At 66.0% G+C, this 53832-nt stretch carries 55 protein-coding genes and 1 pseudogene (2 of these 56 only partly in view); 30 read left to right on the forward strand and 26 right to left on the reverse strand.

The genetic code is table 11. The annotated features are described in order from the left end of the window. The 6 genes in view from ACSDHM_RS17365 to ACSDHM_RS17390 are tightly spaced (each overlapping or abutting the next) and all read left to right on the forward strand, a layout consistent with a single transcriptional unit that may run on beyond the window. A protein-coding gene (locus tag ACSDHM_RS17365; RefSeq protein ID WP_072168907.1) for a monovalent cation/H+ antiporter subunit A crosses the window boundary here: on the forward strand, window positions 1–2330 show its 3' portion. The gene continues 499 nt to the left of window position 1, outside the view; 2330 of the gene's 2829 nt are visible here — the last part of the coding sequence; its start codon lies beyond the left edge, outside the window; the stop codon is at window positions 2328–2330. Further along, window positions 2330–2722, forward strand: coding sequence for a Na+/H+ antiporter subunit C (locus ACSDHM_RS17370; protein WP_188240555.1), 393 nt, complete (start codon window positions 2330–2332; stop codon window positions 2720–2722). Before ACSDHM_RS17365 ends, ACSDHM_RS17370 begins: the two co-directional genes overlap by 1 nt. After that, window positions 2719–4254: a monovalent cation/H+ antiporter subunit D gene (locus ACSDHM_RS17375; protein ID WP_072168905.1), complete on the forward strand. Its 1536-nt coding sequence runs from the start codon at window positions 2719–2721 to the stop codon at window positions 4252–4254. The genes ACSDHM_RS17370 and ACSDHM_RS17375 overlap by 4 nt, the downstream gene beginning before the upstream one ends. Next, window positions 4251–4757 (forward strand): Na+/H+ antiporter subunit E, encoded by a 507-nt coding sequence (locus tag ACSDHM_RS17380; protein WP_005419867.1) that lies wholly within the window; start codon window positions 4251–4253, stop codon window positions 4755–4757. Before ACSDHM_RS17375 ends, ACSDHM_RS17380 begins: the two co-directional genes overlap by 4 nt. Next, on the forward strand, window positions 4754–5038 hold the full coding sequence (locus ACSDHM_RS17385) for a K+/H+ antiporter subunit F (protein WP_005411334.1): 285 nt from the start codon (window positions 4754–4756) through the stop codon (window positions 5036–5038). Before ACSDHM_RS17380 ends, ACSDHM_RS17385 begins: the two co-directional genes overlap by 4 nt. Beyond that, window positions 5035–5424, forward strand: a complete 390-nt coding sequence (locus ACSDHM_RS17390) for a Na+/H+ antiporter subunit G (protein ID WP_005419868.1) — start codon at window positions 5035–5037, stop codon at window positions 5422–5424. Before ACSDHM_RS17385 ends, ACSDHM_RS17390 begins: the two co-directional genes overlap by 4 nt. An 83-nt stretch (window positions 5425–5507) precedes the next feature. Here ACSDHM_RS17390 and ACSDHM_RS17395 read toward each other — a convergent pair whose 3' ends face one another. Together ACSDHM_RS17395 and ACSDHM_RS17400 are read right to left on the reverse strand one after the other, a co-directional pair. Beyond that, a complete protein-coding gene (locus tag ACSDHM_RS17395) occupies window positions 5508–6473 on the reverse strand; it encodes a sodium:calcium antiporter (protein ID WP_049415459.1) in 966 nt (321 codons plus the stop codon). Window positions 6474–6545: 72 nt separating this feature from the next. Continuing rightward, the gene (locus ACSDHM_RS17400; RefSeq protein WP_072168904.1) at window positions 6546–7202 is read right to left on the reverse strand and encodes a hypothetical protein; all 657 of its coding nucleotides are present in this window, start codon (window positions 7200–7202) and stop codon (window positions 6546–6548) included. Between the two features lie 125 nt (window positions 7203–7327). On the opposite strand from ACSDHM_RS17400, the gene ACSDHM_RS17405 reads away from it, so the two are divergent. Next, a complete protein-coding gene (locus ACSDHM_RS17405; RefSeq protein WP_072168903.1) occupies window positions 7328–7861 on the forward strand; it encodes a hypothetical protein in 534 nt (177 codons plus the stop codon). Window positions 7862–7945: 84 nt separating this feature from the next. Here ACSDHM_RS17405 and hmgA read toward each other — a convergent pair whose 3' ends face one another. Both hmgA and hppD read right to left on the reverse strand, forming a co-directional pair. Further along, window positions 7946–9244, reverse strand: a complete 1299-nt coding sequence (hmgA, locus tag ACSDHM_RS17410) for a homogentisate 1,2-dioxygenase (protein ID WP_072168902.1) — start codon at window positions 9242–9244, stop codon at window positions 7946–7948. Window positions 9245–9347: 103 nt separating this feature from the next. Beyond that, complete coding sequence (gene hppD, locus ACSDHM_RS17415; RefSeq protein WP_172412146.1) at window positions 9348–10460, reverse strand: 4-hydroxyphenylpyruvate dioxygenase; 1113 nt, start codon at window positions 10458–10460, stop codon at window positions 9348–9350. A gap of 129 nt (window positions 10461–10589) precedes the next feature. Here hppD and ACSDHM_RS17420 point away from each other — a divergent pair, with 129 nt between their 5' ends. Continuing rightward, window positions 10590–11084 carry a MarR family winged helix-turn-helix transcriptional regulator gene (locus tag ACSDHM_RS17420; protein ID WP_072168901.1) on the forward strand — a complete coding sequence of 165 codons (495 nt, stop codon included), beginning with the start codon at window positions 10590–10592 and terminating at the stop codon, window positions 11082–11084. Between the two features lie 81 nt (window positions 11085–11165). Here ACSDHM_RS17420 and ACSDHM_RS17425 read toward each other — a convergent pair whose 3' ends face one another. From ACSDHM_RS17425 to ACSDHM_RS17440, 4 genes are all read right to left on the reverse strand, one after another. Beyond that, window positions 11166–12305: a hypothetical protein gene (locus ACSDHM_RS17425; protein WP_439426448.1), complete on the reverse strand. Its 1140-nt coding sequence runs from the start codon at window positions 12303–12305 to the stop codon at window positions 11166–11168. A 197-nt stretch (window positions 12306–12502) separates the two neighbouring features. Then, window positions 12503–13102: a thioredoxin family protein gene (locus ACSDHM_RS17430; RefSeq protein WP_111008323.1), complete on the reverse strand. Its 600-nt coding sequence runs from the start codon at window positions 13100–13102 to the stop codon at window positions 12503–12505. Window positions 13103–13121: 19 nt separating this feature from the next. Beyond that, entirely contained in the window at window positions 13122–14621 is a 1500-nt protein-coding gene (locus ACSDHM_RS17435) for a peptide MFS transporter (RefSeq protein ID WP_005419890.1), read from the reverse strand. Between the two features lie 181 nt (window positions 14622–14802). Further along, window positions 14803–15678, reverse strand: coding sequence for a tryptophan 2,3-dioxygenase (locus ACSDHM_RS17440; RefSeq protein WP_061480234.1), 876 nt, complete (start codon window positions 15676–15678; stop codon window positions 14803–14805). Between the two features lie 337 nt (window positions 15679–16015). Here ACSDHM_RS17440 and pdhA point away from each other — a divergent pair, with 337 nt between their 5' ends. Genes pdhA through ACSDHM_RS17460 form a run of 4 tightly spaced genes read left to right on the forward strand, consistent with a single transcriptional unit; the run spans window position 16016 to window position 19892 of the window. Continuing rightward, window positions 16016–17098, forward strand: a complete 1083-nt coding sequence (gene pdhA, locus ACSDHM_RS17445) for a pyruvate dehydrogenase (acetyl-transferring) E1 component subunit alpha (RefSeq protein ID WP_010482685.1) — start codon at window positions 16016–16018, stop codon at window positions 17096–17098. Next, complete coding sequence (locus ACSDHM_RS17450) at window positions 17091–18158, forward strand: alpha-ketoacid dehydrogenase subunit beta (RefSeq protein WP_005419896.1); 1068 nt, start codon at window positions 17091–17093, stop codon at window positions 18156–18158. The genes pdhA and ACSDHM_RS17450 overlap by 8 nt, the downstream gene beginning before the upstream one ends. A 1-nt stretch (window position 18159) precedes the next feature. Then, complete coding sequence (locus tag ACSDHM_RS17455) at window positions 18160–18513, forward strand: SH3 domain-containing protein (protein WP_005411349.1); 354 nt, start codon at window positions 18160–18162, stop codon at window positions 18511–18513. Then, window positions 18510–19892: a dihydrolipoamide acetyltransferase family protein gene (locus ACSDHM_RS17460; protein WP_439426449.1), complete on the forward strand. Its 1383-nt coding sequence runs from the start codon at window positions 18510–18512 to the stop codon at window positions 19890–19892. The genes ACSDHM_RS17455 and ACSDHM_RS17460 overlap by 4 nt, the downstream gene beginning before the upstream one ends. Window positions 19893–20089: 197 nt before the next feature. On the opposite strand, the gene ACSDHM_RS17465 is transcribed toward ACSDHM_RS17460, so the two are convergent. The 3 genes from ACSDHM_RS17465 to ACSDHM_RS17475 form a co-directional block, all read right to left on the reverse strand. Next, complete coding sequence (locus tag ACSDHM_RS17465) at window positions 20090–20476, reverse strand: VOC family protein (protein ID WP_072168897.1); 387 nt, start codon at window positions 20474–20476, stop codon at window positions 20090–20092. A gap of 116 nt (window positions 20477–20592) precedes the next feature. Continuing rightward, complete coding sequence (locus ACSDHM_RS17470; RefSeq protein WP_439426450.1) at window positions 20593–21300, reverse strand: helix-turn-helix transcriptional regulator; 708 nt, start codon at window positions 21298–21300, stop codon at window positions 20593–20595. Continuing rightward, window positions 21300–21935 (reverse strand): NAD-dependent dehydratase, encoded by a 636-nt coding sequence (locus ACSDHM_RS17475; RefSeq protein WP_172412147.1) that lies wholly within the window; start codon window positions 21933–21935, stop codon window positions 21300–21302. The genes ACSDHM_RS17470 and ACSDHM_RS17475 overlap by 1 nt, the downstream gene beginning before the upstream one ends. A 105-nt stretch (window positions 21936–22040) precedes the next feature. On the opposite strand from ACSDHM_RS17475, the gene ACSDHM_RS17480 reads away from it, so the two are divergent. Then, window positions 22041–23579, forward strand: a complete 1539-nt coding sequence (locus ACSDHM_RS17480) for a GGDEF domain-containing protein (protein ID WP_072168894.1) — start codon at window positions 22041–22043, stop codon at window positions 23577–23579. A gap of 95 nt (window positions 23580–23674) precedes the next feature. On the opposite strand, the gene ACSDHM_RS17485 is transcribed toward ACSDHM_RS17480, so the two are convergent. Beyond that, window positions 23675–24601, reverse strand: a complete 927-nt coding sequence (locus ACSDHM_RS17485) for a DUF808 domain-containing protein (RefSeq protein ID WP_111008320.1) — start codon at window positions 24599–24601, stop codon at window positions 23675–23677. A gap of 207 nt (window positions 24602–24808) precedes the next feature. Between ACSDHM_RS17485 and ACSDHM_RS17490 the strand changes: the two are divergent. Together ACSDHM_RS17490 and ACSDHM_RS17495 are read left to right on the forward strand one after the other, a co-directional pair. Continuing rightward, window positions 24809–26455: pseudogene (locus ACSDHM_RS17490) on the forward strand (ABC1 kinase family protein); the annotation flags it as partial. A gap of 244 nt (window positions 26456–26699) precedes the next feature. Next, window positions 26700–28805 (forward strand): phosphoglycerol transferase I, encoded by a 2106-nt coding sequence (locus tag ACSDHM_RS17495; RefSeq protein ID WP_227836814.1) that lies wholly within the window; start codon window positions 26700–26702, stop codon window positions 28803–28805. Between the two features lie 529 nt (window positions 28806–29334). Here the strand turns inward: ACSDHM_RS17495 and ACSDHM_RS17500 are convergent. After that, window positions 29335–31752, reverse strand: a complete 2418-nt coding sequence (locus ACSDHM_RS17500) for a DUF3772 domain-containing protein (protein ID WP_439426451.1) — start codon at window positions 31750–31752, stop codon at window positions 29335–29337. Window positions 31753–31841: 89 nt separating this feature from the next. Continuing rightward, window positions 31842–32090 carry a hypothetical protein gene (locus ACSDHM_RS17505; RefSeq protein ID WP_005419952.1) on the reverse strand — a complete coding sequence of 83 codons (249 nt, stop codon included), beginning with the start codon at window positions 32088–32090 and terminating at the stop codon, window positions 31842–31844. 182 nt (window positions 32091–32272) lie between these two features. Between ACSDHM_RS17505 and ACSDHM_RS17510 the strand changes: the two genes are divergently transcribed. The 3 genes from ACSDHM_RS17510 to ACSDHM_RS17520 all read left to right on the forward strand — a co-directional run bounded on the left by ACSDHM_RS17510 (window position 32273) and on the right by ACSDHM_RS17520 (window position 34597). Then, window positions 32273–32767 (forward strand): lipocalin family protein, encoded by a 495-nt coding sequence (locus ACSDHM_RS17510; protein WP_005419954.1) that lies wholly within the window; start codon window positions 32273–32275, stop codon window positions 32765–32767. 12 nt (window positions 32768–32779) lie between these two features. Next, entirely contained in the window at window positions 32780–33988 is a 1209-nt protein-coding gene (locus ACSDHM_RS17515; protein ID WP_439426452.1) for an NAD(P)/FAD-dependent oxidoreductase, read from the forward strand. Between the two features lie 126 nt (window positions 33989–34114). Next, on the forward strand, window positions 34115–34597 hold the full coding sequence (locus tag ACSDHM_RS17520) for a hypothetical protein (RefSeq protein ID WP_061480247.1): 483 nt from the start codon (window positions 34115–34117) through the stop codon (window positions 34595–34597). Window positions 34598–35023: 426 nt separating this feature from the next. Here ACSDHM_RS17520 and ACSDHM_RS17525 read toward each other — a convergent pair whose 3' ends face one another. Further along, window positions 35024–36025, reverse strand: a complete 1002-nt coding sequence (locus ACSDHM_RS17525; RefSeq protein WP_227836813.1) for an HlyD family secretion protein — start codon at window positions 36023–36025, stop codon at window positions 35024–35026. 169 nt (window positions 36026–36194) lie between these two features. Between ACSDHM_RS17525 and ACSDHM_RS17530 the strand changes: the two genes are divergently transcribed. After that, window positions 36195–36842: a CPBP family glutamic-type intramembrane protease gene (locus tag ACSDHM_RS17530; RefSeq protein ID WP_227836812.1), complete on the forward strand. Its 648-nt coding sequence runs from the start codon at window positions 36195–36197 to the stop codon at window positions 36840–36842. 143 nt (window positions 36843–36985) lie between these two features. Here the strand turns inward: ACSDHM_RS17530 and ACSDHM_RS17535 are convergent, their stop codons facing one another. After that, window positions 36986–37420, reverse strand: coding sequence for a PepSY domain-containing protein (locus ACSDHM_RS17535; protein ID WP_072167930.1), 435 nt, complete (start codon window positions 37418–37420; stop codon window positions 36986–36988). 155 nt (window positions 37421–37575) lie between these two features. Between ACSDHM_RS17535 and ACSDHM_RS17540 the strand changes: the two genes are divergently transcribed. From ACSDHM_RS17540 to ACSDHM_RS17550, 3 genes are read left to right on the forward strand one after another with little or no spacing between them, the layout of a single operon-like run. After that, the gene (locus ACSDHM_RS17540) at window positions 37576–37866 is read left to right on the forward strand and encodes a PepSY domain-containing protein (RefSeq protein ID WP_072167931.1); all 291 of its coding nucleotides are present in this window, start codon (window positions 37576–37578) and stop codon (window positions 37864–37866) included. Next, a complete protein-coding gene (locus ACSDHM_RS17545) occupies window positions 37866–38525 on the forward strand; it encodes a response regulator transcription factor (protein WP_072167932.1) in 660 nt (219 codons plus the stop codon). The genes ACSDHM_RS17540 and ACSDHM_RS17545 overlap by 1 nt, the downstream gene beginning before the upstream one ends. After that, complete coding sequence (locus ACSDHM_RS17550) at window positions 38522–39841, forward strand: sensor histidine kinase (RefSeq protein ID WP_334271136.1); 1320 nt, start codon at window positions 38522–38524, stop codon at window positions 39839–39841. The genes ACSDHM_RS17545 and ACSDHM_RS17550 overlap by 4 nt, the downstream gene beginning before the upstream one ends. A gap of 132 nt (window positions 39842–39973) precedes the next feature. Here the strand turns inward: ACSDHM_RS17550 and ACSDHM_RS17555 are convergent, their stop codons facing one another. Then, entirely contained in the window at window positions 39974–40294 is a 321-nt protein-coding gene (locus ACSDHM_RS17555; protein WP_072167935.1) for a DUF6122 family protein, read from the reverse strand. A 36-nt stretch (window positions 40295–40330) separates the two neighbouring features. Next, window positions 40331–42220: an arginine decarboxylase gene (gene speA / locus ACSDHM_RS17560; protein ID WP_088497367.1), complete on the reverse strand. Its 1890-nt coding sequence runs from the start codon at window positions 42218–42220 to the stop codon at window positions 40331–40333. 191 nt (window positions 42221–42411) lie between these two features. Here speA and speE point away from each other — a divergent pair, with 191 nt between their 5' ends. Next, a complete protein-coding gene (gene speE / locus ACSDHM_RS17565; RefSeq protein WP_072167936.1) occupies window positions 42412–43266 on the forward strand; it encodes a polyamine aminopropyltransferase in 855 nt (284 codons plus the stop codon). A gap of 124 nt (window positions 43267–43390) precedes the next feature. Here the strand turns inward: speE and ACSDHM_RS17570 are convergent, their stop codons facing one another. Next, window positions 43391–44296: an aspartyl/asparaginyl beta-hydroxylase domain-containing protein gene (locus tag ACSDHM_RS17570; RefSeq protein WP_032954620.1), complete on the reverse strand. Its 906-nt coding sequence runs from the start codon at window positions 44294–44296 to the stop codon at window positions 43391–43393. A gap of 436 nt (window positions 44297–44732) precedes the next feature. Here ACSDHM_RS17570 and ACSDHM_RS17575 point away from each other — a divergent pair, with 436 nt between their 5' ends. After that, the gene (locus ACSDHM_RS17575) at window positions 44733–45392 is read left to right on the forward strand and encodes an RIO1 family regulatory kinase/ATPase domain-containing protein (protein WP_111201370.1); all 660 of its coding nucleotides are present in this window, start codon (window positions 44733–44735) and stop codon (window positions 45390–45392) included. Between the two features lie 125 nt (window positions 45393–45517). On the opposite strand, the gene ACSDHM_RS17580 is transcribed toward ACSDHM_RS17575, so the two are convergent. Continuing rightward, entirely contained in the window at window positions 45518–45856 is a 339-nt protein-coding gene (locus ACSDHM_RS17580; protein WP_005411374.1) for a P-II family nitrogen regulator, read from the reverse strand. Between the two features lie 155 nt (window positions 45857–46011). Between ACSDHM_RS17580 and ubiK (ACSDHM_RS17585) the strand changes: the two genes are divergently transcribed. Continuing rightward, on the forward strand, window positions 46012–46269 hold the full coding sequence (gene ubiK, locus ACSDHM_RS17585) for a ubiquinone biosynthesis accessory factor UbiK (RefSeq protein ID WP_069138732.1): 258 nt from the start codon (window positions 46012–46014) through the stop codon (window positions 46267–46269). 35 nt (window positions 46270–46304) lie between these two features. Here the strand turns inward: ubiK (ACSDHM_RS17585) and ACSDHM_RS17590 are convergent, their stop codons facing one another. Then, window positions 46305–47234 (reverse strand): hypothetical protein, encoded by a 930-nt coding sequence (locus ACSDHM_RS17590; RefSeq protein ID WP_227836809.1) that lies wholly within the window; start codon window positions 47232–47234, stop codon window positions 46305–46307. A gap of 73 nt (window positions 47235–47307) precedes the next feature. Between ACSDHM_RS17590 and ubiK (ACSDHM_RS17595) the strand changes: the two genes are divergently transcribed. Continuing rightward, complete coding sequence (gene ubiK / locus ACSDHM_RS17595; RefSeq protein WP_005419983.1) at window positions 47308–47559, forward strand: ubiquinone biosynthesis accessory factor UbiK; 252 nt, start codon at window positions 47308–47310, stop codon at window positions 47557–47559. A gap of 127 nt (window positions 47560–47686) precedes the next feature. Next, entirely contained in the window at window positions 47687–48121 is a 435-nt protein-coding gene (gene arr, locus ACSDHM_RS17600; RefSeq protein ID WP_227836808.1) for an NAD(+)--rifampin ADP-ribosyltransferase, read from the forward strand. 4 nt (window positions 48122–48125) lie between these two features. On the opposite strand, the gene ACSDHM_RS17605 is transcribed toward arr, so the two are convergent. The 4 genes from ACSDHM_RS17605 to ACSDHM_RS17620 all read right to left on the reverse strand — a co-directional run bounded on the left by ACSDHM_RS17605 (window position 48126) and on the right by ACSDHM_RS17620 (window position 50603). Beyond that, window positions 48126–48560 carry a DUF4279 domain-containing protein gene (locus tag ACSDHM_RS17605; protein ID WP_088497370.1) on the reverse strand — a complete coding sequence of 145 codons (435 nt, stop codon included), beginning with the start codon at window positions 48558–48560 and terminating at the stop codon, window positions 48126–48128. 311 nt (window positions 48561–48871) lie between these two features. Further along, entirely contained in the window at window positions 48872–49228 is a 357-nt protein-coding gene (locus ACSDHM_RS17610) for a CPCC family cysteine-rich protein (protein WP_439426453.1), read from the reverse strand. 346 nt (window positions 49229–49574) lie between these two features. Beyond that, window positions 49575–49904 (reverse strand): hypothetical protein, encoded by a 330-nt coding sequence (locus ACSDHM_RS17615; RefSeq protein ID WP_088497371.1) that lies wholly within the window; start codon window positions 49902–49904, stop codon window positions 49575–49577. A 96-nt stretch (window positions 49905–50000) separates the two neighbouring features. Next, window positions 50001–50603: a DUF998 domain-containing protein gene (locus ACSDHM_RS17620; protein ID WP_439426454.1), complete on the reverse strand. Its 603-nt coding sequence runs from the start codon at window positions 50601–50603 to the stop codon at window positions 50001–50003. 627 nt (window positions 50604–51230) lie between these two features. On the opposite strand from ACSDHM_RS17620, the gene ACSDHM_RS17625 reads away from it, so the two are divergent. Then, window positions 51231–51587: a hypothetical protein gene (locus ACSDHM_RS17625; RefSeq protein ID WP_439426455.1), complete on the forward strand. Its 357-nt coding sequence runs from the start codon at window positions 51231–51233 to the stop codon at window positions 51585–51587. A gap of 45 nt (window positions 51588–51632) precedes the next feature. Beyond that, the gene (locus ACSDHM_RS17630; protein ID WP_151354890.1) at window positions 51633–52121 is read left to right on the forward strand and encodes a cold-shock protein; all 489 of its coding nucleotides are present in this window, start codon (window positions 51633–51635) and stop codon (window positions 52119–52121) included. A 76-nt stretch (window positions 52122–52197) separates the two neighbouring features. On the opposite strand, the gene ACSDHM_RS17635 is transcribed toward ACSDHM_RS17630, so the two are convergent. After that, window positions 52198–53103, reverse strand: a complete 906-nt coding sequence (locus ACSDHM_RS17635; RefSeq protein WP_151354896.1) for an Abi family protein — start codon at window positions 53101–53103, stop codon at window positions 52198–52200. 447 nt (window positions 53104–53550) lie between these two features. On the opposite strand from ACSDHM_RS17635, the gene ACSDHM_RS17640 reads away from it, so the two are divergent. Further along, window positions 53551–53832: the beginning of a YifB family Mg chelatase-like AAA ATPase gene (locus tag ACSDHM_RS17640; protein ID WP_188240544.1), read on the forward strand. 1218 nt of this gene lie beyond the right edge of the window; the window shows 282 of its 1500 coding nt (coding positions 1–282); it begins with the start codon at window positions 53551–53553; the stop codon falls past the right edge of the window.

Here is a 53832-nt window from a genome sequence, read left to right on the forward strand (position 1 = left end):
TGATCACCGGCGGCGGCGGCCTGGCCCTGCTCGGTGGCGTGCTGTTGATCGGCCGTATCGTCGGCAGTTTCGACCTGGATGTGGTGCTGGCCGCCGGCGAGCAGATCCGCGCCAGCACGCTGTATCCGTACGCCCTGTTCCTGGTGCTGGCCGGCATCTTCACCAAGAGCGCGCAGTTCCCGTTCCACTTCTGGCTGCCGCACGCGATGGCAGCGCCGACCCCGGTCTCGGCCTACCTGCACTCGGCCACCATGGTGAAGGCCGGCGTGTTCCTGCTGGCGCGGCTGCATCCGGCGCTGGCCGGCAGCGACCTGTTCTTCTATACGGTCAGCGGCATCGGCGCGCTGACCCTGCTGATCGGTGCCTGGAACGCGATCTTCCAGCACGACCTGAAAGGCCTGCTGGCGTACTCGACCATTTCCCACCTGGGCCTGATCACCCTGCTGTTCGGCCTGTCCACGCCGATGGCGGTGGTCGCCGGCGTGTTCCACATCCTCAACCACGCCACCTTCAAGGCCTCGCTGTTCATGGCCGCCGGCATCATCGACCACGAAACCGGCACCCGCGACATGCGCAAACTGGGGGGGCTGCGCAGGCTGATGCCGTTCACCAGCGCGCTGGCGATCATCGCCTCGCTGGCGATGGCCGGGATCCCGCTGCTCAACGGCTTCCTGTCCAAGGAAATGCTGTTCGCCGAAGCGATTACGGCCGGCGGCCCGGGCATCATGCGCACGGCGGTGTCGATCGCTGCGTTGCTGGCAGGCGTGTTCGGCGTGGCGTACAGCCTGCGCTTCGTGCACGACACCTTCTTCGGCACTGGCCCGCACGACCTGGACCGCGTGCCCCACGAGCCGCCGCGCTGGATGAAGGTGCCGGTGGAGCTGCTGGTGGTGATCTGTGTGGCGGTGGGCGTGGCACCCGCACTGACCGTCGCGCCGGTGCTGCACGCCGCTGCGGCCTCGATCCTCGGCACCGCCATGCCCGAATACAGCCTGGCGGTGTGGCACGGCTTCAACCTGCCGCTGGCGATGAGCGCGATCGGCGTGGTCGGTGGCGTGGCGCTGTACTTCGGCCTGCGCAGGCTGATCAACCTGCATGCCGTGACCAATGTCAGCACGGGCCGCAATGTGTTCCACGCCCAGCTGGACGCCGTGTCCGCGCTGGCCATGCGCCTGACCAGCGGCATCGCCAATGGCAGCCTGCAGCGCATGCTGCTAGGCCTGGTGCTGGTGGCGATCGTGGTTGCCGCTGCGCCGTTCGTGGCCAACCCAGCCTCGCCGAACTGGACCGCGCCGCAGCCGATTCCGCTGCTGGGCTGGGCCCTGTGGCTGGTGATGATGGCCTGCGCGGTCGCCACCCTGCGCATCTACAAGCAGCGCCTGCTGGCGGTGCTGCTGGTCGGCGGCGTCGGCCTGATGGTGGCGCTGACCTTCGTGTTCCTGTCCGCGCCCGACCTGGCCCTCACCCAGCTGCTGGTGGAGATGGTGACGCTGGTGCTGATGCTGCTGGGCATGAATTACCTGCCCGCGCAGTCCGGGCCTGAGCGGCCGCGCTGGCGCAAGCGCCGCGACGCGGTGATCGCGATCATCGCCGGTGCCGGGCTTGGCGCGCTGGCCTATTCGGCGATGACCCTGCCGCCGAACACCATGGCCGGCGAGCTGCTCGCTCGCGCGTTGCCCGAGGCCTACGGCCAGAACGTGGTCAACGTGATCCTGGTCGACTTCCGCGGCTTCGATACCTTCGGCGAGATCACCGTGTTCGGCATCGCCGCGCTGGTGGTGCATGCGCTGCTGCGGCGTACGCGGATGGCACCGGAGCAGATCATGCCCGGCCCGCCGATCAAGCTGCCGGTGCCGGCCGACCTGGCGCAGATCATGTTCCCGCTGACCCTGACCGTGTCGATCTTCCTGTTCCTGCGCGGGCACAACGCACCGGGTGGCGGCTTCATCGCCGGCCTGGTATTGGCAGTGCCGCTGCTGATCCAGTACGTGATCCAGGGCACTGCATCGGTGGAGTCGCGCTTCGGCTTCGACTACATCCGCTGCATCGGCATGGGCCTGCTGATCGCCCTGCTCAGCGGCAGCGCCTCGATGCTGTTCGGCGTGCCGTTCCTGACCAGCGGCCATCTCGACCTGCACCTGCCGCTGATCGGCGACGTACCGCTGGCCAGCGCGATCGGCTTTGACATCGGCGTCTATCTGGTGGTGTTCGGCGGTGCCATGCTGATGCTGTCGATGATGGGCACGATCAAGCCGTCGCGAACCCGCACCGCCCGCAAGGGTGAGATCGACCTGCAACGCCGCTCGGCACGCACCGGGGAGATGCACTGATGGAACTGGCCCTGGCTACCGCGATCGGCGTGCTGACCGCCATCGGCATCTACCTGCTGCTGCGTGCGCGCAGCTTCGATGTGATCCTCGGCATGACCTTCCTGTCCTACGCCACCAACCTGCTGATCTTCGCCGGCGGCCGCGTGGTACTGGGCAAGGCGCCGGTGCTGCAGGACGGCGTGGACAGCCACCTGGGCAACTACACCGACCCGCTGCCACAGGCGCTGGTGCTGACCGCTATCGTGATCGCCTTTGCGATGACCGCGGTGAGCATTGTGCTGGCCATGCGCAGCCGCAGCGACAACCACAGCGACCACGTGGATGCCCACGAGCCGGATGACGACCTGCAGGATGAGCGCGTGCCGCCGCGCCGGGGCGAGGACCGCGCATGAACCACCTGGTGATCCTGCCGATCCTGATTCCGCTGCTGGGTGCGGCGCTGTCGCTGTTCGTCGAACACCGCCGCTATGGCCCCAGGGTGCAGCGGGCGGTGGCCTGGACCGCGCTGTCGGCGCTGGCGCTGGCGGTCGGGCTGCTGTTTGCCACCACGGCCAGTGGTGAAATCAACGTCTACCTGCTTGGCGACTGGCCGTCGCGGCTGGGCATCGCACTGGTGGCCGACCGGCTGTCGGCGTGGATGCTGCTGACCACCCTGCTGCTGGCCATTCCCTGCCTGCTGCACGCCTGCTCGGGCTGGGACCGCCGCGCGCCGCACTTCCATGCGCTGTTCCAGTTCCAGCTGGTCGGCCTCAACGGCGCGTTCCTGACCGGCGACATCTTCAACCTGTTTGTGTTCTTCGAGGTGATGCTGATCGCCTCCTACGGCCTGCTGCTCAGTGGCGGCCGCGGCCTGCGCATGCGCATCGGCCTGCACTACGTGGTGTTCAACGTCACCGCCTCGACCCTGTTCCTGGTCGCGCTGGGCCTGCTGTATGCCTCGCTGGGCTCATTGAACATGGCCGAGCTGTCGCAGCGCATCGCCGAGGTACCGCCGGCACAGCTGACCCTGGTGAAGGCGACCATGGGCCTGTTGCTGCTGGTGTTCTGCGCCAAGGCCGCGCTGATGCCGCTGTACCTGTGGCTGCCGGAAGCCTATTCGCGCGCACCGGCGGCCGTGGCTGCGCTGTTCGCGATCATGACCAAGGTCGGCCTGTACTCGGTGCTGCGCATCCAGATGCTGTGGTTCGGCGACGATGCCGGCGCGATGGCCGGCTATGGCCGCGACTGGATGTTGTGGGCGGGCGTCGCGACGCTGGTGCTGGGCGGCCTCGGCGCACTGGCCGCCACCCGCCTGCGCGTGCTGATCTCCTACCTGGTGATCGTGTCGGCGGCCACGCTGTTCATCGCCTTCTCGGTGGGCACGCCCCAGGTGCTCTCGGCTGGCCTGTACTACCTGCCGCACAGCAGCTTCGTCGCTGCCGCGCTGTTCCTGGTTGCCGATCTGATCCGCCGCCGTCGCGGTAGCGCCAGCGACCGCAAGGAAGTGGTCGCGCCGATGCCGGGCAAGGAGACGCCCGCCGTGTTGTTCCTGATCGGCGCGGTGTCGGTGGCCGGCCTGCCGCCGCTGTCCGGCTTCCTGGCCAAGGCTGCGCTGCTGGCCGGCATGCCGGTGCAGTACACCGCCCCGGTCTGGACCGCTGTGCTGGTCAGCAGCCTGCTGGTGATCATGGGCCTGACCCGGGGGGGCATCCGCCTGTTCTGGCGCGTGCCGCCGGTCGATCCGGAAGCGCCGGTACCGCGCAAGGCGCGGCTGCGCCGGGTCGAGCTGTACGCGGCCTGCATCCTGCTGGCCTACGGCATCGGCATGACCCTGGCCGCAGCTCCGCTGATGCGCTACACCGACGCCACCGCCGCGCAGCTGCTGCACCCCAGCGAGTACGTGCAGCAGCTGCGTGCGACTGCACCGGAGATCCGCCAGCCATGACCGCCCAGCGCTCCCTGTTCCGTCGCCTGATTCCGTCGCCGATGCTGAGCATCATGGTGGTGGCGTTCTGGCTGCTGATGTCCGACAGCTTCACCCTCGGCCAGATCGTGCTGGGCCTGCTGCTGGGCGTGGTGGTGCCGCTGTTCGCCGCACGCCTGGACCGCGAGTTCGCCCGCATCGGCACCCTGCGCCCGTTGCCGAAACTGCTGTGCGTGACCCTGTGGGACATCCTGATGTCCAACATCCGTGTCGCCCTGCAGGTACTGGGGCCGGAGAAGAACATCCACCCCGGTTTCATCTGGCTGCCGCTGGACATCGCCAACATCCATGGCATCGCTGCGCTGACCAGCATGATCACGCTGACCCCGGGCACGGTCTCGGCCGCGCTCAGCGACGACCGCAAGTACCTGCTGGTGCACGTGCTGCACCTGGAGGACCCGCAGGACCTGATCGATACGATCAAGCGCCGTTACGAGGCGCCGTTGATGGAGATCTTCCCATGACCGGTTTTGAAGTCATCCAGACCACCCTGGTGGTGTGCATGCACGTGGTCGGCCTGGCGATGCTGCTGGCCACCTGGCGGCTGTTGCGCGGGCCGACCGTGCCCGACCGCATCCTCGCGCTGGACACGCTGTCGGTGACCGCGATCGCTGAGCTGATGCTGTTCGGCATGTACCTCAACTCACCGATCTACTTCGAGGCGGCGCTGATCATCGCCATGCTCGGCTTCGGCAGCACCGTGGTGCTGAGCAAGTTCGTCCTGCGCCGGGACATCGTCGAATGATCACCGCGATCCAGATCGTCCTGTCGATCCTGCTGCTGTTCGGCTGCTTCTTCATCCTGGTCGGCGCACTGGGCCTGGTGAAGCTGTCCACCTTCTTCAAGCGCCTGCACGCACCGACCAAGGCCAGCACGCTGGGCGTGGGCTGCGTGCTGGTGTGCTCGGTGTGCTACCACATCTTCCTCGGCCAGGACCCGCAGCCACGCGAGCTGCTGATCACCGTGTTCCTGTTCATCACCGCACCGATCAGCGCGCACATGATGGCCAAGGCGGCGTTGTCGCTGCTGATGGAGACCCGCCCCAGCCTGCCGGGCAACGAGCCGGCCGCCGAGGAGCAGCTGCCGCCGCCGGAACCGGTGCGGGAAGAAGAAACCACGCAGAACCGGTAGTGCCGGCCGCTGGCCGGCAATGTGACGCCCGGTAGGTGCCGACCGCTGGTCGGCACGAACAGCAGCCGAGCATGGGCTCGGCTCTACAGCGCCGGTGCGCCGACCAGCAGCAGCTCCAGCACGAACCAGCCTACGAACGCGACCAGCAGGATCCCGCCTTCGCCACGACTGATCTTCAGGTCGCCGCGCAGCATCGGGTACAGCACCAGCGCAAACGCCAACAGCGCCGGCAGTTCCAGGCGCACGAACGAGGCCGGCAAGGCCAACGGCTGCAACACCGCCATCGCACCGATCACCAGCAGCAGGTTGACCACGCTGGAACCCAGTACGTGGCCGAGCACCATGTCACCATGCCCGCGACGCGAGGCGGCAATGGCGGTGGCCACCTCGGGCAGTGCGGTGCCGATCGCCACCGGCAACAGGCCGACCAGCAACGGCGTCCAGCCCAGTGCGGCACCGAAGTCGGCCGCAGCACCCACCACCAGGCGCGCGCCCCAGTACAGGGTTAGTGCGGCGATCAGCACGCGCAGCACGTTCAACGGCAGGCTGGTGCGGCTCAGCGCGGATTCGGCGATGGCTGCCTGCACCTCGGCGCTCTCGACGCGGCCGCGGCGCAGCAGCAGCACCTGCATGACGATGAAGCCCGCCACCAGCACGCCGCCTTCCCAGCGCACCAGGCGACCATCCAGGCCGAACAGGATCAGCAGCACGCCGGCCGCCAGCAGCGACCACCACAGCACCGCCTGCAGGCGCGCGCGCAGCAGCAGGGGGGCGGCGATGGCGGCCACCGCCAGGGTCAAGCCCAGATTGACGATGCTGCTGCCCACTGCATTGCCCAGCGCCAGCTCCGGTTGGCCGACCGCCAGCGCACGTGCGTTGACCGCCAGTTCCGGCAACGAGGTGGTCACGCCGAGCAGCAGCAACCCGGCAGTGAACGGGCTGGCCCCGAAGCGCTGGGCCAGGCCAGAGACGGCCTTGACGATGGAGTCCCCGCCCAGTGCCAGCAGCAGCAGGCCGAGCAGGAACCAGGCAATGGCAATGGCGATCATCGAGCACTTCCCAGCAGTGGTGGCGCGATTCTACGCTTGGCCCGAGCGCATGGCTGGGCGGTGGATCAAGGATCAGCCACAGCCTTCCGCATAGTCGACCTGCGGGGTCTGCCCGACCCGCCAGGCCCCCACCCGGCCATCGGCACCGAGCGCGAAGTCGATCACTGCCCCGCCCTCCTGCACCGGCCGCACGCGCAGGTGCTGGGCCTTCTCGTCGTACTTGTCGGGACCGACGTCAGCGCGCTCGGGATACAGCACCTGCAGCTCGCCCAGGGTCATGCCGACCTTGCCGCCGCCCGGTGCAGTGATGGCGGCGCTGCGCACGTCGTAGCGCACCAGCTTGCGGCCTTCGATCATCAACCGCGGGTCCTCGGCATCCTGCGGGCGCAGGAAGTAGCAGCCGTCGTTGCCGTCGTCCGCGGGCAGCGGCTTGCCGGCGGCATCGGTGCCCAGCCCCTGCAGCGGCGTGCCGAAGCCGCTGCGGACCTCGGCGATGCTGGCGCCCAGCGTGACGCCGCCGAAGCCATCCAGGCGCGCCGGGCTGTCCTTGCGGAGGTCGTTCGCCGGGCGGGCCGCCAGATCAGGATCCGTCGATTGGGCCGGACCGGTCGCCGAGGCGGTTTCCGCCGGGGTATCGCTGCCGCTGCCGGCGGCGCCCTGCTTGTCGGGGCCGCCACTGCAGGCGGCGAGCGAAAGGAGCAACAGACCAGCAATCGGGAGGTGCTTCATCGGTGCGGTTCCCTGGCACGAAGGTAGCTGCACGCTAGCGCAGCGCGCGTGCAGACGCTGCATTGTCATCGCGGTTTCATCGCCCTCGTTCAGGCTCGGCGTGCACCGACCTGGCTGTCCCTTCCATGCAACCGCGCAAGACCGAACTCGCCCGAACCGCGCTGCAGGCCCATCGCGCGCCGCTGGACATGCGCCAGCGCCGGTTGCTGATCCTGTGCGACGGCCAACGCAGCATCACCGACCTGACCGGCCTGCTCGGCCAGGATGCGCCCGCGATGGTCATCCAGCTGGTGCAGGCCGGCTACCTGAGCACCGGTACCGGTGCCGCAGCCCCGCCACCGCCGCCGGCAGCCACGGTAGCGCCGCAGCCCGCAACACCTGCCGCAGCCGCGGCCACAGCAGTCGAACGCCGCCGCTCGCTGGTGGCTGCGCGCATCTACGTGCTGGGCATCCTGGAAATGCAACGCCACCCGCAGGCGGCGGCCTTGTTCCGCGACCTGCAGCAGGCCCGCGCGGAAAGCGACGTACTGCAGGTGCTGCACTCGGCGATGCAGATGCTGCCCGGCCTGACTTCGGTGGGCTATTGCCAGCGTGTACGCCAACGCCTGCTGGAGGCGCTGCCGTTGGAGCACTGCGACGCGTTCGCCGAGGTGGCCTGAAGAAAAAGGGGACGGAGGGGATTAAGTCGCAATCAGCACACGTGTGCTTGAAACGACTTAATCCCCTCCGTCCCCTTTTTCGGGTCAGCGGAAGTTGTTGCGCAGGCCGTTCCAGCACTGCTGGTAGTCGCCCTGACGGTGGCCGGCGGCCAGGGCCTGTGCGGTCGGGCGGATCACCGCGCGGGTCTCGAACATGAAGGCCATCGTGTCCTTGATCACGTCCGCCTTGGACAGATCGGCATTGGACGCCTTGTCGAAGGTCGGTGCGTCCGGGCCGTGGCCGCTCATGCAGTTGTGCAGCGATGCGCCGCCCGGCACGAAGCCTTCGGCCTTGGCATCGTAGGCACCGTGCACCAGGCCCATGAATTCGCTGGCGATGTTGCGGTGGAACCACGGCGGGCGGAACGTGTTCTGCGCCACCAGCCAGCGCGGCGGGAAGATCGCAAAATCCATGTTGCTGGTTCCCGGCGTGTCGCTGGGCGAATGCAGCACCAGGAAGATCGACGGATCCGGGTGGTCGTAGCTGATCGAGCCAATGGTGTTGAAGCGGCGCAGGTCGTAGCGGTACGGCGCGTAGTTGCCGTGCCAGGCCACCACGTCCAGCGGCGAATGGTCGATCGGCGCACGCCACAGGCGGCCCTCGAATTTGGCGATCAGCTCGAAATCGCCATCGACATCCTCGAACGCCGCGTGCGGGGTTTCGAAGTCGCGCGGATTGGCCAGGCCGTTGGAACCGATCGGGCCAAGGTCGGGCAGCTTCAGCAGCGCACCGTAGTTCTCGCAGATGTAGCCGCGGCTCGGGCCATCGGGCAGTTCAACGCGGAACCGCACGCCGCGCGGGATCACCGCGATCTGCTGCGGCTCGATCTCGATCACGCCCAGCTCGGTCAGCAGGCGCAGCGCGCCCAGCTGCGGCACGATCAGCAGCTCACCGTCGGCATCGTAGAAGTAGCGGCCGACCATGTCGCGGTTGGCAGCGTAGAGGTGGATGCCCACGCCAGCATGCGCATCGGGCGAACCGTTGCCCCCCATCGTGTACAGGCCTTCGACGAAGTCGGTCGGCAGCTCCGGCAGCGGCAGCGGACTCCAGCGCAGCTGGTTCGGCGAGGCCGGTTGTGCGCCGAAATCACATTGCAGCTGCGACTGCGCGAACGGGGTGAACTCGCCATGGGTCACCGCCGGACGGATCCGGTACAGCCAGCTGCGGCGGTTGCTGCCGCGCGGCGCGGTGAAGGCGGTGCCGGTCAACTGTTCGGCGTACAGGCCGTGGGCCACCTTCTGCGGCGAGTTCTGCCCGACCGGCAGCGCGCCGGCGACGGCCTCGGTGGCGAATTCGTTGCCGAAGCCGGACTGGTAGCCGCGGGCGGTGAGGGCGGGGGACATGGGGGCTCCTGAAAAACGGCAAGACCGGAACGGAAAGCAGCCGAGCATGGCTCGGCTCTACAGGCAAGCAGGCGCCGGGCGTGACCCGGCGCTGCCCAGGACCTTACAGCACGCCGCGGCGGATCTGGTCGCGCTCGATGCTCTCGAACAGCGCGGTGAAGTTGCCTTCGCCGAAGCCCTCGTTGCCCTTGCGCTGGATGATCTCGAAGAAGATCGGGCCGATGCAGTTCTGGGTGAAGATCTGCAGCAGCTTGCGCTGGTGGGTTTCCGGATCGGCATCGATCAGGATCTTGTTCCTGGCCAGGCGCGGCACGTCTTCACCGTGGTTTGGCACGCGCTGGTCGATCACGTCGAAGTAGGTCTCCGGCGTGTCGAGGAAGTCCACGCCCTGCGCGCGCATCGCTTCGACCGTGTCGTAGATGTTCTCGGTGAAGCAGGCGATGTGCTGGATGCCCTCGCCCTTGTATGCGTCCAGGTACTCGTTGATCTGGCTCTTCGGGTCGGACGATTCGTTCAGCGGGATGCGCACGATGCCGTCCGGCGCGGTCATCGCCTTGGACACCAGGCCGGTCTTCAGGCCCTTGATGTCGAAGTAGCGGATCTCGCGGAAGTTGAACAGGCGCTCGTAGTAGTCCGACCACTGCTGCATGTTGCCGAAGTACAGGTTGTGGGTCAGGTGGTCGATGAAAGTCAGGCCGAAGCCCACCGGGTGCAGGTCGGCACCGGCGATCGGCTCGTAGTCGCCGTCGTAGATGCTGCCGGCCGCGCCGTAGCGATCGACCAGGTACAGCATGCAATCGCCGATCCCCTTGATGACCGGCGCGCTGACCGCCTTGCTGTCCGGCTTGAAGGCGATGGCTTCGGCGCCGTTGCCCAGCGCGGCCTGGTAGACCTCCTGGCCCGGCTTCTTGAAGCGGATGGCGAAGCCGCAGGCGCACGGACCGTGCTTTTCGGCGAAGTCGGCGGCGAACGAAGCGGGGTCTTCATTGACCAGGAAGTTGACGTCGCCCTGGCGATAGACGGTAATCGGACGCTGCTTGTGCTTGAGCACCGCGCTGAAGCCCATCTTCCGGAAGTACTCGTGCAGCTCCTGGCCACGGCCGGCCGGGGCGGCGAATTCGACGAACTCGAAGCCGTCGATGCCCATCGGGTTCTCGAAGGTGGTGACCTGCATGCCGGGGTTGGGATGCGAGGCGGTCGGGACTGCGGTATTCATGGCGTGGCTCCGAATCGGTACCGCATCGGTACAAACCAGGTGCGGGCAGGTAGGGACCCGGCGAGAATGCAGGGTCTGGACCCACCCCTTATAGTTACACTTGAAACCACCAGCAAGGTGCACCGCAACATGAGCCCCGCCGATCCTGCCTCGACCCGCCTGCGTGCCTCGCACGTCCTGCTCGACCTGGAACAGTTCCTGCCGTACCGGCTGAGCGTGCTGTCCAACCGGGTCAGCGGCAACATCGCCAAGCTATACGGCGATCGTTACGGTCTGGCGATCCCCGAGTGGCGGGTGATCACCATCCTGGCGCTGTACCCGGGCTCCTCGGCCAGCGAGGTCTCCGACCGCACGGCGATGGACAAGGTGGCGGTCAGCCGCGCCGTGGCCCGCCTGCTGGAGCGCGGCTTCATCAAGCGCGAGACGCATGGCGACGACCGCCGCCGCTCGGTATTGGCGCTGTCGGCCGCCGGTTTCGAAGTGTACGAGACCATCGCGCCGATGGTGATCGAGATCACCCGCAAGCTGATGTCGGTCCTGAGCGACGAGGAAGAGCAACTGCTGGAAAAGCTGATCCTGCGCCTGGCCGGCGAAGGTCTGGAGCGGATGGGCGAAGGGGTCTGAACGAAAAAGGGGACGGAGGTGATTAAGTCGTAATGAGCACAGGTGTGCCTGAAACGACTTAATCCCCTCCGTCCCCTTTTTTCAGCTCAAGTGCTTGCGCCTTGCGTGGATCCACGGCACGGCCAGTGCTGCGATGGCGCCGCCGGCGAAGCCCAGCGAGGCGGCAACCGTGGCGGCTTCGACGGCCCCGGGCAGCGCCAGCGCCGCAGCCACCAGCAGCAGCGACGGCAGGCCGACGAAGGTGCCCAGGAAGAAATGCCAGCGCGGTGACCAGGTATTGAGCTGCAGCAGGCTGACCGGTTGCCAGGCGTCGGACGCGGCATCCTCGGCGATCTTCGCCACCACCTTGCCCAGATCCACTTCCGGCAGCGCGCGCCCCAGGCGGGCGGTCGCCAGCAGTTCGGCCACGGCCTCCACCGGTGGGAAGCTGGACGGCCACGCCACCGGGGCCGGCACGCCGTAAGCGGTCAGCAGCGGCACGCTCAGCCACGGCGCCACCAGCGGGCGCATGCGGCGGCGGCCATGCACGCACCAGATCTGCGGCTGTCCCTGCGCGGTGACGTTGTACAGCGCCAGTTCGTTGGCGGGCGGATAACCCAGCATGGTCACCCGCGCCGCCAGACTGTCCTGGCCCATCGCACGCAGGAAGCCCGGGCGGCTGCGCCCTTCCTGCATCCACGCCAGGCCCAGCGCACCCACCAGGTACGCCTCCGCCACGTCCTTGCTGCCCGCCGTGGCGCGCTCGTCACTGGCCAGGTACCACGCCAACGACTTCGGCTCGGTGACATCCTCCAGGCCCCATCGGCTGTCATTCCCCAGCACGTGCCGCACCGGCAGACGGGCAGGCGCGGTTTCGCCACGCTCCCCGGTCTGCAGGAACGGCAGCACGCCCTGGATGAAGGTGGACAGCTCGATCGCGCGCGCGCCATGGCCCTGCCATTCCGGCGGCAGCAGCCCGGCCAGCTGGCCTTCGGCGGCCAGCGCATCAAGCCGCGCCTTCTGCTCGACCAGTTTCTGCACCGCACCCTTCAGCACCACGTTATCGGGCAGCGCGATCTGCGGCAGGCGATGGCGCGGCGGGGCCAGTTCGACGGTGTCCTCGCCGGTGCCGGCGTCGTCCAACAGGGTTTCCTGCGCCGGCAAAGTCACGCCCTCGCCTGCCCCACCCTCGGCCAGGTGGCTGGCAGGTTCGGGCAATCGTTCGGCGTGGTCGCTGTGCATGGGCGTTCCGGTAGGTAGCATCGACGGGATGTCGACTGAGGTCCTTGCCGGTAACGGCGAGCGCGTTGCGAAGTTGAGATGCCGATTCAGGGAGTGTGACGGCGCGCGCAGTAGAGCCACGCCATGCGTGGATGCGACCCGGCATCAGTGCCGGCCAGCGGCCGGCCCCTCCCCACCCTGCCGGCCAGCGGCCGGCACTACCGGTCAGGTGCCCACTGCTTGAGGAACGCGCTCACCCGCGCAGGCTGGAAGGCTTCGCCCTTGCGCAGCTCAGCAGTGGCCTGCGAGACCAGCAGGCTGCCATCGGCGTCCAGTACCAGCAGGTGCGGGTAGTCGCGCTCCATCACCGGGAACTGGGCGAAGAAGGCCGTGTTGGGCTGTTCGTCGCTGGCGTTGACCTTCACCCACACGTAATGGGCGTCGCGGAAGCGGCGCAGGTCGCCGTTGCCCTCGACCATTTCGTCCAGCGCCCGGCAGCGATCGCAGGCGGCGTTGCCGATCTCGAGCAGGATGCGCTTCTTGCCGCGCTGGGCTTCCACCTTGGCGGTGGCCAGGTCATCGGCGGGGTTGCGGGCCGGGTCGAACTGCGCACCGAGCCCGGCGATGGCGGCGATATCTGCCGCCACCGGGGTGTTGCCCGAGGCCACCGGTTCGCTGGGGTCAGCGACCGGTGGCTCGGTGGGTCGGGTATCCAGCGGCTGCGTGGGCTCGGCGGTGGCAGGCGGTTGCGGTTGGGAACAGGCGCCGATCAGCGCCGCACAGACCACCACCATTGCACCACCGAGCTTGCTACGCATGCCTTCTACCCTCTCATCATTACTTGACGCCGTGCATCAGCTTGTTGATCAGCGGGGCGATCAGGAACAGCACCACGCCGGAGCCGATCAGGGCCCAGAACCCGAAGGTATACCCCTTCAGGGCCGACTCGACCGTCATGCCGCCTTCACCACTGACCACGCCAGCGAAGATGCCCGACAGGTTGTTGCCGATGCCGGTGGACAGGAACCAGCCACCCATGCCGAAGCCGACCAGGCGCACCGGGGCCAGCTTGGTCACCATCGACAGGCCGATCGGCGACAGGCACAGCTCACCCACGGACTGGATGACGTAGACCATGAACAGGGTCCAGAACGGGATCTTGCCGTCCACGACCATCTGCGACAGGGCGAACATCAGCAGCGCGAAGGCGGCGCCGTTGAACAGCAGGCCCAGGCCGAACTTGCGCGGGATGGACGGATTGGCGCGGCCCATCGCCACCCAGATCCAGGCGATGACCGGGGCCAGGGTGATGATCGCCACCGAGTTGACCGACTGGAACCACGCGGTCGGGAAGGTCCAGCTGCCGAACTGGCGGTTGACAATGTTCTCGGCCAGGAAGGTGAACGAGCTGCCGGCCTGCTCGAAGAACATCCAGAACATCACGTTGAAGGCGAAGATGATCAGCATGGCGATCACGCGGTCGCGCTGCACCTTGCCCTCGCGGATGCCCTCGACCAGCAGCAGCACGGCCAGGGCCGTGAACATCGCGCCCAGGATCCAGGCCAGCGCGGTGGCGCCGGTGGCCAGCAGGAAGTACGCGACCGGGATGGCGACCACGGCACCGGCCAGCACCATGATGATGCGGCCGAAGCCTTCAGCGCCGGCCGGCGGTGCACCGATGCCCTTCAGGCCGGCGCGACCGATGTAGAACCACACCAGCGAGATCAGCATGCCCACGCCCGAAGCGATGAACACGACCTTGTAGGACGGCATGGCATCGGTACCGAAGACCTTGCGGGCCAGGTACTCGGTCAGCACCGGGGCGATCATCGCGCCAATGTTGATGCCCATGTAGAAGATGGTGAAGCCCGAATCGCGGCGCTCGTCCTTCAGGCCGTACAGCTTGCCGACCATGGTCGAGATGTTGGGCTTGAACAGGCCGTTGCCGACGATGATCGTGGCCAGGCCGAGCTTGAAGATGTGCTCCTGCGGCAGCGAGATCATGAACAGGCCGGCGGCCATGATGATCGCGCCGGTCAGGATCGAGCGCTGGTAGCCCAGTACCCGGTCGGCCACGTAGCCGCCGAAGATGGCCGCGGCGTACACCAGGGCCAGGTAGGCGCCATAGATGCGGCTGGCGTCGCCTTCACCGGCAGCGCTGCCGTTGTAGAACTGGGCAACGATGTAGAGCACCAACGCCCAGCGGATGCCGTAGAACGCAAAGCGTTCCCAGAACTCGGTCATGAACAGCATCCACAACGGGCGCGGGTGGCCCAGCGTGGTCTTGAAGTCCGGCAGTGCCGGCTCTGGGGTGTTCGCAGTGGCGTTTACGCTCATGCGGATTTCCTGGTTCGGTGGATGACGAGCACGTCCGCTGTGCAGTTGGAGCAACGCGCGAGGATCACCGACTTCTGGCGTTCACGTCAAATACACGCCGTTTGAGGCACGTGGCAGCCTGCTCCCTGAACTTGCATCTGAAACGATCCAGCCGCGGGCCGGGAACCAAGCTGAATGGGGATCAGCCCAGCGCTGCCGGGGGCACGGCCTGCAGGCTGGTGCGCACCTGGAACAGCTCGGGGAAGAAGGTCAGTTCCAGCGCCTTGGCCAGGAAGCCCACGCCGGACGAACCGCCGGTGCCGCGCTTGAAGCCGATCACCCGCATCACGGTGCGCATGTGTCGGAATCGCCACAGCTGGAAAGCCGTCTCCAGGTCCACCAGGTCCTCGCACAGCGCATACTCGCGCCAGTAGCGGTCGGTGTCCTGGTAGATGCGCTCGAAGACCGGCTGCAATGCGTCGTCGGCCACGTGCGGCTGGGTCCAGTCGTGGGCCTCGTAGACCGCCGGCACTGCATGGCCGAAGCGGGCCAGGTACTTCAGGAATTCCTCGTACAGGCTGGGCGCCTCCAGCACGGTGCGCAGCTGCGCCTGCCCGGCCGGGTCGTGCTCGAACACCTGCAGCATCTGCGCGTTCTTGTTGCCCAGCAGGAACTCGATGTAGCGGTACTGCAGCGACTGGAAGCCCGACGACGGGCCCAGCACGTCGCGGAAGCCCATGTATTCGGACGGGGTCAGCGTTTCCAGCACCGACCACTGCTCGGTCAGCTGGCGCAGCACCTGCTTGCTGCGCGCCAGCACCTTGCGGCACTGCCAGACTTCATCGCGCTGCAGGAAGCCGATCGCGGCACGCAGTTCGTGGCCCAGCAGCTTCAGCCACAGCTCCGAGGTCTGGTGCTGGATGATGAAGAGCATCTCGTCATGGTGCGGCGGGCTGGACAGCGGCTGCTGCGCGCTGAGCAGCTGGTCCAGCCGCAGGTAGCCGCCGTAGGTCAGGCGCCCCTGCAGGTCGGTGTGGATACCAGCTTCGAGATCGCGTTGGTTGTTGTCGACGGACATGGGTGCGGCCAGATCGGGGGCGGCAAGGGTAGCGCGTTGCCAGCCGCGCGGGCAGCCGCGCCGTCCATTACCGGGGCGTGCGGTGCCCCGTGGAGCATTGGCCGATGCGGGCCCTGCGCGTGGAACCGATCGGGTCGTTGCGCCAGCGGTCAGCCAGAGGCGTATTCTGATGCTTTGCAGCAACGACTGAATACGTTGTTGTTATTGGCCCCCCACCCGCCGGCAGGGGTAAAACGGGGAATCTCCGTGTTGCGGCGCAGGAAGGCTATTCCGTACGCGTTCCTTAACATGGCGATTCATATCATTTGTAACTTCTCTGTCGAAGGTGCAGTACGCAATGACGGTTGCCGCTGAATTCAAGATCGAATACCTGCAGTACCTGGACACGGACGGCACGCTCGTCCGTGACGACCTGCCCGCGTCGCTGCGCGACCCCAAGGTGCTGGTACCGCTGTTCAAGCAGATGCTGTTCGTACGTACGTTCGACAGCAAATCCATCGCGCTGCAGCGCACCGGCAAGCTCGGCACGTATGCCGCCTGCCTGGGCCATGAAGCCGCGCACGTGGGTATCGGCGCGGCGATGCAGAAGGACGACGTGTTCGCGCCTTCGTACCGCGAGTATGGCGCGATGTTCATGCGTGGCGTACGCCCGCACGACGTGCTGATGTACTGGGGCGGCGACGAACGCGGCAACGATTACGGCGGCAACGCGGCCAGGGACTTCCCGTTCTGCGTGCCGATTTCCACCCAGTGCCTGCATGCGGCAGGTGCTGCGCTGAAGTTCAAGCTCAACAAGGAACCGCAGATCGCCGTGGCGGTGTGCGGCGACGGCGGCAGCTCCAAGACCGACTTCTACGCGGCACTGAACTCGGCCGGCGCCTACAAGCTGCCGCTGATTCTGTGCATCGTCAACAACGGCTGGGCCATCTCGGTGCCGCGCTCGGCCCAGACCGGTGCCGAAACGCTGGCGCAGAAGGGCCTGGCGGGCGGCCTGCACTGCCTGCAGGTGGACGGCAACGACCTGATCGCGGTGCTGGCGGCAATGGAACAGGCGCGCGAACGTGCGCTGGCCGGCGACGGTGGCACCGTGCTGGAACTGATGACCTACCGCCTGTCCGACCACACCACCGCCGATGACGCGCGCCGCTACCGCGACGACGCCGAAGTGAAGGATGCCTGGCAGCGCGAGCCGATGCTGCGCCTGCGCAAGTACCTGATCAACGCCGGTGTGTGGAGCGAAGAAGAGGAAACCGCCTGGGTCGCCGAGTGCGGCACGCGCGTGGACGAGGAAGTGAACCTGTACCTCAACACGCCGGTGCAGCCGGTCGAGGCGATGTTCGACTTCCTGTATGCCGATCCGCCGCCGGACCTGCTGGCCCAGCGTGCCCAGGCGATCGCCCTGGAGAAGCGCCATGGATGAGATCAAGAACGGCGCGCCCGGCGCGCACACCAACGCCGCCGACAGCGCTGCGGTCGCGCGCGGAGATGACAGCATGACCACCACCCCGATCACCCTCATCGAAGCCATCACCCAGGCCCTGGCCTGGGAGCTGGAACACGACCCGTCGGTGCTGGTGCTGGGCGAAGACGTGGGCGTCAACGGCGGCGTGTTCCGCGCCACTGCCGGCCTGCAGCAGCGCTTCGGCTCGGACCGCATCCTCGACACCCCGCTGGACGAAACCACCATCGCCGGCCTGACCATCGGCCTGGCCGCACAGGGCATGAAGCCGGTGGCCGAAGCCCAGTTCGACGGCTTCATGTACCCGATGGTCGACCATATCGTCTGCCATGCCGCACGCCTGCGTTACCGCACGCGTGGCCGTCTGCACTGCCCGATGGTGCTGCGCGTGCCGTGGGGCGGTGGCATCCGCGCGCCGGAACACCACAGCGAAGCCAACGAGGCGATCTTCACCAACGTGCCGGGCCTGCGCGTGGTGCTGCCGTCGTCGCCGCAGCGTGCCTACGGCCTGCTGCTGGCTGCGATCCGCGAGCCGGATCCGGTGATCTACATGGAGCCCAAGCGCATCTATCGCCAGTACAAGGAAGTGGTCGTCAACGACGGCGAAGCGTTGCCGCTGGACGTCTGCTTCGTGCTGCGCGACGGCACCGACGTGACCCTGGTGACCTGGGGCGCGCAGGTGAAGGAAGCCCTGGAGGCGGCCGACAAGCTGGCCGGCGAAGGCATCAGTGCCGAAGTCATCGACGTGGCCACGCTGCGCCCGCTGGACTTCGCCACCATCGCCGAATCGGTGGCCAAGACCGGCCGCTGCGTGATCGTGCAGGAGGCCCCGAAGACCGCGGGCTTCGGCGCCGAGATCGCCGCGCGCCTGGCCGAGGAATCGATCTACGACCTGCTGGCCCCGGTCGAGCGCGTCACTGGCTACGACACCCACATTCCGCTGTTCCGCCTGGAAATGAAGTACCTGCCGAGCGTTGAGCGGATCGTGGCGGCGGCCAAGCGCGCGGTGGCGGCCGGCTGACATGCGGGCCCGCCTTCTGGGGGCTTACCGCAGCCAGTATCCCAACCCGCTCCGGTTCCACACCGGCCAGATCGTCGAAGTAGGTGTACGTGACGAGGAATGGCCGGCGTTTGCCTGGGTACGCACCAACGATGGGCGCGCTGGATGGGCGCCCATCGCCTGGTTGCAGCTGCTGGACGAGGGTCGCGCCGAAGCCCTGTGCGACTACGACGCCCGCGAGCTGGATGTGGAAAGCGGCGAGATGGTGAAGCTTCATCACGAACACGGCGGGTGGTGGTGGTCCGAGCGCGCCAATGGCGCGACGGGTTGGCTGCCGGCCCGCGAACTGGAACTGCTGGAAGAGAACTGCAAATGAGCCAGACCAAGAACTTCAACCTGCCCGACCTGGGCGAAGGCCTGCCGGACGCGACCATCGTCGAGTGGTTCGTCAAGGAAGGCGATGTGATCAAGCTGGACGAGCCGCTGGTGTCGATGGAGACCGCCAAGGCCGTGGTGGAAGTGCCCTCGCCGTTCTCCGGCAAGGTGCTGAAGCTGTCCGGCGGCGCCGGCGACATCATCCCGACCGGCTCGGTGCTGGCCAGCTTCGAACTGGACCCGAACCTGCCGCAGCGTGCCGATGGCCAGGACACCGGCCACAGCCATGGCCACGCCGCACCGGCGGCGCCGACCCCGCCGCCGCTGCCTGCCGCAGCCGCACCGGTGGTCGCGGAAGAAGCCAAGCCCGCCGCTGCCGAGCGTGACGACGCCGGTACCGTGGTCGGCGCGATGCAGAGCTCCAATGCCGTGCACGCCGAGCAGGCGCTGGCCGTCGGTGGCGTCAAGGCCGTGCCGGCCGTGCGTGCGATGGCGCGCAAGCTGGGCGTGGACCTGAGCCGCGTGGCCGCTACCGGCACCGATGGTGCGGTGACCATGGCCGACGTCAAGCAGGCCGCCGCCAACGGCACCGCCAAACTCGGCGCCGCCCCGGCACCGGTTGCCGCCGCGTATGCCGCACCCACCCCGGCGCAGGTGTCTGCCCCGGTGCAGAGCGAAGCCCGCACCCCGCTGTCCGCCGCCGGCAAGCCGATGCGCACCCAGCCGCCGGGCGTGGTCGCCAAGGGCCAGCCGGAACCGCTGAAGGGCGTGCGCCGCAACATGGCCCGCGTCATGGCCGATGCGCACAGCAAGGTCGTGCCGACCACGCTGAACGACGACGCCGACATCCACGCCTGGCTGCCGGGCAACGACGTCACCGCCCGCCTGGTTCGCGCCATTGTCGTTGCCGCACAGAAGGTGCCGGCGATGAACGCCTGGTTCGACGGTGAAGCGCTGACCCGCACCCTGCACGCGCAGGTAGACATCGGCATCGCCGTGGACACCGACGACGGCCTGTTCGTGCCGGCCCTGCGCAATGCCGACATGCTCGACGCACGCGGCATCCGCGAAGGCGTCAACCGCCTGCGCGAGCAGGTGGAATCGCGTTCGATCGCCGCCTCGGAACTGAGCGGCTACACCATCTCGCTGTCCAACTTCGGCATGTTCGCCGGCCGCTACGCGACCCCGGTCGTGGTGCCGCCGTGCGTGGCCATCGTCGGTGCCGGCCGTGCCCGCCACCAGATGACCCCGGTGATGGGCGGCGTGGAAGCGCACAAGGTAATCCCGCTGTCGGTCACCTTCGATCACCGCGCGGCGACCGGCGGCGAAGCCGCCCGCTTCCTGCGCGCGATGATGGACGACCTGGCGCTGGCCAGCTGATCGGCCACCTGACCGGTAGGTGCCAACCGTTGGTTGGCACATGACTTGGAGAAAACGCCGGGCAATGCCCGGCGTTTTTTTGTGCCGCTCTACTGTAGAGCCGAGCCATGCTCGGCTGCGTTGCAATTTATCCACGTCATGCGTGGATGAAGGCAAGAAGCAAGCCGAGCATGGGCTCGGCTACAGATCGCCTGCGATCAATCGCGCGCGACCATACCCTCGGCACGGCTGTACACACGCAGGCGATGACCATCCGGATCGGCGCCGACGAAGGTGTGGCCGAATTCCAGCGTTGTTGGTGCCTGCAGGATCTGCACGCCCAGCGCGCGCCACGCATCGTGCATCTGCTGCACGGCGTCGGGGTTGGAGACCACCATCGCCAGTTCGGCGGCACCGGCCTGCGCGGACACCGGAGGCTGCACGTCATCGCGCTGCCACAGGCCGAGTGCGGCACCATCACCGAGCAGGAACAGCGCAAAGCCGGGCGACTGTTCAACCGGTGGTTTGCCGAGGATGCCACTGTAGAAGGTTGCGCTGGTGGCGACGTCGTGCACGTACTGCAGCAGGGTACTGGGTGTGAACATGGGGAAGCTCCGTTGTTGGGAGCATTCATGGTGGTATGGGCCTGCTGACACATTCTGTCAGTAGAGGGGACTACCGGTAGAGTCGACTCTCCCCCCGCTCTCGGCTGTTGCTGTGGTTATGAGCGATCCAGCCAGTCCGGCGCGATGCCCTGGGCCTTCTGCCAGCGCCGCAGTAGGGTGGCGCGCGGCACGCGGTAGCGGTCCTCCAGCACACGCACCTGGCGGATGCGATCCAGCCGGAAATGGCGGAAATCCTCGCGGCGCTCGCACCACGCCGCCAGCATCGGCACTTCATCGAAGTAGCCCAGCGCGAACGGCCAGACAATGCGCTCAGTGCGCCGGCCTTGCGCATCCTCGTAAGCGAACTTCAGGCGCTGCTGCGATCCCACGGCTTCGCGCACAGCCTGCAGGCGTGCTGCCGGCACCTTGGCCGCAGCACGCGAAGGTCCCACGCGCAGGCCACTGTCACGCAATGCCTCGCGGCGTGCCGCAGGCAACACATGGGCGATACGCGCCAGGGCATCACGTGCGGCCTCGGCCAGCGCCGGCTCGGTGCGCGCGGCGACCCAGCGCAGGCCCAGCACCAGCGCGTCGATCTCGGCCGGTGGCAGGGTCATGGGAGGCAAGGTATCGCTGGGTGCCAGCTGGTAACCGACGCCGGCCTCGCCACGCAGGTCGGCGCCCTGCTCGCGCAGGGTCTCGATATCGCGGTACAGCGTGCGCAGGCTGATGCCCAGCGCTTCGGCCAGCGCCTGCCCGGCCACCGGCCGTCGATGACGGCGCAGCAGCTGCAGCAGCTGGGTCAGGCGCAGCGCTCGCGACATCAGCCGACCAGCGTGCGCGACGCCACCACGTGCTCGCCCGGCTGCGGGGCCAACGCAGCCTCGACCAGCGCCCTGGCAATCTCGGTGGCCGGATTGATCCGCCACGCACGCGGCAAGACCGGCCCCAAAGCGCCCAGCACCGTCAGCGCCAGGCGCTCGCCACGACGCACCTCGTTGCGCTCGCCCCCGATCAGCCCTGGGCGGACCAGGGTCAACGAATTGAAGCCCAGCGCGCGCAGGTCCCGCTCCAGCTCCCCCTTCACCCGGCTGTAGAAGATCGACGACTGTGGGTTGGCGCCGGCTGCGGAATTCAGCACATAGGTCTGCGCCCCCTGTGCTTTTGCCAGGCGTGCGAACGCCAACGGGTAGTCATGATCGATGCGATGGAAGGCCTCGCGGCTGCCGGCCTGGGCGATGGTGCTGCCCAGCGCGCAGATGACCGCGTCAACGCGCGCCCATTCTGGCGAAGTGGGCAACGCTTCGAATGCCAGCACCGGGTTCTCCAGCTTCCCGTGAGTCAACGCCAGGGGGCGGCGGGTCGGGGCAACCACGGCGCCGCAGCGCGGGTCGTCCAGCAGCCTGCGCAGGGTCAGCCCACCGACCAGGCCGGTCGCCCCCAGCAACATCACGCGCATCACCACCTCCACTGCGGCATCCTGTCGCCCATCCTAGCCGTTCAAGCCCTCGGCGGCCGCGCCGATATGCTGGAACCAGTCCCTGCCAGCCCCAGGATTCGCTCCATGACGGACCAGCCCGACCACCGCCCTGCCCCCGGTACCGCCCTTGGGCCGCCGGCACGCGTGCGCGCGGTCGTGGACGATGGGCGGGGTGACCGCGTGGTGCTGCAGGGCGGCGGTGGCGTGGCCCTGCAGCAGCTGTTCGCGGGCGCCGATGCGCCGGAACCGCTGCTGGCAGCGTTCGCCAACGGCATGGCCACCCTGCCCGGCGAACTGGGCGACATGGGCGACCGCCTGCAGTCGGCACAGGCCAGCGCCGATTGGCCGCGCTATGGGCGCGCGATGCGGCAGCTGATCGACAAGTACATCCGTACCATCGAGCAGCATTCGCCGGACGGGCAGCCGGAAAGCCTGCGCCTGTCCGAGCAGCTGCGGCTGCTGCTGGGCGGTGCGGTGGTGGCCCTGCTGCAGCACGACCCGGACCTGCGCGAGCAGGCGCAGGCGCTGGCCCTGCGCCTGCGCCAATGGCAGCCGGGCACGGCCCTGGAACCAATCGAACAGGGCGTGCGCGAACTTGGCCACCAGGTCGGCGTGCGTGCCGAAAGCTGGCAGGAGCAGCAGGCGCTGCTGCTGGAGCTGTTCGCGCTGCTGCTGGAGAACGTCAGCGAGCTGCTGGATGACCGCAGCTGGCTGCAGGGCCAGATCGCGGCGGTGCGCCAGTTGCTGGACGGTCCGTTGGAAGCCGAGGCAGTCGAGCGCACCCGCGCCGAGTTGCGCGAAGTGATCTACAAGCAGGGTCTGCTGCGCCAGGGCATCGACGATTCGAAGGCGGCGATGCGTGGGCTGATGGGCGAGTTCATCGAGCGCATGGACGGCATGGCGACCAGTACCGGCGAGTATCACGACCGCATTGGCAGCTACGCATTGCAGCTGCGCGAGGCGCGCAGCATCGCCGACCTCAACCAGCTGCTGCAGGAGGTGATGCGCGATACCGGCAAAGTGCAGCAGCAGGCCGCACAGGCCCGCGATCACCTGGCCAATGCGCGGCAGGAAGTGGAGCGTGCAGAGCAGCGCATTGCCGAGCTGGAGCAGGAACTGCGCGCCGCTGGTGACCTGGCACGCATCGATCCACTGACCCAGGCGCTGAACCGCCGTGGCCTGGACGAACTGCTGGAGCGCGAGCTAGCCCGAGCCGCGCGCAACAACTCACCGCTGGGCGTAGCGGTGATCGACCTGGATGATTTCCACCAGACCAACGACGCGCACGGGCATGCCGGTGGCGATGCGTTGCTGCAGCACCTGGTGGCCGTGTGCAAGCTGCTGCTGCGCGCCACCGACGGCATCGCACGGCTGGGCGGCGACGAGTTCGTGCTGGTGCTGCCGGAAACCCAGGGCGCCGACAGCATGGCCACCGTGCAGCGCCTGCAGCGCTCGCTGGCCCATCGCGTGCTGACCGTGCAGGAGCAGCGCGTGCCGGTGCATTTCAGCGCCGGGCTGGCGCAGTGGCAGCCCGGTGACGATACCGAAACCCTGCTGCGGCGCGCCGATGACGCGCTGTATGCGGCCAAGCGGCAGGGCAAGAACCGCGTGCAGGCGGGCTGATGATCCAGCGTGCAGACGCTGTAGCGCCCGAGCCCATGCTCAGGCGGCGGCGCGCAGCGCCGTAGAGCAGCCGAGCGTGGGCTCGGCTCTACAGATCATTTCCCGCGCAGCTTCTGGAACCCGGTCACCGCTGCCAGCACGATGGCGCCGGCGATGATGCCGACCACCATGTTGCCCACCGCGCTCACCAGCCAGCCCCACTGCCCTTCGCCGCCCAGCGCCTGCACCGCGTGGTGCAGGGCCGGCACGTTGTGCACCAGGATGCCGCCGCCGACCAGGAACATGGCGATGGTGCCGGCCACCGACAGGAACTTCATCAGCCACGGCGCCGACGCCACCAGCCCGCGACCGAAGGCGGCAATGGCACCGCCCTTGCGCGACAGGTACAGCCCAACGTCATCGAGCTTGACGATGCCCGCCACCAGCCCATAGACGAACAGGGTCATCGCCAGTGCGACCACGCTCAGCGTGAGGATCTGGTTGGTGAACGACGCAGTGGCGACCACGCCCAGGGTGAGCACGATGATCTCGGCCGAAAGGATGAAGTCGGTGCGGATCGCGCCCTTCACCTTGTCCTTCTCCCACGCGACCATGTCTACCTGCGCGTCAGCCAGCGCCTTGCGGCGTTCGGCCTGGCGCTCGGCATCGTCATCGGAGGAATGCAGGAAGCGGTGCGCCAGCTTCTCCACGCCTTCGAAGCACAGGAAGGCACCGCCGATCATCATCAGCGGCACGATCAGCGGCACGTTCCAGCCGCGGCTGTGCAGCCAGGCTTCCAGCGCACTGATCGCCAGCGCCGCCGGCACCAGGATGACCTTGTTGACCAGCGAGCCCTTGGCCACCGCCCAGACCACCGGCAGTTCGCGGTTGGCGTTGACTCCGGTCACCTGCTGCGCGTTCAGCGCCAGATCGTCGCCCAGCACACCGGCGGTCTTCTTCGCCGCGACCTTGGTCAGGACCGAGACATCGTCGAGCAGGGAGGCGATATCGTCGAGCAGGGCAAACAGGCTGGCACCGGCCATGGGGCGTCCAAGAATGGGAATGAGCGGATTCTGACCGATCCGCCGGCCTCTGCGATAGCTGCGGGGTTCACCGCATGCCCACCTTCCCCCGGCGACACTGCCGAATCCGGACATAGCCGGCCAGCGGCCGGCACTACCGTCCTTGCCGCATGGGAGTTCCGCTTGAGCAATCCGCCCACCGCCAATGGCAATCCTCCGCTGGTCAAAGGCATGAACCGGCGCAGCCAGATCCTGCGCCTGCTGCTGCGCTACCGCCATTCGGGCGTGTTCTCCGGCATGAATCTGGACGCCGCCAGCAACCAGGCCGACGTGCCCGCCGATGGCAACCCGGAACAGTTCGTCAGTGACCTGGAGGCCCTGGGGCCGACCTTCGTCAAGCTGGGCCAGATGCTGTCCACCCGCCCGGACATGGTGCCGGTGGAGTTCGCCACCGCCCTGGAACGCATGCAGGAAAAGGTGGCGCCGATCCCGGTCGAGCGCATCCACGCCATCATCGAGCAGGAGCTGGGGGTGGGGGTGAACAAGCTGTTTGCCTCGTTCGATCCCGAGCCGTTGGGTTGTGCGTCGATCGCGCAGGTACATCGCGCGGTGCTGCACGATGGCCGCCAGGTGGCAGTGAAAGTGCAGAAGCCTGAAGTGGCCGCGCAGCTGCGCTCGGACCTGGAAGCGCTGCGCAGCTTTGCGCTGGCCGCCGATCATCTGACCCAGGTGGGCCGCCGCGTGCGCCTGCGCGACTGGCTCAACGAGTTCGCCAAGACCCTGATGCAGGAGCTGGACTACCACACCGAGGCCGAAAACCTGGCCCGCTTCGGACGGCATCTGCGGCCCTTCCGCCGCCTGTGGGTACCGCAGCCGATCTGGGACTACAGCAGCCAGCGCGTGCTGACCATGGAGCTCGCCACCGGCGTGCGCGTGGATGCGATCTCTGGCGTGCGCCGCACCGAGCAGGACATGGATCCGCTGGCAGCGGCGCTGATCCGCGGCTACCTGGACCAGATCTTCGTGCATGGCGAGATCCATGCCGACCCGCACCCGGGCAACCTGCGGGTGATGCCCGATGGCCGGCTGGCGATCTTCGACCTGGGCATGGTCGCGCACATGCCGCCGCGCCTGCGCGAGCGGCTGCTGAAGATCCTGTTCGCCGCCGTCGATGGCCGCGGCGAAGAAGTGGCCGACGATCTGATCAGCATCAGTACGCGGCTGGAGGCCTTCGACGAAGAGCGCTACCTGCGCGAGACCGGCCAGCTGATCGCGCGCTACGCCGCCAGTGGCAGCTTCTCGGAAGGCCGCGTGGTGCTGGACATGGTGCGCATCGCCACTGCCTGCGGGCTGCGCACGCCGCCGGAACTGAGCCTGCTGGGCAAGGCCCTGCTCAACCTGGAAACCGTGTGCCGGCTGCTGGCGCCGGAGCTGGACACGCGCCGCATCGTCGAGCGCCAGCTGCAGCACGTGATGCGCGCGCGCCTGAAGAAATCCCTGTCGGCGGCCAACATCGCCAGCGAGGCGATGGAGCTGCAGCAGCTGCTGCGCGACGGGCCGCGCAAGCTGTCGGACATCATGGCGCTGCTGGCCGAGAACCGCCTGCAGATGAAGGTGACCGGGCTGGAAGAATCACGCCTGATGGAGAACCTGCAGAAGATCGCCAACCGCGTGGCGGCCGGCATCATCAGCGCCGCGTTGATCATGGCTGCGGCAATGATGATGAAGATCGACACCGGCTGGCACCTGTTTGGCTATCCCCTCATCGCACTGATACTGCTGTTGATCGGCGTGGTGCTGGGGCTGGGCATCGTTACCAGTGCATTGCTGTTCGATCGTCGCGCGCGGGCGCGCGAGGAACGCGGGCACCGCTGATGCATTGGCGAAAAGCCGCGTATTCATGCGGTTTTTAATGCAATCCAACGAAGCCTTTCACGCTCGTTTTACCTTCGCGGCGTGATTGCACGCGCATCCTTTCAACAAACATTTCAGTCAGCTTCGTGCATGCACTATCGGGTCATCGGCCTGTCATGTGGATGTGCTTGCAGCAGCGCCGGTCGGATGGACACGCGTCGGTACGACGTCCATCGCCACCACCCCGTCACTGCCGAAGCTGCCTATGCTCTGGATACTGCTGTTGTCGTTGTTGCTGCTGTGCTGGCTGTTCCTCGCGTCCAACAAGTGGGTGTGGTGGAAGGCCGGTGCATTCTCGCTGCTGTTGCTGATGCTCAGCGCGTGGTGGCTGATCGACAAGCTGTCCGGTGATGGGCTCAACGCCGCCACGCTTTATCACCTCGGCGCCGACATGGAAGGCGCTGGTGTCTCCGACTTCAAGGGCTACATCGCCGGCTTCATCGTGCTGGCGCTGGTCTCGCTGCTGCCGCTGTTTGCCACGCGGGTGAAGCGCTGGCGCCGGCCCGGCCACGGTGGCGCGCTGTTCGCCGGCTTCGCGACCGTGTGGGTGGCCACGATCCTGATCAGCCCGCTGGCCCGTGACGGCCAACGCCTCTACCAGCAGCTGCGCCCGGTCGATTTCGCCCGTATCGCCCCCGAGTACCAGGTGCCGACTCAACCGCTGCAGCGCCCGCGCAACATCGTATGGATCTACGGTGAAAGCCTGGAACGCACCTATCTGGACGAGGCCGTGTTTCCCGGCCTGATGCCCAACCTCAACCGCCTGGCGTCCAAGTCGCTTGACGTGCGTGGCCTGGCCTCGGCCGAAGGCAGCGGTTGGACCATCGCCGGCCTGGTGTCGTCAATGTGCGGCGTGCCGCTGACCACCTCGCAGGGCGACGAGAACAGCATGGACCGCATGGGCAGTTTCCTGCCCAAGGCGGTGTGCCTGGGCGACTACCTGAAGCAGCAGGGCTACACCAACCATTACCTGGGCGGCGCCAACGGCCAGTTCGCTGGCAAGGGCCAGTTCCTGGCCAGCCATGGCTTTGACGAAGTGCATGACCTGGCATGGTTCAAGCAGCAGAAGAAGATCGGCCGCATCCACTACTCGGCCTGGGGCGTGCACGACGACGTGCTGCTGGACACCGCCTACCAGCGCTTCGAGCAGCTCTCGCGCGCCGGTTCACCGTTCATGCTGACCACGCTGACCATGGACACCCACCACCCGGCGGGCCACCTGCCGGTGTCGTGCAAGGGCGAGCGCTACCGGAGCGGGTACGGCAACATCGGCCTGCTCAATGCACTCAAGTGCACCGACCGCCTGATCTCACAGCTGGTCGAGCGCATCCAGGCCAGCCCGTATGGGAAGGACACGCTGATCGTGATCGCCTCCGACCACCTGGCGATGCCCAACGATCTCAGCCACGTGCTGGCCAAGCAGAAGCGCGAGAACCTGCTGCTGTTCCTTGGCGACGGCATTGCCCCGCAGCAGCTCAGTGCCGACGCTGGCACCACCCTGGATTCCGGTGCGACCCTGCTCAGCCTGCTGGACCCGAACCTGAAGACGATGGGCTTTGGCCGTTCGCTGATCGACCCGCAGCGCGCGCCCAGCGCCAGCGTGGCCGCACGCCGCGATAATGGCCGCGACTACCCGCAGTACCTGGCCTTCGCCCGTTCGCTGTGGCTGGGCCAGCCGACCCGCGAGCTGAAGATCGATGGCGATGACCAGGTGGTCGTTGGCCTGCAGCACGTGCAACCGCCGGTGCTGCTGGAGTACGACAAGGATTGGGGCCTGAAGTCCGTGTATCTGGAAAACACCTCGCGCCAGTTCGATGATGCCAACCCGGACAACACCCTGGCCTACGTCGACCGTTGTACCGCGTTCGAGGACGGCTCGGCCGACGGCGACTGGTGCGCCCTGCTCGTCAACCGCGACAATGGCATCAAGCTGTACCGCGACAACGACCTGCGCGGTGGCATCGCGGTGGATGCACCGCTGGATACGCTCCAGGGCCCGCGCCCGAGCGTGCGCCAGGCACACATGATCACCCAGAAGGGACGCCGTACGCGTGCCGGCCAGTACATGCTGCAACTGGTGGCGAGCACTCGCCCGGACCGCGGCTTCTGGATCGAAGCGGTGTCCTCGCAGCGCAAGGTGGTGCTGGCCCAGCAGTGGGTGCAGCCCGATGCCAACGGCAAGATCAACGTGTCGTTCGGGCTGGATCACGAAGTGGACGATCTGGAGATCCGCGCGTGGTTGAACCACGCCGAGAAGCTGGCGGTGGATACATTCGCACTGGTGCCCTCGCGCAGCCGACCGCGGGGGTAGGGCTATTTGCAGGGCTGCGCCCTGCCACCCGTGGTAGTGCCGGCCGCTGGCCGGCAACCTCAGAAGCAACAGCAACAGCTGGCATTCCGTGGGATGGCGGGGCGGTGTGGGTTGGCAGGACACGCCGTAAACCCGTCCATGGGGGCTCGATGGCGCCATCCATGGCGCCAACGGTCCTGCCAACCCACACCGCCCCACCTTTGACAGATTCCGTGTGCTGTTGGTGGGTGTCGACCTTGGTCGACACACTCTGTCAGTTATCGAAAATCAAAATGGGGTCAGATCCGTTTTCCTCCGGAAAACGGATCTGACCCCAAAAGCAATTCCAACAGATCGCGGAAATCTGTCGAAGGCGGGGCGGTGCCGGAGTGTGGGGTGTCAGCCGCATGGATGCGGCTGCCAAGCCTCCATGGAAGGATTCACGGCGTCCCCGCACTCCGGCACCGCCCCGCCATCCCACGGAATGCACGCTGTTGCTGTTGCTGTTGCTGTTGCTGTTGCTGCTGAGCTTGCCGGCCAGCGGCCGGCACTACTGCGGATCGCGGATGATGTGGATGTCGGTCGGGGTCGACAGCGGAATGTTCCGCTCGGCCAGGATCTGCAGCAGGCTGAAGTACAGGTCGCTGCGGGTGGCGTACACCTGCCGCGGGCTGGCAACGTAAGCGAAGCTGTTGATGGTGATCTGGCCACCGGCAATGCTGTCGATGTAGACCGTCGGTGCCGGCTGATTCAGCACATTCGTGTGCGCGGTGTACGCATCCAGCAGCGCCTGCCGCAGATTGCCGACATCCGTGCTGGGCGGCACCGCGAACTGGATCTGGATGCGGCCCTGGTTGTTGCCCATCGTCATGTTGCGCACGGTCTTGGTGACCAGCTCGGAGTTGGGCACGATCAACGTCGACTTGTCGCCCACCTGGATCTCGGTCGAACGCAGGCTGATGCGGCGGATGTCGCCCTCCTGGTCACCCAGCTTCACCCAGTCACCGATCTTCACCGGCCGCTCGGCCAGCAGGATCAGGCCGGAGACGAAGTTCTGGGTGATCACCTGCAGGCCGAAACCGATACCCACCGACAGCGCGCTGACCAGCAGGGCCAGCTTGCTCAGCTGCAGCCCCATCGCGCTCAGCGCCCAGATCACCGCGATGATGATCCCCACATAGCGGGCAACGGTACTCACCGAATTGCGCGCGCCCAGGTCCAGCTCGGTCTTGGGCAGGTAGGTGTCGGTCAGCCAGCGCTGTACCAGCTGGGTAACGGCCAGGCCAGCCAGCAGCACCAGCACCGCCAGCACGATGCGCACCGGCTCCAGCTTGGTTCCGCCAATGTCGAATCCAGACGTGAACAGCGAGGAGAAGCGCTCCACCACCGCGCCGATGTTGCCGAACGGTGCCACCAACGCCAGCAGCGCGATCAGTACGACGATGGTGCGCAACGCCGCCGACAGCAGCACGCCCGCCTGTTCCAGCCGCGATACGCTCAGGCCGGTGCTGAGCAGGATGGTCTGGCCGACCTTGCTGTCGGCGTTGAGGATCCAGGTGCTCAGGTCATCGACGAACTTGAACAGCAGGGTTGCGGCCAGCACTACGATGCTGCCGCCGATCAGCTGCTGGTTCACGAACCTGGCGAAATTCAGGTAGCCCAGCAACGTGGCAACGATGGCGGCCACCACCGCGATGTTGCCCGCTACTCGGGCAAGTACCAGCCAGCTGCTGCGGCGCACGGGCGTGGTTGCTCCCACGCCATCGGCCTGTGCTTCCAGCTTGGCCTCGGCCTCGGCGGTCTGCCGCCGATGCAGGCGCGCCAGGGTCACCAGCATGGCCATGATCAGGCCGAGGTAGGTCAGGGCAATCAGGCCGTCCAACGCCACCGTGGTGACGTCGCTGGTGCGCGTAGCCTGGTCGAGGGCCACCAGCACCGTGCTCAGCCAGGCCAGCACCGCCGCGCCCCAGGCATACTTGCGCAGCTTCAGCGCGGCGGTGTCGTCCAGGTTCAACAGCCGCCATGACGGGCGCTTGGGCACCAGCAGGCAGGCGCTGAGCGCGGCAATGAAGGCCGCACGGAAGGTGGCGGTCTCCAGGCCGTCAGCCACCACCTGCAGGCGCGGCGCGATGGCATCGATCGCATCCAGCGCCGCCATCAGCACCACTACCGCATAACCGGGCAGCAGCGTGCCCACCAGCAGCAGCCACATCGCCAGGCCAGACCGGCGCAGTCGTCCATCAGGCGCGCGCTCGGACGCGGCGAACTGCCGCCCCAGCCTGCGCAGCCACAACCGCAGCGGGAACATCATCACCAGCGCGGCCAGCAGGCCCAGCAACGGCGTGCCCCAGCCATGGGCGCGGATGCCGGCGACCAGCGCGTCACGCCCCTGCTCGGCCAACGGCGCAACGCGCGCGATATCGATCGGCAGACGCTCGGCCACCTTGCTCCACAACGCAGGCGACAGCGGCGAGGCGACCTTCTGGCCCAGTTCTTCCGTGCGTTGTGCGGTGCGCTGCTGTTCGATGTCGGTCGCCAGCTGCTGTGCACGCACGGCACTGGCCTTGGCCTGGGCCACCGACGCGGCCAGCCCGTCGCGCTGCCTGGTTATGGCCCGTCGCTGCGCTGCCAGCTCCGGCGGCTCCGTGGTGCCCTCGGCAGGCGTTCCCAGCTGCGCCAGCTGCTCGTTGATGCGATCCAGCTGGGGCTGCAGTGCCTTTTCCAGTGCCTCGGCGTCACGCCGTGCCTGCGAGGCATTCTCGGACAGCATCGCCAGCGTCTCGGTGGCTTCCGCATCGCCACGCTTGCGCTCGACATCCTTCAACCGCGAATCGATGTCCGCCAGCTGCTGCTTGGGCGTGGGGTCCTCCTCCTGTGCCAGCACCGGCGCGGACAGCAGGAAGGCAGTGCACAGCAGCAGGACCCACCAGGGCCCCCGTGCACGGATCGATCGCAGGAAAGAAGACACGCAGCCACACCGGTTCGCGCGGACCACCGCGCCTGCGCGCGACTATACGGCACAGGCGGTAAACGGCGGATGGGGGACGTGCAGCAGTATCAGTACTTCAGGCGCAGCTCTTCCACGGTCGGCTGCTGCAGCGCGTACCAGTCCTGGAACTCTTCCTCGGTGATCTCATCGGGCGCATATACCGCCACCGGGTGCCACTCGTGGTCGGTCGGCAGTGGCTGGCGCGGGCCGGCTCGCAGGCTGTAGCTGACGCCCTCGTAGTCGACCAGGTCGTCGACCTGCGGCCACTGTTCGCGCGCGAACGCGGATTCACTCTTCAACAGGATCACCTGGTACATCGGCACCTCCACCTCGGTTGGATCAGGAAAACACGGCGCTGGCGGCAGGATACCGCCATGCCGGTGACAACAGGCACGTCGCATCGGCGACGGATCGTTCTGGACGCGGCCATCGCCCCGGCTTCACCCGCCCATGGCGAGCCCATCGGCATCGTGGAGGCCCGCCCCTGCCACGATGACCGATGACCGAGCACCCGCCGCTGAAGACCGTCGCCGACCTCAAGCTGCCGCGCTACCTGGGCACCTGGTACGAGATCGCGCGCCTGCCGATGCGCCACGAGCCGGAAGGCTGCACCGATGTATCGGCGCACTACACCCTGCTCGACAACGGCAACGTCGGCGTCACCAACCGCTGCCGCATGGATGGCGAGATCGAAGAGGCCACCGGCGAGGCCTGCGCCGTCGACAACGACAGCGCGCGCCTGGAAGTCAGCTTCCTGCCCAAGGGCCTGCGCTGGCTGCCGTTCGCCAAGGGCGACTACTGGGTGATCCAGGTCGCCCCGGACTACAGCGTCTCGCTGGTCGGCAGCCCGGATCGCAAGTACCTGTGGCTGCTGGCGCGCGAGCCACGCCTGGACGCGACCGTGCAGGACCATTATCTGGCCGCGGCCCGCCTACAGGGCTTCGATCTGTCCGAACTGATCCAGACCCCGCATACCGGCCACCCCACCGCCTGAGCACGACCACGCATGGATCTGAAAAGTGGCTACCCATGGTGGGCAGTGCGCAACGGGCTGCTGCAGGCCTTTCCCCCGCTGGAGCAGGATCTGCGCTGCGACGTGCTGGTGGTCGGTGGCGGCATCACCGGTGCGCTGATCGCCGACGAACTGTCCGCCCACGGCCACGAGGTGGCGGTGATCGAGCAGCGCGACATCGGCTGGGGCAGCACGGCGGCCAGCACCGCGCTGCTGCAGTACGAGATCGATACCCATCTGCTGGAACTGGCCGAGCGCTATGGCAAGGATGCCGCCGCCCTGGCCTACCTTGCCTGTGCCGACGCGATTCCGGCACTGGCTGAAGTGGCACGCGGGCTGAAGGAGGTGGACTTCCGCCAAATGGACAGCCTGTACCTGGCCAGCCGGCGGCGCGACGTGCCGCGACTGATGGCCGAAGGAGCTGCACGCCGTGATATTGGACTGGACGCGCGTTGGCTGGACCGCGAAGCCCTGCGCGAACGCTTCGACGTGGACGCCGGCGGCGCCCTGCTGACCCGCCAGGCAGCGCGGGTCGATCCCTACTGCCTCACCTACGGCCTGCTCAAACGAGTGCGCCGCCGCGGCGGCCATGTGCACGACCGCACCGTGCTGCACACGCTCAGGCCTGGCGCGCCGGGCGTAACCGCGATGACCGAGGCCGGCGCCACGGTCCGTGCTCGCCACGTGGTCCTGGCCATGGGCTACGCCAACCAGCGTTGGCTTGAACAGCGGGTCGCGCGCAACCGCAGCAGCTACGCCTTCATCACCGACCCGATCGATGCGGACACGCTGGGCCGGCTGCAGCGCACGATGGTGTGGGAGAGCGCACGCCCGTACCTGTACCTGCGCGCCACCGGCGACCGCCGCCTGCTGGTGGGTGGGCTGGACGACGCCATCGATATCCCGGCGCGGCGCGACCGGCGCGTGCAGCGCAAGGCCGAAAAGCTGATGGATCAGCTGCTGCACTGGTTCCCGCAGCTGGACCCGGTGCCCGCCTTTTCCTGGGCCGGCACCTTCGCCGAAACCGCCGACGGCCTGCCCTTCTTCGGCCCGCACGCGCAGTGGGGCCCGCGGGTCCATTTCGCCATGGCCTACGGCGGCAACGGCATCACTTATTCGATGATCGGCGCCCAGCTGCTGCGGGCCCGGATCGAGCGGCGCAGGCATGCGCTGGAAGGGCTGTTCGGGTTCGAACGGTTGTAGCGTGCAGTCAGGCATGGCCTGGCTCTACCGCAAGCGGGCGCCGACAGGCATCATTCAAGCAACCCCTGCTAGCGTCGGCCTGTACCGCCGCGTGTTGCGCGGCCACCTGTCCGCTGGAGCGCCGTCATGATCCGCCCCCTGACCCTGCTGCTGTGCCTGGCCCTGCCGGGAACCGTGCTGGCCCAGTCCGCCGCTGGCGCTACCGCGCCGCAGGCTGCCGGCCTGGACCTGACGCTGCCGCAGGCGCCGCTGCGCTACCTCAACGACCCGGCCCTGCAGCAGGACCCGCCCGGCACCTATTACGGTGACAAGAGCGGCCCACGCGTGCACGACGACGCCAAGATCGCCGACGTCACCGACGACAAGGTCAAGGTGTCGGGCAGCTTCACCACTGGCATCGGCTATTCCAAGAACGGCGGCAACAGCCACTACAACGCGGCCACGCTGAATTTGAGCAAGAACTACACCACCGATGAGGGCAAGACCCACGGGGTCAACCTCAACATCCATGTGAGCGAGGGCAAGGGCCCGGGCTTCTTCGGCCCGTATGGCGGCTACTACGGCCGCGGCCCGGGCTATTGGGACTACCCGCCGCCGTACGGCTGGTAAGCCCCGCGCCAGGCCTGAGCCGACCAAGGTCGGCTGCTACCGCTGCACATGCCTGGGCGGCAACCGCACTGTAGTGCCGACCGCCGAATGACCCGAGGCTGCGGCAGGAACGGCGCCCATTGAACTACGAGCGAGCCTAACGCCGCCGCCAAGAGCCACGGCGCAGATGTGTAAGCGCAGGCAAAAAAAGGGGCAGCAGGGGCGGCGCCATCCGTTGATTAAGCGGAAGGCTGCCAATAAGGGCTAGCCGATAGATCTGCCGTCCGATCGCACTGCCGAATTGCCAGATCAACCAGTCAGGATTTTCGCTCCAACGAAAGTCAGTGAAGTCTATGATCAGCAACATGGCATGTTTAGGGGAACCCGCCCCTTCCCGAGTCTGGGCCCGGGGTGAGGGCAACCCCAGGAGAACGCAGCACGCAGCGGCTATTCTCCAAATTTTCCCGTGACAGAGTAGAGTGGCTCAAGCAACCACTCATAGAGCCTTCGGCGCTCCCCCATGATGTCCGCCTCAAGCTGCATGCCAGGACGCAGCGGCTCCCGATTTCCATATGCTAGAACGTCCTGGCGGTCCAGCGAAACGAGGACACGATAGAGGGATTGGTTTGGATCGCTGCTGTCCTTGCCTTTCAACAGTGCGCTTCTGGATATACGAATTACGGTCCCCTCATGAGTACCGAACTTTTGGTATGGATACGCTTGGTACCTCAGTAGAACTCGATCACCCACCTTTACGAAGCCTATTGCGGAACTCGGGACAAGCAGCTGCGCTCTCAGCTTAGACCCTTCAGGTAACAGGCTGAGAATCGCTCGACCGGCCTGCACCGCCTGACCAGCTTCAACCAGACGATTCGCGACGAGTCCAGCTACGGGGGCCCGAAGTAGGAGCTCACCGTCGGCCTCCATCCGAATGGCCTCCTGGCGCAGCGCCGCCAAGTCACGCTCAGACGCGGCCTTGGTCGACAGCCTCTGCTGTGGAATCTCCGCAAGGCGCTGCTCCAGTTCAGTCAGACTCCTACGAATTGACGTCGCCTGGCGTTGGAGCGCCTGCTGTGCGTTGACCATCTCAAGTGTTGATTGCTCTTGCTGGTTGATCTGAACGAGACTCACATAACGCTGATCTTCCACGCTTCTGTAGCGAGACACCGTTTCGCGACCGATCCTAACCTGCTCGCCGCGCCTTTTTATCTCAGACTCAATCTGAGCTAGCTCCCGCAACATCTCGCTACGCTGCGCTTTGGCGCCGTCCAGCTGGACTGCAAACTGTCTATCCTGGAACTCACTGATTGCGCTTACGCTTGCGATTCGGCTCTTCTGGGCATCGAGCAAGGTAGACACAGAATCGCGACCGGAAGACGTGACTCTTGGAACATTCACTGTCAGCAGTCCATCCTGAACACGAACATGGTCGCCCTCCTCGATATTCAACCTTGACACAACACCTGCAGAGGGCGCTACGATCAGTTTGCACCGTTCAGCGGCATTGCCTATCTTGGCGATCTGTACGACCTTTACAACCTGATGGCAAGGTGACGCAAATGCCCCCGGCTCGATTCAACCGGGGGCATTCTCTTAGTGTTTGCCATCCAAGGATCGAATGCGGAAGCCGCTACCCACCCCAGAGAACTTCCTGATCTATGCAGCTGTTAGCTGGGTAGCCGTGAGCTTTATTGGAATGTTCTTAGCCGATGCCGGCATGTATGGCGCCAAAATCGTAACTGAGGCGGCAGCGTTCTCTCTCTTGGTTGCGCTGTTTCCTAGCGAGCCGCACAGACCTTGGTCAGTAGCAGTAGTCTGCATCGCATTAGCTGGCGCCGCAGTATTCTTTGCCATGTGGCTTGTATTTTTCGCGCTCCCCGAAGCCAAGAGCTTTTCCTTTCCAGATCCTCAAAGCTTAAATCGCCTTGACATAGTTGCTGGATTTTTGGGGACTGCGGTTGTTTCACCACTTTTTGAGGAAAAATTGGCGAGACACTTGGCACTAAGGGGTATCGAGGGCGTTACACCGCCTTGGCTCTCGAGGTTAGTGTCGCCTCGAATACTTGCCACCTTGATTGTCTCAACAATATTTGCGTGGGCGCACGGCGATATGGCTGTCCCTGCGTTTATCTTCTCGCTCACTTTAAGCTGGCTCACCCTGAAGCATAGGTTCGGCCTCTTACAGCGCGCATTGTTGCATGGGATCTACAATGGCGCGGTCATGTTCTGGTTCCTGTCCTATGGTTTCGGCTTCTACTCAGGATGACTCTGTAGCGAGGAGCACGGTTCGCGCCGCATAGTTGCTCGCGAGAGTCCAGGTCAATCATTGCGACTTTTCGACGACAAGGATTGCGGAGCACAACGATCACGAGATTGCCGGCCAGCGGCCGGCACCTGCCCGCGCGCGAATCAATCCAGCCAGCCATCGCGCTCGCTGTGCAGGATGCGGCCGTCGTAACCGCTCAGGCGCACCTCCACCTTCTGGTTGCGGGCATTGCGGGCTTCCAGCGACCAGGTCGCCCCATCGCGTTCCAGCGAATGGATCTCGCGCAGGCCATGCGACTGCGCCCGTGCCAGCACCTGCTCGGTGGTCAGCAGCGCGCGGCCGCTGTGCTCATCGAAGATCTCGCCGGTCTTCGGGTCCACGTAGACTTCGCTGAAGCGGCCATCGGCGCGGCTCACGTCGGCTTCCCACAGGCCGTCATCGCGTTCGATCTCGTGGATCTGGGTGTAGCCGGCCTTGCGCAGGGTCTGTTCGACCTGGGCCATGCCCAGCGGTGCGGCCTGTGCGGCCGGTGCAATGGCCAGCAGGGCAACGGTGGCGAGGGTGAGCGACTTCAACATGGGGGTTCTCCTGTTCGTGTTCGTGGCCGGACCATCCCGGCAACGCCACGATGCATGCCTCGGTTAACAGCGCCTTAGCCGTGGCTGTTAGCCGGCTGTTAGTCATCCCCGGCACACTCGCGCCTGAACCCCTCCTTCTTTCTTTCTGCACCCGCATGCTTCCCACCCTGCCCCTGCTGCTGGCCCTGGCCGGCTCCCCGATCGCCGCTGCGCCCGTACAGGACCCGGCGCAGCAGGTCGCGCGCCGTGCCGTGCAGCAGGGCCGCTACGTGCCGCTGGAAAGCGTGGTGCGCGATGCGCTCAAGCGCTACCCGGGCCAGCTCCTGGAAGTGGAGCTGGACGACGGCGTCTACGAAGTGGAGATCCTGCGCGGCGACGGCGTAGTAGTGGAGCTGGACTATGATGCGCGCAGCGGAAAGCTGCTGAAGACGGAGCTCGACGACTGATGCGCATCCTGTTGGCCGAAGACGATGCCGCACTGGCACAGCGCCTGGTGCCCCTGCTGGAACAGGCCGGCTATGTGGTGGCGGTGGTCGCTGACGGCCGCGAGGCCGAGGAGATCGGCCAGGTCGAAGACCTGCAGGCCGCCATCGTCGACTTGGGCCTGCCCGGGCTGGACGGACTGAGCATGATCGAGCGCTGGCGCGGCAATGGCCGCAGCTTTCCGGTGCTGGTGCTGACCGCGCGGGCGCGCTGGCACGACAAGCTGGCTGGCTTCGATGCCGGCGCCGACGACTACCTGACCAAACCGTTCCAGGCCGACGAACTGGTGCTGCGGCTGCGTGCACTGATCCGTCGCAGCCATGGCCACGCCAGCCCGCGCCTGCACTGCGGCCCGCTGCAGCTGGACGTCAACGCCGGCCGCTTTGAGCTGGATGGGCAGGCGCTGCCGCTCAGTCCGCAGGAGTTCCGCCTGCTCAGCTACTTCATCCATCACAGCGGACAGGTGATCGGCCGCGACCGGCTGGGCGATCAGGTGTTCGACGGTGGCCACGACCCGGACTCCAATGCACTGGACGTGCTGCTCGGACGCGTGCGACGCAAGCTCGGCATCGACCTGATCCAGACCGTGCGCGGCCAGGGCTGGCGGCTGGCCGCGCCGTGAGCCGGCAACCATCGCTGCGACGGCGCCTGCTGCTGGCCGGCGGCGTCGGCCTGCTGCTGGTCTCGCTGCTGGCCAGCGCGTTGCTGGGCGAGCTGTTCAAGCGCAGCGCGCGCGACCGCCTCGACCACGAACTGCAGCAGGACATGCTGACCCTGCTGGCGCAGGCCGAAGTGGATGCGGACGGACAGCTGCGCCTGCGCCAGGAACCCAATGACGCACGCTTCCAGCGCGTGTTCTCCGGTGCCTACTGGCAGATCGCCGGTGCCGATGGCCGCGTGCTGCTGCAGTCACGCTCGCTGTGGGATGAAACCCTGCCGGCGCCGGTTGCCGGGCCGACCACCCGCAACCTGCCCGGGCCGCTGCAGCAATCCCTGCGCGCACGCGTGCAGCAGGTGCGCCTGCCGCGCGCCAGCGAACCGTTCGTGGCCGTGGTTGCCACTGATCGCAGTGCGTTGGATGCGGATGTCGCTGCATTCCGCAAGCGCACCGCCATCGCGCTGGGCGTGCTGGTCGCCGCCTGGCTGGCGGTGCTGGCCAGCCAGGTGCACTTCGGCCTGCGCCCACTGCATCGCCTCGGTGCGCAGCTGGAACGGGTACGGCGCGGCGATGCGCAGCGCATCGAAACCCAAGGGCTGGGCGCGGAAGTCGCACCGCTGGGGGAAGAACTCAACGCGCTGCTGGACCACCAGCAACGCATGGTCGCGCGCGCACGCACCAGTGCACAGGATCTGGCGCATGCGCTGAAAACCCCGCTGAGCGTACTGGCCACCGAAGCCGACGGCGATGGCGCGCACTGGCGGGCCACCGTGCGCGAGCAGAGTGCGCGTATGCAGGCCAGTGTCGACCGTTACCTGGCTGCAGGACTGGCCGCCGACCATCGCCAGCGGACCGGCGTGGCGGCCGTCGCTCAGGCGATGTGCCGGCTGATGGCACGCGTGCATGGCGAACGTGGCATCACGTTCACGGCGGCCGGTATCGAACCGGCGCTGCAGTTCGCCGGTGCCAGTGCGGACTTGGAGGAGATGCTGGGCAACCTGCTGGACAATGCCGGGCGCTGGGCACAGCGGCAGGTCCAGGTCAGCGCGGAAGCCGACGACGGCCAGTTGCGCATTGAGGTCCGCGACGACGGCCCCGGCCTGGCCGCAGACGCCCTGCAACGGGTCACCCAGCGTGGCGTGCGGCTGGATGAGCGCGTGGGCAGCAGTGGATTGGGGCTGGCGATCGTGGGCGATATCGCCGCCAGTTATGGCGGACGCGTGGCGCTGGAGAATGTACAGCCGGGCCTACGCGCGACGTTGTGGCTGCCGGTGGGGTGACGCGGCCAACCCAACGGTGGGTAGTGCCGGCCGCTGGCCGGCAACCACGTGGTCACCGGGAACGTCTTGCGCAAGCCGGCCAGCGGCCGGCTCTACCAAGCGCCAATCCGACCGGTCGCCGTGCATCAAGCATCAACGGTGATGCATCCACCAGCAATCAATTGCGTCCAGCACGATGTGGATGATCAGACCGATGCCGAACAACCGCGTTTTCCTCGGTACGCACAGGCCCGCATAGACCGCGATGGCCGGTGCGGTGTGCAGCGGATGGAAACCAATGCTGCAGCGGTTCGGTGCATAGATCGGGTCGGCCAACAGGTGGTCCAGGTCGATGATCCAGCCCAGCAACAGCAGCAGCCACGCCGAGGCGAAGCGTTTGCGCCAGAACAGCCATGCCAGCAACGCTGGCACGGCGGCATGCAGGAACAGGTGGAAGATCGCGCGCGCGCTCATCGCAACGGTAGCGCCGGGCAAGCCCGGCGCTCTCCATCAGACCAGCGGTTCGTCAGACAGGTAGGTGTAACCGGTCAGGCCGGCTTCCAACGCTTCGGACAGTTCCTGCGCGCGTTCCGGCGACAGCTGCGCTGCAGCCACGCGCTGCGCATAGGTCGCCCGCAGTTCGTCCAGGCGGTAACCCACGTAGTCCAGCATCACGTCGGTGGTATCGCCACGGCGCTGCTGGGTGATGGCATAGCCATCGGCATCGGCCAGCACTTCCACCGCGTCGGTATCGCCGAACAGGTTGTGGATGTCGCCCAGGATTTCCTGGTAGGCGCCGACCATGAAGAAGCCGATGCGGTAGCTCTCGCCCGGCTTCATCTTGTGCAGCGGCAGCGAGCTGTCCAGGCTCTCGTTCTCGACATAGGTTTCCACCATGCCGTCCGAATCGCAGGTCATGTCGGCGATGATGCCGCGGCGGTCCGGGGTTTCATCCAGGCGCTCGATCGGCACGATCGGGAACACCTGGTCGATCGCCCACACGTCCGGGATCGATTCGAACACGCTGAAGTTGACGAAATACTTGTCGACCAGGCGCTCGTTCAGTTCATCCAGTACCGGGCGATGGCTCTTCTCGTCATAGCTCAGGCGCGCACGCACGCCGTGGGCGATGGCGTAGAACAGATCGTCGATGCGCGCGCGCTGCGGCAGGTCGATCTGGCCCAGCGCGTAGCTGGCCAGGCCTTCGGCATGGAAATGCTGCGCTTCCTGGAACAGCTCCACCGCCGGGCGCACGTCCAGCTCGTCGTGGATCTCGCGCAGGTGGCGGATCGCCGCCGGCTCGTCGTCGTGCTGGTCCGGCACGCGGCCTTCCTGCGCTTCTTCCACTTCCGACACATTGGCGATCAGCACCGCGTGGTGCGCGGTCATCGCGCGGCCGCACTCGGTGACGATGCGCGGCGGGGTCAGGCCGAACTCTTCGCAGGCATTGGCCAGCGGCTGCACGATGTTGCTGGCGTAGGAATGCAGGCCGTAGTTGATCGAGCAGAAGCTGCGCGAACGGGTGCCTTCATAGTCCACGCCCAGGCCACCGCCCACATCGACGTGGGTGATCTTCGCGCCCAGGCGCGACAGCTCCACGAAGTAGCGGGTGGCTTCGCGCATGCCGTTGGCGATGTCGCGCACGTTGGAGATCTGCGAGCCCATGTGGAAGTGCAGCAGGTTCAGGCAGTCGGCGTACTCGGTGTCACGCAGCGACTTCCACAGGTCCAGCAGCTGGCGCGGCGACAGGCCGAACTTGGCCTTGTCGCCACCGCTGTTCTGCCACTTGCCGGCGCCCAGCGAGGCCAGGCGCATGCGCACGCCCAGGCCAGGCTTCACGTCCAGCGACTTGGACTCTTCCAGCACCAGCTTCAGCTCGGACGGCTTCTCGATGACGATGAAGGTCTGCAGGCCCAGCTTGCGGCCGATCAGGGCCAGGCGGATGTACTCGCGGTCCTTGTAGCCGTTGCAGACGATCAGCCCGCCCGGGCGCGACAGCGCCAGCACGGCCATCAGCTCGGGCTTGCTGCCCGCTTCCAGGCCGAAGCCCTCGCCGTGGTGGCTGGCCAGGGTGCCGGCCACGCCGCGGGTCTGGTTGACCTTGATCGGGTACACGGCGGTGTAGCCGCCGCTGTACTCCCAGTCCTGCTGGGCCTGGGCGAAGGCCGCCTGCAGCTTGCCCAGGCGCTGGCCGAGGATGTCCGGGAAGCGCACCAGCAGCGGCAGCTTGGCGCCCGCCGCCCGCGCCGCGTCGACCACCTTGGGCAGCGACACCACCGGGCCGTCCGCCCCGGTCGGTCTCACCACCATGTGCCCGGCCTGATCCACGTCGAAGTAACCGTCCGCCCAATGCGGGATCGAGTAGGTCTTGCGGGCTTGGTCGAGGGACCAATCGGTCATTTCAGTCGGCCTTGTTGGCAATAAAAGGGGGGGCATGATAACGCCTATGTGCCCACAGGTTCGTTATCATGCGCGCCCGCGCCCGTGACAGGTTCCAACCTGAACGGGCCGATCCGTCCGGATGTGGCATCTGTGCCACGCGGCCCCGCCCGCCAGCCCGGCTCCACCCCTCCGAACAGGACTGTTTTCCCATGACTGACAGCAACAACTGGTACATCGAACACTTCGAACGCACCGGCTCGGCCATCGGCTACCGCATCACCGGCAAGCTGGACGAGGTGCAGTCGCCGTTCCAGAAGATCGAGATCTTCCAGACCACCGACTGGGGCAACCTGATGACCATCGACGGGGCCATCATGCTGACCAGCAAGGACAACTTCTTCTACCACGAGATGATCAGCCACCCGGTGCTGTTCACCCACGCCGCGCCCAAGCGCGTGGTGATCATCGGTGGCGGCGACTGCGGCACCCTGCGCGAAGTGCTCAAGCACACCGGCGTGGAGAGCGTGACCCAGTGCGATATCGACGAGCAGGTCACCGTGATGGCGCGCAAGCACTTCCCGGAACTGTGCGACTCCAACGACGACGCCCGCGCCGAGCTGCTGTTCGACGACGGCGTGGCCTACATGGCCAACTGCCCGGCCGGCAGCGTGGACGTGGTGATCGTGGACTCGACCGACCCGGTCGGCCCGGGTGAGGGCCTGTTCAACAAGGCCTTCTACGAGAGCTGCTTCAAGGCCCTGAAGGACGACGGCATCCTGGTGCAGCAGTCCGAGTCGCCGCTGATGCAGCTGGCGCTGATCAACGAAATGCGCACCGAGATGGGCAAGGCCGGCTTCGGTTCGTTCAAGACCCTGCCGTTCCCGCAGCCGTGCTACCCCACCGGCTGGTGGAGCGTGACCATGGCGCGCAAGGGCGACAGCAGCTTCGACTTCCGCCAGGCCGACTCGGCCGCCAAGACCTTCAACACCCTGTACTACACCGCCGCGCTGCACACCGGCGTGCTGGTGACCCCGCCGTTCGTGCAGGCGGCATTGAAGGGTTGATCCAAACAAAAACCCGCGCTGGCAACAGCGCGGGTTTTCTGCTTTCTGTAGAGCCGAGCCCACGCTCGGCTGCTCTTCGGACAGGTTGCGGTAAACCAAGCCGAGCATGGGCTCGGCTCTACAGTTACAGCGCCCAGATACCCGCGATCACCGCCACCACCAGGCCCCACTTGATCAGCTGGTAGGCCACCACGCTGCGCTCGCGCAGTGCCTTGGCCTTCAGGCGCACCTTGTAGACGCTGCCGAATGCCTTGTTGACGCCACCGGTTGGGTCACCCGGCAGGTTGGGCGAGGCGCCGCCGGCCAGCAGCGTGGCCGCCACCGCGCGGTTGAACAGCCCCGGCAGGCCGAAGCGCAGCGGGCGGGCGATGTCGCAGAACAGGATCACGCGGTCCTGCTGGGTCTCGTTGTGCGCATGGTGGATGTAGGTCTCGTCGAACATCATCCACTCGCCGTCGCGCCAGCTCTTCTTGATGCCGTCCACTTCGATGTAGCAGGCATCGTCGTTGGGCGTGCTCAGGCCCAGGTGCAGGCGCAGCGAGCCGGCGAACGGGTCGCGGTGCGGGCGCAGCTCACTGCCCGGCGGCAGCTGCGCGAACATCGCCGCACGCACATCCGGGATCGACTCGATCAGCGCCGTGGTCTTCGGGCACAGCGTCTTCGCCGACGGGTGCGACGGGCCGTACCACTTCAGGTAGAAGCGCTTCCAGCCACGACGGAAGAACGAATTGAAGCCGGCATCGTTGAACGTGCTGGAGGCGGCGATCTTCTGCGCGTCGCGCAGCGCCAGCGCCTCGTCGCGGATCATCTGCCAGTTCTGGCGCAGCGGCTCCAGCTGCGGGAACTCCTTGCCCGGGTCCAGGAACGGCGTGGTCGGCACCTTCGAGAACATGTACATGACCACGTTGATCGGGGCCATGAAACTGGAGTGGTCCAGCAGCTGGCGCGACCAGCGCGCGCGGACCTTGCCACGGAAGTGGATGTACAGCACGCAGGCCACGAACAGCGCTGCAATGACGATTTTGATGATCAAAGCACTTTCCTCCAGCCGCGGCCGGAACGGGAAACGGGGCGATGCACGGCCAGGCGGCCAGCACCGGTGGGGAACGCGGCAGGGGACGGGGACGTGCCGGAGGGGGGCGGCCGCCGATGTCGCGGGCTAACAGCTTATGGTCGGCAGGCCGTGCGCCGGGGTCAAGTTGCCCGTGCGCCGCGTTCAGCCGGTTGTGGACGAGGCGCAGGGCTGAGCGCGCAAGCGGTTGATACTAAAGGCCAACTGGAATAAGTGAGACAGAATTGTCCGATTCTGCGCGACGAACTGTTCCAGCCACGGCCCCGACATTTCTCCGACAAATCGTGGAATAGCGAACTGGCGAGTACTAAAATTAACGAAAACTTAGTAACTCCCTGTAACACCGGTTCGCTTGACGCTTTGCGCCACCCACCGGGTCGTCCGAGACCCCGACATGCACCTTCCTGCCCTGCCATCCTCTTCCTGCGGCGATGACGCCGCCTCCCCGCTGCTGCTCAAGCGCGGCGAGCGTTTCCTGGCCCCGGATGTCTACCGCACCTGCCTGGACGGGCGCGAGGCGGTCATCAAGGACTACTCCCGCTACCGCGGCACCCCCGTTTCGCTGATCGCGCGGCTGATGGTGCGCCGTGAAGCACGCATGCTGCAGCGCCTCGGCGGCTGGAAGCATGCCCCCGCACTGCTCGGCACCCTGGGCGGCCTGGCGCTGGGCATGGAGTTCATCCCCGGCCAGACGCTCAGCACCGCGCAGGCCGTCGGCAATGAAGTGTTCGAGCAGCTGCAGCACGCGCTCAGCCGCCTGCACGCCGCCGGCATCACCCACAACGACCTGCATGGCACCAACGTGGTGGTGAGCGGAGGCGTGCCGGTGCTGCTGGACTTCACCTCGGCCTGGCGCGTACCGCGCTGGCTGCGCCGCAACCCACTCAGCCGCCAGCTCAGCCGCAGCGACATGAAGAACCTGCTGAAGATGCGCCAGCGCGTGACCGGCCAGGCTCCGAGTGCCGTGCAGGCCGCGCTGGTGGCCGACCCGGGCTGGGTCGCCGCGGTGCGCCAGGGCTGGAAGCGGTTCTACAAGTGGGCCAAGCGGCGGTAGAGGTCGAGCTCGCTCGACCGCGTTACCGCTCTTTGTAGAGCCGAGCCCGCGCTCGGCTGCTGTTCCTGCATCGCGCGAAATGCAGCCGAGCATCGGCTCGGCTCTACAACATCCCGCCAAACGGCTTACAACGCGTCCGCGTCCAGCTCACCGGTGCGAATACGCACCACGCTGCCCAGGTCGTACACGAACACCTTGCCGTCACCGATCTTGCCGGTGCCGGCGGCCTTCACGATCGCCTCAACCACCGCCTCCACCTGATCATCGGTCACCGCCACTTCCAGCTTCACCTTCGGCAGGAAATCGACCACATACTCCGCGCCACGGTACAGCTCGGTATGGCCCTTCTGGCGACCAAAGCCCTTCACTTCCGTCACCGTGATGCCGGTAACCCCACGCTCGGCCAGTGCTTCGCGCACGTCGTCGAGCTTGAACGGCTTGATCACCGCCATGACCATCTTCATCGTCTATCTCCTGTCTTCCGGCGTGGAGGATAGCGCCTGAACGTGGCCCGTGCGAAGCCGCTGCGGCCTGTCCGGGCAGTGGGTGCCAGCAGTATCCTTGTGTGCGAACGGCCTGCCCGCGCCGGATGCACGGGCCCACCCCCACGGAGCACCCCATGATCGACCTGAACCAAATCGATGACCTCGCCCGTCGCCTCAGCGACCTGGTGCCGCCGGGCCTGCGCGAGTCGCGCGAGGAACTGCAGGCCACCTTCAAGAGCGCGCTGCAGGCGGGGCTGGCCAAACTGGACCTGGTGACGCGCGAAGAGTTTGAAGTGCAGCGTGCTGTGTTGTTGAAGACCCGCGAGAAGTTGGATGCACTGGAAGCGACCGTGCGTGAGCTGGAAAGGCGCTCGACATCAGATTTGAGTTGACGCCACTTTCGCCAGACAGCGAGGCGAAAAGCAGACTACCGCTCATCGTCAAACGCGAAGTGCCTCACGTCCTCGAGATCGAACACGGCACGATCCTGCGTCAGCCGAATCCGGCCGGACACCTGCACGCTGGCAGAGACATTGCACAGGCCAGGACTGTTACGCTCCAGGCATATGCGCTTCTGTTCGGCGTAAAAACGTGCGACCGAACTGGCGGCCCCATGCTTGCCGATATCGAGGATTCGTGCGCCATCGCTACAGCGGGAGTTGCGCAGAACCTCTTCGTGGCGGTTATCCGTTACATATCGAGCTGACAACACGACCTCATCCCGATCATATTTGCCGGGATTCTTAGTGATGGCACACAGCACTTCTTCATGAGGATCGTCTTTTACCGCTGCCGCCCCTACACTGGCATATGCAGATAGCAGCAGGCCCAGCATGGGCACCAATGACGCAGATTTCATAGTCATTTGTCCTTCTCGGTCTTGGGCTGACGCGCTTCCCAGTTTGCAACAGAACCCTCCCCCCTTGGCCTGTTCACCCTTGCTGATGTTGATCCCAAGGCCTTTAGCAACAACCGCCTCCGTGCCGTAAGCACTCCGCTCTGTGGCACGAATCTCATCACTGGTGGCTGCGGCGCGTCCACGCTCCGCCGTATCAATATCGTGCTGATCTTCTTGGGCGATCACCTGCACCCCCGTCTTTGGGCTGTCGACCTTGCTGAGATCGACAGTGACTGTCCCCTTCTGATTGGTATTGGCGAGCGTGACTACCTGTGTTGGAAGCCCATCTGCGGCGTAACTCCAAGTCTGGCTTCCGTTCCCATCGGGGAACGTTAGCGTCGAAATCCTGTTGCGCGCATCGTACGCCCGGTCAATGACCTGTAGCCCTTTTCCTAACAAGCCCCGCCAGCCACTGCCTTGGTGCTCGAAAAGTCCTAGGGAATGGACTGAGGAAGCCATCACAAGGTTTCATGCGTGGTTTAACTCGGCGGGCTGAAGATCGAACCGGCTGTTACCCCACGGCCCCCTCCCCATGATCGACCTGAACCAAATCGATGACCTCGCCCGTCGCCTCAGCGACCTGGTGCCGCCGGGCCTGCGCGAATCGCGCGAGGAACTGCAGGCCACCTTCAAGAGCGCGCTGCAGGCCGGCCTGGCCAAGCTGGACCTGGTCACCCGCGAGGAGTTCGAAGTGCAGCGCGCCGTGCTGCTGAAGACCCGCCAGAAGCTGGATGCGCTGGAAACCGCCGTGCGCGAGCTGGAAGGGCGCGGCGCCGCAGAATGAAAAAAGGGAGGCGCACTGCGCCTCCCGTTTGCAGATTATTTCCCGGATGGGGCCTTGCAGCAAGGCCCACCGGGCGCCCTAGACTCGCCGGCCTGTCGATCCGGCAGGACACGCAGGGGCAGTGCCGATGGCGCAGGACACCGAATGGACACCCGTTTCGCATGACACCTGCGACCAGATCGCCGGGCCGTTCTATCACGGCACCCGCGCTGATCTGGCGGTGGGCGAGCTGCTCAGCGCGGGCTTCCGCTCCAACTATCGCGACAGTGTGGTGATGAACCACATCTACTTCACCACGATTGCCAAGGGCGCCGGGTTGGCTGCGGAGATGGCCCGCGGTGAAGGGCGACCGCGCGTGTATGTGGTGGAGCCCACCGGGCCGTTCGAGGACGATCCGAACGTGACCAACAAGAAGTTTCCCGGCAACCCGACGCGGTCGTATCGGAGTGCAGAGCCGTTGCGGGTGGTGGGCGAGATTGTGGAGTGGGAGCTGTATGACTCGGAGTTCGTTCGGCAGTTGAAGGCGTTTGTTGCTTCGGGCAGTGGGGAGATCATCAATTGATGACCTACTGGCGTTGGGCGTTGCACACCTCTTCATCGGCTTCATAGATGTCCAGCCCGAGCTCAATGCCGCGCTCACCCAAGGCGAGCAGCGCGCGAGGCGAAAGCGAGACACCACCGTTGCTGCTGCCCATGAAAAGACCGCAGAACAGATCAGGTCGGAAGCGTGCCAGAGACTGCCATACGGCGAGATCGCCGGTGAGCTGATCGAGGATTTCGAAGATCTGAGCGTCCAGATCTTCAGGCTCACGACGCTCCGCATCAAGTTGCCAGCTGCCAGTCCTGGCGATGCGCAGGGTACCTGATTGGTTGCCTCTGAGTTCCTGGCCCTTGTGATGCGAAGCGGTCGGGGTCGCCCCGAGCAAGGCACTGACTTCTTCGGGCAGGAGGTCGTCTCCGAAGAATCGGAGGGTTACCAGGGAATGATCGAATGCGGCCATTGGAATCCAGTGCGTCGGCATCGTTGATGTCAGATTACGGCCGACCTGCCCACAAAGCACCATGCGGCGTGCTTTCGCCTGATACAGCGCGATCCTAGGGCGGCTGGGTTCGGCCATCAAGCTGGCGCATGGCCGGACCCAGGCATAGAATCAGACGCCTCGCCAATTCCACGTTCAGGACACCTGGGCCATGTCCGCTACGGGTCGCTGGCTGGTCAGTGATCCACAGGAAGTGCCCTGCGCGAGCCAATGTCCGCTCTCGGCCAGGGGTAGAAATTCGTGAACGTCATGAGTTGAGCCGCAAAGTGGCTTCAGATCGATAGAGCGCCCAAGCTCGACCAGTAGGCCTCCCTCTCGTGCGAGACCCCCTTGCTGTGCCAGTGTTTGCCGCCCCTTAAAGCTTCGTAGTGCCCAATTTCTGTGCGGGACAAAGGGCGCCAGCCAGATCCGCGGCGAAAGCCGCTTGCGACCTCGACGCCAAGGGGGAAACTGGAAAGAGCATTCTGCTGCGCTTGCGCCAGAGACTCGCCGTTGGCTCCGCCGGTGGATGTGGGGTTGGCAAGTTGCACTCCGTCATCCTCCCAGTTGCAGATCGGACATATGGCGTGGGACCCGTAGACGTCTTCCAGGGTCAGGAAGCCACACGATGGACAAGGCAAATCGATCATTGAGAACCAAGAACCTCAGGTAGACGAATCACTGGACTGGCAGGTGTCGCGTAGGGCTGAAGGGGACGAACGTCCGCTTCGGATCGAGAGCGGCCTCTAGCATTCCGGGTCGCGTTGTCTGGCGCCGGCACGTTTGCATTCAGCCAAGAGCGGGCATCAATCGCAAGAGCCTTCCATATCGTGGAGCACCGACACGAAAGTGTGAGCCCCGTCAGGCCGGCTGGATAGGCGATGCAAGATTCTCAAGCTCGACTCTTGCCGCGCTACCGCAAGATGATAACCGGCTAGCGGCCGTGGTCTCTAGAGCAGTTCCATGCCGGAACCAGGCATCTACTCCAGCGATTCGTCACTCCCGCCCTTCTGTCTGGATATGGATAGACGAAACACCGGAAACCAAGGAATGGCTGGACCAAGCATCCAGCTCTTCCGCAATTGAACCACTCAGGAGCCATCCGCGGCCGGTGCACTGTGCCGAAGCCAGGGCAAGAACCACAAACTCAGGCCACGATTGCGCAGCATGACGGGAGCAGGCACTCACCACGAAGCCGCCCTTGTGATATGGCTCGGCGTGGAGATTGCTGACTTCAAGACCTGCTTGCTCAAACATCCGCGCCGCGACCTTGACAGCCGCCTGCTGCGATGTGCAACTGGTGAACAAGCGCCAGTACAACTCCATGAGCCCACAATCTTCCAAAAGGCCCTCTGGGCGCGGTTGCCCTACTTATAGCAGAAGGCGCGCGCCCCTTCCGCTCTTGCCACCGAGGTGCCAGCATCAATGCGCAGGCTCCGCCTTCAACGCGCTTGAACCCCTTCGCAGCAGATACAGTGCAACCAGGAACGGCCACAGCGAGTTGATCGACGAGAACAGGCGCTGTGTCAGCCCCCGGAAGCCTTCCGGATCCGCCCCCACCACGTTCAACCAGAGATAGACGATGCTCGCGATGCTCACCATAGCAGTCACGGCGTACGCCCTTCGGTTGGCAGACCACGCGCTCAGTTCGATGTGCGACATCGCCGGTGCAATGATGTTGGCGATACCGATGGTGTAAAAGCCGTGCATCGGATGGCCCATGGGCCAGAGCCCGTTGGTCAGCATGGAGATGCCAAATACCATCCAGCAGATCGCGCCTACGGCAATCCGGCGACCGGACTCCCGCCATACCCCGATGGAGAACGCCACGAAGCCTACGCCAGAGCCGATGGCGGCGATCCTGGCGCCGATGCTTGCAAGCGTCGGCGCCTGCAGCAGCTCGCTGGCGTGCTGTGCAAGCGGGTTGTAGCCCGGCGCGAACACGGCGGCAACGCTGGTCCAGAACAGGAACCACGGGAGCGGGAGCAGACCCGCAGACAGAAGAAGTCGATTGCGGCGTAACACGTACAGTGATCCTTGTAGCGGCCTGCGCCAGTGGGTGGAGTCCGTTCAAACGCCGCAGAACCTTCCTGCTGCGGGCAGAACAGTTCTGAGTGACTACAGCGGTAGTCAGATTCTGCGTGGCGCCCCGCGGGGTCAATAGGCAGAAAGTCACTCACGCATAGAGGCGAAATACGTGGCATCCATCAGCGACCGTCGGACCAATGCTGTCGCATTTGCCGCTCCCTGCGTCTCTGGCGGAAGGTTCTGACGACTCCGTCCCAGAAGTGCCGCTGCGCCAAGCACGCCAAGGCTCTCGCCGCTTTCCTCGCTATGCGACAATGCCAAAAACGTCTCGGGTTTTGGCGGCATTGACCCCTACCCGTTGGCATTCCGAACAACAGCAGGTAATCGTTACTGCGCCACCGTGCATCGGTGGTCGGGACTCGAAAGCCCGTTTTGTTGGGAAGTAGTTTGCGCTTGCCAGCCGGCACCACCGCGCGTGGTGCCGGCTGGCAATCCGTCTGCCGGCTATGGCGGGCGGGGCGTGGGGGTCCTGTACCCGCCGGTTCCCAACATCCGGTTTTCGAGCCACGCTCTGCCCGCCACCTTTATCGGTGGCGGCGTCCGCCTGCTTGCACGGAGCCCGCCATGACCAAACCGCACTCCCCAACCCCGCGCCACATCCAGCAAGTGCCCTCGGCCGCGCCAGCCCTGGATCCCAACAGCCTCATCGCCATCCTGCACGCCATCGGCGCGGGCGCTGCGGCCGACGGCCAGCCCTGGCCCGAGCGGCACCATCTACGCAGCCGACAGATGCAGTTGTCCGACGCCGGCTGCGCGCTCACCGGCCAGCGCATCGTGCAGGAGATCCTGCTGGCGGCCGAGCGCACGCGCCAGAACGGTGAGCCGGAGCAGTACGTCGGCGACCGGGTGATGGAGGGGCTGGTGATGGCCGATCTCGCGCTGACCGCCTTCATCCACGAGCGGATGCGACCCAAGGACTGAGCGCGCTTATGGCGCGCATTTTTCTGCCTGTCTGCGGGGGGATGAATGAAGAAGCACGGCCTTGCCGCTGCGGCGGTGTGCATCGCGGTGATCGGAGCGATGTGGCTGGAGTGGCCCGAGCCCGCGGGCGATCAGGTGTGGGCCTACCAGAAGCTGCAGCCGGCCGATTACCGCCTGCTGCACAGTGATGCGCGCGGCTTCGTGAGCGCGAAAGCCCACGAGGGATTTGAACTGCACGCGCGCCATGCCAGCGCAACATCCTTCGAGATCCGATGCAAGGGCGTGCTGGTGATGGAAGTGGAGAACGCGCCCTCGCGCGTGCTGATCCGCATGCCCGCCGATGCACGCTGGCGGGCGCCGGACATCGAACGTCTGCGCATCAGCTTCGAGCGGTGGCTGGATCTGCACCAGAGCCGGGGAAGGTTGTTGGTGGAAAGTGCGGGGCCTTCGTGGGTTGAGGCACGGTTTGGGCGCTTCAATGGGGCGATGCCTGATGAGCAGCGGTGTCTACTTGGGGCGCCGCAACGCGATTGACGAGAATCCCCCCGACCGGCCATCCATAACACGAAGCCACCGAAAGCTCTCTCGACAGCAAAGGCGACTCCTGGTCTCACCCGCGCCACAGGCGGTGCCCCTGCCATCCTGCCGCAGCCCCGAGGCTCTTCACTCGAACTTCGTTCGTCAGGCCAGCCGCGAGGTGGGCATCGACACGTTCACGCCAATCCTTGGAATCAGCGGTTGTCGCTTCCAGAAGTTTGCGAAGCAGGAGCAACAGAAAGAAGGAGCGGTTCGGCGCATACGGTGCCTCATGTTCAGACCATCCCGCCGACCGAGGACGAACCGCCGAAACACCGAGCTCCTTGTTCCAAAGCCTGCTGTGATGTGCAACGACGTTTCGCGCCACGCTGGTGACATGCAGCCAGTTCGCGAAGACGGGGGCTGCCAGGCCCATCTCACCCGCAACAGCTTTCTGCTCACGGGTACGAAGCGCTTTGTAGAGGCGGGAGAGCGACCCCAGCGACATGACTTCCGTTGCCATCCAAACCGGTACTTTGGGAAACGCCGGTGAGGTGTACTTGTCCCGGTAGTGCCGAATGAACGTCTCCCTGGAGCGCACCACTTCACTTTCGACGCCATCCAGCCAATCTGCATGCTCCTGTCCAGCGAAGGTCAGATTACACGCTTCCAGATGGCCGAAGGCGCCGCTCGCATGCGCAAAGTGGTACGTGAGCACGGTCCGCGTTGCGACCTCGATATGGCCGACGGCCTCCATCACCAGGTCTCTAAGCGCTCTATCGAACTCATAGAGGCTTATCGCTTCTTCGAATGTCGCTTGATCGCGGAAACTGTCGCTACCGGGCATGCGCTGTGTGTAGAGATAGCCCATAAGACGATAGTAGCCGACACGCTGCAGGTATCGATTGGCATTGGCGGTATCACCAATGGCAAGCCCGCGCTGCTGGAGCAGATCCAACTGTTCCTGAATCGACAGGGGCGGTTTGCGGTAGCGGGTCATCCCGACTCCAATCAGCAGGCAAAAAAAACCCGCCAATTTGAGCATGTCGCGAACTAGCGCGTCAGAGGCTTGGCGGGTGTGTTGGGTGAATTTTAGCGCCCCTTTTGCTTACCTTCAAGTAAATGTGTGTAGTTCTGGTGAAATGTAAATGCCTGTACGAAAAGCACTTCATGGGGAATTTTCTTGGATTTCCGCAGTCTCCCGGGCGCAGATCCAGTGAGGTGAAAGGCCGGCCCGGGCGAGCGGCAACGGCCTATTCCCCGGCGTTGTTCCACGTCATATCGGTTGAGTTCCGACACTCGATCGCGGACACCGGCCGCTATGAAGCGCGCGCAGGCGCACTCCAACGGTCTGCCGGAATCCCCCTAGCCGCTTCACCTGAAATCCCCGATATCCCACGCGGAACGCCTGCCGCACCATCAAGCGCCCCTCCGCAGGAAACCACACATGAGCCTGGCGCTGGTCCACAGCCGTGCCCGCGCCGGGGTCGATGCCCCGCTGGTGCGGGTGGAAGTGCATCTCTCCGGTGGCCTGCCTGCCACCCAGATTGTCGGCCTGGCCGAGACCAGCGTGCGTGAATCCCGTGAGCGCGTGCGTGCCGCCCTTCTTTGCGCCCGCTTCGACTTTCCGCAGCGGCGCATCACCTTGAACCTCGCGCCCGCCGATCTGCCTAAGGAAGGTGGGCGTTACGACCTGGCCATCGCGCTGGGCATTCTGGCGGCCAGCGGC

This window comes from Stenotrophomonas sp. T8 (assembly GCF_051853085.1).
Classification (GTDB): domain Bacteria; phylum Pseudomonadota; class Gammaproteobacteria; order Xanthomonadales; family Xanthomonadaceae; genus Stenotrophomonas; species Stenotrophomonas sepilia.

What these genes read in the sequence shown, in the direction of transcription:
- ACSDHM_RS17470 (WP_439426450.1), bottom strand. Translation starts at nt 21,300, where the DNA reads ATGTCGCGAGCGCTGCGCCTGACCCAGCTGCTGCAGCTGCTGCGCCGT.
- ACSDHM_RS17395 (WP_049415459.1), bottom strand. Translation starts at nt 6,473, where the DNA reads ATGATCGCCATTGCCATTGCCTGGTTCCTGCTCGGCCTGCTGCTGCTG.
- hppD (WP_172412146.1), bottom strand. Translation starts at nt 10,460, where the DNA reads ATGAATACCGCAGTCCCGACCGCCTCGCATCCCAACCCCGGCATGCAG.
- ACSDHM_RS17460 (WP_439426449.1), top strand. Translation starts at nt 18,510, where the DNA reads ATGAGCCAGACCAAGAACTTCAACCTGCCCGACCTGGGCGAAGGCCTG.
- ACSDHM_RS17485 (WP_111008320.1), bottom strand. Translation starts at nt 24,601, where the DNA reads ATGGCCGGTGCCAGCCTGTTTGCCCTGCTCGACGATATCGCCTCCCTG.
- ACSDHM_RS17545 (WP_072167932.1), top strand. Translation starts at nt 37,866, where the DNA reads ATGCGCATCCTGTTGGCCGAAGACGATGCCGCACTGGCACAGCGCCTG.
- ACSDHM_RS17405 (WP_072168903.1), top strand. Translation starts at nt 7,328, where the DNA reads ATGCAACCGCGCAAGACCGAACTCGCCCGAACCGCGCTGCAGGCCCAT.
- ACSDHM_RS17475 (WP_172412147.1), bottom strand. Translation starts at nt 21,935, where the DNA reads ATGCGCGTGATGTTGCTGGGGGCGACCGGCCTGGTCGGTGGGCTGACC.
- ACSDHM_RS17495 (WP_227836814.1), top strand. Translation starts at nt 26,700, where the DNA reads ATGCTCTGGATACTGCTGTTGTCGTTGTTGCTGCTGTGCTGGCTGTTC.
- ACSDHM_RS17605 (WP_088497370.1), bottom strand. Translation starts at nt 48,560, where the DNA reads ATGGCCGCATTCGATCATTCCCTGGTAACCCTCCGATTCTTCGGAGAC.
- ACSDHM_RS17465 (WP_072168897.1), bottom strand. Translation starts at nt 20,476, where the DNA reads ATGTTCACACCCAGTACCCTGCTGCAGTACGTGCACGACGTCGCCACC.
- arr (WP_227836808.1), top strand. Translation starts at nt 47,687, where the DNA reads ATGGCGCAGGACACCGAATGGACACCCGTTTCGCATGACACCTGCGAC.
- ubiK (WP_005419983.1), top strand. Translation starts at nt 47,308, where the DNA reads ATGATCGACCTGAACCAAATCGATGACCTCGCCCGTCGCCTCAGCGAC.
- ACSDHM_RS17530 (WP_227836812.1), top strand. Translation starts at nt 36,195, where the DNA reads ATGCGGAAGCCGCTACCCACCCCAGAGAACTTCCTGATCTATGCAGCT.
- pdhA (WP_010482685.1), top strand. Translation starts at nt 16,016, where the DNA reads ATGACGGTTGCCGCTGAATTCAAGATCGAATACCTGCAGTACCTGGAC.
- ACSDHM_RS17635 (WP_151354896.1), bottom strand. Translation starts at nt 53,103, where the DNA reads ATGACCCGCTACCGCAAACCGCCCCTGTCGATTCAGGAACAGTTGGAT.
- ACSDHM_RS17400 (WP_072168904.1), bottom strand. Translation starts at nt 7,202, where the DNA reads ATGAAGCACCTCCCGATTGCTGGTCTGTTGCTCCTTTCGCTCGCCGCC.
- ACSDHM_RS17370 (WP_188240555.1), top strand. Translation starts at nt 2,330, where the DNA reads ATGGAACTGGCCCTGGCTACCGCGATCGGCGTGCTGACCGCCATCGGC.
- ACSDHM_RS17555 (WP_072167935.1), bottom strand. Translation starts at nt 40,294, where the DNA reads ATGAGCGCGCGCGCGATCTTCCACCTGTTCCTGCATGCCGCCGTGCCA.
- ACSDHM_RS17580 (WP_005411374.1), bottom strand. Translation starts at nt 45,856, where the DNA reads ATGAAGATGGTCATGGCGGTGATCAAGCCGTTCAAGCTCGACGACGTG.
- ACSDHM_RS17575 (WP_111201370.1), top strand. Translation starts at nt 44,733, where the DNA reads ATGCACCTTCCTGCCCTGCCATCCTCTTCCTGCGGCGATGACGCCGCC.
- ACSDHM_RS17590 (WP_227836809.1), bottom strand. Translation starts at nt 47,234, where the DNA reads ATGGCTTCCTCAGTCCATTCCCTAGGACTTTTCGAGCACCAAGGCAGT.
- speE (WP_072167936.1), top strand. Translation starts at nt 42,412, where the DNA reads ATGACTGACAGCAACAACTGGTACATCGAACACTTCGAACGCACCGGC.
- ubiK (WP_069138732.1), top strand. Translation starts at nt 46,012, where the DNA reads ATGATCGACCTGAACCAAATCGATGACCTCGCCCGTCGCCTCAGCGAC.
- ACSDHM_RS17420 (WP_072168901.1), top strand. Translation starts at nt 10,590, where the DNA reads ATGAGCCCCGCCGATCCTGCCTCGACCCGCCTGCGTGCCTCGCACGTC.
- ACSDHM_RS17630 (WP_151354890.1), top strand. Translation starts at nt 51,633, where the DNA reads ATGAAGAAGCACGGCCTTGCCGCTGCGGCGGTGTGCATCGCGGTGATC.
- hmgA (WP_072168902.1), bottom strand. Translation starts at nt 9,244, where the DNA reads ATGTCCCCCGCCCTCACCGCCCGCGGCTACCAGTCCGGCTTCGGCAAC.
- ACSDHM_RS17615 (WP_088497371.1), bottom strand. Translation starts at nt 49,904, where the DNA reads ATGGAGTTGTACTGGCGCTTGTTCACCAGTTGCACATCGCAGCAGGCG.
- ACSDHM_RS17535 (WP_072167930.1), bottom strand. Translation starts at nt 37,420, where the DNA reads ATGTTGAAGTCGCTCACCCTCGCCACCGTTGCCCTGCTGGCCATTGCA.
- ACSDHM_RS17390 (WP_005419868.1), top strand. Translation starts at nt 5,035, where the DNA reads ATGATCACCGCGATCCAGATCGTCCTGTCGATCCTGCTGCTGTTCGGC.
- ACSDHM_RS17480 (WP_072168894.1), top strand. Translation starts at nt 22,041, where the DNA reads ATGACGGACCAGCCCGACCACCGCCCTGCCCCCGGTACCGCCCTTGGG.
- ACSDHM_RS17540 (WP_072167931.1), top strand. Translation starts at nt 37,576, where the DNA reads ATGCTTCCCACCCTGCCCCTGCTGCTGGCCCTGGCCGGCTCCCCGATC.
- ACSDHM_RS17435 (WP_005419890.1), bottom strand. Translation starts at nt 14,621, where the DNA reads ATGAGCGTAAACGCCACTGCGAACACCCCAGAGCCGGCACTGCCGGAC.
- ACSDHM_RS17610 (WP_439426453.1), bottom strand. Translation starts at nt 49,228, where the DNA reads ATGATCGATTTGCCTTGTCCATCGTGTGGCTTCCTGACCCTGGAAGAC.
- speA (WP_088497367.1), bottom strand. Translation starts at nt 42,220, where the DNA reads ATGACCGATTGGTCCCTCGACCAAGCCCGCAAGACCTACTCGATCCCG.
- ACSDHM_RS17625 (WP_439426455.1), top strand. Translation starts at nt 51,231, where the DNA reads ATGACCAAACCGCACTCCCCAACCCCGCGCCACATCCAGCAAGTGCCC.
- ACSDHM_RS17375 (WP_072168905.1), top strand. Translation starts at nt 2,719, where the DNA reads ATGAACCACCTGGTGATCCTGCCGATCCTGATTCCGCTGCTGGGTGCG.
- ACSDHM_RS17440 (WP_061480234.1), bottom strand. Translation starts at nt 15,678, where the DNA reads ATGTCCGTCGACAACAACCAACGCGATCTCGAAGCTGGTATCCACACC.
- ACSDHM_RS17380 (WP_005419867.1), top strand. Translation starts at nt 4,251, where the DNA reads ATGACCGCCCAGCGCTCCCTGTTCCGTCGCCTGATTCCGTCGCCGATG.
- ACSDHM_RS17505 (WP_005419952.1), bottom strand. Translation starts at nt 32,090, where the DNA reads ATGTACCAGGTGATCCTGTTGAAGAGTGAATCCGCGTTCGCGCGCGAA.
- ACSDHM_RS17520 (WP_061480247.1), top strand. Translation starts at nt 34,115, where the DNA reads ATGATCCGCCCCCTGACCCTGCTGCTGTGCCTGGCCCTGCCGGGAACC.
- ACSDHM_RS17510 (WP_005419954.1), top strand. Translation starts at nt 32,273, where the DNA reads ATGACCGAGCACCCGCCGCTGAAGACCGTCGCCGACCTCAAGCTGCCG.
- ACSDHM_RS17425 (WP_439426448.1), bottom strand. Translation starts at nt 12,305, where the DNA reads ATGCACAGCGACCACGCCGAACGATTGCCCGAACCTGCCAGCCACCTG.
- ACSDHM_RS17515 (WP_439426452.1), top strand. Translation starts at nt 32,780, where the DNA reads ATGGATCTGAAAAGTGGCTACCCATGGTGGGCAGTGCGCAACGGGCTG.
- ACSDHM_RS17430 (WP_111008323.1), bottom strand. Translation starts at nt 13,102, where the DNA reads ATGCGTAGCAAGCTCGGTGGTGCAATGGTGGTGGTCTGTGCGGCGCTG.
- ACSDHM_RS17385 (WP_005411334.1), top strand. Translation starts at nt 4,754, where the DNA reads ATGACCGGTTTTGAAGTCATCCAGACCACCCTGGTGGTGTGCATGCAC.
- ACSDHM_RS17455 (WP_005411349.1), top strand. Translation starts at nt 18,160, where the DNA reads ATGCGGGCCCGCCTTCTGGGGGCTTACCGCAGCCAGTATCCCAACCCG.
- ACSDHM_RS17450 (WP_005419896.1), top strand. Translation starts at nt 17,091, where the DNA reads ATGGATGAGATCAAGAACGGCGCGCCCGGCGCGCACACCAACGCCGCC.